At 68.7% G+C, this 54,869-nt stretch carries 57 protein-coding genes and 2 tRNA genes (2 of these 59 only partly in view); 31 read left to right on the top strand and 28 right to left on the bottom strand.

The window, feature by feature from the left end; all coding sequences use genetic code 11:
• The 4 genes from dnaN to ETO60_RS07780 all read right to left on the bottom strand — a co-directional run.
• Positions 1 to 422, bottom strand: partial view of a DNA polymerase III subunit beta gene (gene dnaN / locus ETO60_RS07765; RefSeq protein ID WP_130004339.1) — the beginning only. It extends 715 nt beyond the left edge of the window; the window shows 422 of its 1,137 coding nt (coding positions 1–422); the start codon lies at positions 420 to 422; its stop codon lies beyond the left edge, outside the window.
• 145 nt (positions 423 to 567) lie between these two features.
• The gene (fabG, locus tag ETO60_RS07770) at positions 568 to 1,320 is read right to left on the bottom strand and encodes a 3-oxoacyl-[acyl-carrier-protein] reductase (RefSeq protein WP_130004341.1); all 753 of its coding nucleotides are present in this window, start codon (positions 1,318 to 1,320) and stop codon (positions 568 to 570) included.
• A gap of 37 nt (positions 1,321 to 1,357) precedes the next feature.
• On the bottom strand, positions 1,358 to 2,296 hold the full coding sequence (fabD, locus tag ETO60_RS07775; protein ID WP_130004343.1) for an ACP S-malonyltransferase: 939 nt from the start codon (positions 2,294 to 2,296) through the stop codon (positions 1,358 to 1,360).
• A 79-nt stretch (positions 2,297 to 2,375) separates the two neighbouring features.
• A complete protein-coding gene (locus ETO60_RS07780; protein ID WP_130004345.1) occupies positions 2,376 to 3,188 on the bottom strand; it encodes an LD-carboxypeptidase in 813 nt (270 codons plus the stop codon).
• 54 nt (positions 3,189 to 3,242) lie between these two features.
• Between ETO60_RS07780 and ETO60_RS07785 the strand changes: the two genes are divergently transcribed.
• A complete protein-coding gene (locus tag ETO60_RS07785) occupies positions 3,243 to 4,667 on the top strand; it encodes a glutamate ligase domain-containing protein (RefSeq protein WP_130004347.1) in 1,425 nt (474 codons plus the stop codon).
• Positions 4,668 to 4,677: 10 nt separating this feature from the next.
• Here ETO60_RS07785 and ETO60_RS07790 read toward each other — a convergent pair whose 3' ends face one another.
• Positions 4,678 to 5,634 (bottom strand): DUF808 domain-containing protein, encoded by a 957-nt coding sequence (locus ETO60_RS07790; protein ID WP_130004349.1) that lies wholly within the window; start codon positions 5,632 to 5,634, stop codon positions 4,678 to 4,680.
• 203 nt (positions 5,635 to 5,837) lie between these two features.
• Here ETO60_RS07790 and rpsF point away from each other — a divergent pair, with 203 nt between their 5' ends.
• From rpsF to ETO60_RS07815, 5 genes are all read left to right on the top strand, one after another.
• Positions 5,838 to 6,209 carry a 30S ribosomal protein S6 gene (gene rpsF, locus ETO60_RS07795; protein ID WP_130004351.1) on the top strand — a complete coding sequence of 124 codons (372 nt, stop codon included), beginning with the start codon at positions 5,838 to 5,840 and terminating at the stop codon, positions 6,207 to 6,209.
• On the top strand, positions 6,209 to 6,433 hold the full coding sequence (rpsR, locus tag ETO60_RS07800) for a 30S ribosomal protein S18 (RefSeq protein WP_130004353.1): 225 nt from the start codon (positions 6,209 to 6,211) through the stop codon (positions 6,431 to 6,433). The genes rpsF and rpsR overlap by 1 nt, the downstream gene beginning before the upstream one ends.
• A 13-nt stretch (positions 6,434 to 6,446) precedes the next feature.
• On the top strand, positions 6,447 to 7,055 hold the full coding sequence (rplI, locus tag ETO60_RS07805) for a 50S ribosomal protein L9 (protein WP_130004355.1): 609 nt from the start codon (positions 6,447 to 6,449) through the stop codon (positions 7,053 to 7,055).
• Positions 7,056 to 7,145: 90 nt separating this feature from the next.
• A complete protein-coding gene (locus tag ETO60_RS07810) occupies positions 7,146 to 8,621 on the top strand; it encodes an AMP nucleosidase (protein ID WP_130004357.1) in 1,476 nt (491 codons plus the stop codon).
• Between the two features lie 190 nt (positions 8,622 to 8,811).
• A complete protein-coding gene (locus tag ETO60_RS07815; protein ID WP_130004359.1) occupies positions 8,812 to 9,834 on the top strand; it encodes an SDR family oxidoreductase in 1,023 nt (340 codons plus the stop codon).
• Between the two features lie 47 nt (positions 9,835 to 9,881).
• Here ETO60_RS07815 and ETO60_RS07820 read toward each other — a convergent pair whose 3' ends face one another.
• From ETO60_RS07820 to trmD, 8 genes are all read right to left on the bottom strand, one after another.
• A complete protein-coding gene (locus tag ETO60_RS07820) occupies positions 9,882 to 10,379 on the bottom strand; it encodes a YbjN domain-containing protein (RefSeq protein ID WP_234026405.1) in 498 nt (165 codons plus the stop codon).
• Between the two features lie 31 nt (positions 10,380 to 10,410).
• Complete coding sequence (locus ETO60_RS07825; protein WP_234026389.1) at positions 10,411 to 11,436, bottom strand: Vgb family protein; 1,026 nt, start codon at positions 11,434 to 11,436, stop codon at positions 10,411 to 10,413.
• A 33-nt stretch (positions 11,437 to 11,469) separates the two neighbouring features.
• On the bottom strand, positions 11,470 to 12,225 hold the full coding sequence (locus ETO60_RS07830; RefSeq protein ID WP_130004362.1) for an alpha/beta fold hydrolase: 756 nt from the start codon (positions 12,223 to 12,225) through the stop codon (positions 11,470 to 11,472).
• Positions 12,222 to 12,665 (bottom strand): GFA family protein, encoded by a 444-nt coding sequence (locus ETO60_RS07835; protein WP_130004364.1) that lies wholly within the window; start codon positions 12,663 to 12,665, stop codon positions 12,222 to 12,224. The genes ETO60_RS07830 and ETO60_RS07835 overlap by 4 nt, the downstream gene beginning before the upstream one ends.
• 5 nt (positions 12,666 to 12,670) lie before the next feature.
• Entirely contained in the window at positions 12,671 to 13,696 is a 1,026-nt protein-coding gene (locus ETO60_RS07840; protein WP_130004366.1) for an aspartate-semialdehyde dehydrogenase, read from the bottom strand.
• A 75-nt stretch (positions 13,697 to 13,771) separates the two neighbouring features.
• Complete coding sequence (locus tag ETO60_RS07845; protein ID WP_130004368.1) at positions 13,772 to 16,018, bottom strand: S9 family peptidase; 2,247 nt, start codon at positions 16,016 to 16,018, stop codon at positions 13,772 to 13,774.
• 115 nt (positions 16,019 to 16,133) lie between these two features.
• Positions 16,134 to 16,502 carry a 50S ribosomal protein L19 gene (gene rplS / locus ETO60_RS07850; RefSeq protein ID WP_130004370.1) on the bottom strand — a complete coding sequence of 123 codons (369 nt, stop codon included), beginning with the start codon at positions 16,500 to 16,502 and terminating at the stop codon, positions 16,134 to 16,136.
• A complete protein-coding gene (gene trmD / locus ETO60_RS07855) occupies positions 16,499 to 17,239 on the bottom strand; it encodes a tRNA (guanosine(37)-N1)-methyltransferase TrmD (protein WP_130004371.1) in 741 nt (246 codons plus the stop codon). The genes rplS and trmD overlap by 4 nt, the downstream gene beginning before the upstream one ends.
• Positions 17,240 to 17,280: 41 nt before the next feature.
• Between trmD and ETO60_RS07860 the strand changes: the two genes are divergently transcribed.
• The gene (locus tag ETO60_RS07860) at positions 17,281 to 18,189 is read left to right on the top strand and encodes an NAD(P)/FAD-dependent oxidoreductase (protein WP_130004372.1); all 909 of its coding nucleotides are present in this window, start codon (positions 17,281 to 17,283) and stop codon (positions 18,187 to 18,189) included.
• A 6-nt stretch (positions 18,190 to 18,195) separates the two neighbouring features.
• On the opposite strand, the gene rimM is transcribed toward ETO60_RS07860, so the two are convergent.
• From rimM to ETO60_RS07885, 5 genes are all read right to left on the bottom strand, one after another.
• Positions 18,196 to 18,732: a ribosome maturation factor RimM gene (rimM, locus tag ETO60_RS07865; RefSeq protein ID WP_130004373.1), complete on the bottom strand. Its 537-nt coding sequence runs from the start codon at positions 18,730 to 18,732 to the stop codon at positions 18,196 to 18,198.
• Positions 18,732 to 19,196: a 30S ribosomal protein S16 gene (gene rpsP, locus ETO60_RS07870; protein ID WP_130004374.1), complete on the bottom strand. Its 465-nt coding sequence runs from the start codon at positions 19,194 to 19,196 to the stop codon at positions 18,732 to 18,734. Before rpsP ends, rimM begins: the two co-directional genes overlap by 1 nt.
• Positions 19,197 to 19,227: 31 nt before the next feature.
• The gene (ffh, locus tag ETO60_RS07875) at positions 19,228 to 20,718 is read right to left on the bottom strand and encodes a signal recognition particle protein (protein ID WP_130004375.1); all 1,491 of its coding nucleotides are present in this window, start codon (positions 20,716 to 20,718) and stop codon (positions 19,228 to 19,230) included.
• A gap of 139 nt (positions 20,719 to 20,857) precedes the next feature.
• A tRNA-Ala gene (locus tag ETO60_RS07880) sits at positions 20,858 to 20,933 on the bottom strand.
• A gap of 159 nt (positions 20,934 to 21,092) precedes the next feature.
• The gene (locus tag ETO60_RS07885; RefSeq protein WP_130004376.1) at positions 21,093 to 21,410 is read right to left on the bottom strand and encodes a TIGR02300 family protein; all 318 of its coding nucleotides are present in this window, start codon (positions 21,408 to 21,410) and stop codon (positions 21,093 to 21,095) included.
• Between the two features lie 166 nt (positions 21,411 to 21,576).
• Here ETO60_RS07885 and aroA point away from each other — a divergent pair, with 166 nt between their 5' ends.
• The 5 genes from aroA to gloB all read left to right on the top strand — a co-directional run bounded on the left by aroA (position 21,577) and on the right by gloB (position 26,685).
• The gene (aroA, locus tag ETO60_RS07890; RefSeq protein WP_130004377.1) at positions 21,577 to 22,887 is read left to right on the top strand and encodes a 3-phosphoshikimate 1-carboxyvinyltransferase; all 1,311 of its coding nucleotides are present in this window, start codon (positions 21,577 to 21,579) and stop codon (positions 22,885 to 22,887) included.
• Entirely contained in the window at positions 22,884 to 23,195 is a 312-nt protein-coding gene (locus ETO60_RS07895) for a CBU_0592 family membrane protein (protein WP_315850275.1), read from the top strand. Before aroA ends, ETO60_RS07895 begins: the two co-directional genes overlap by 4 nt.
• Positions 23,192 to 23,815, top strand: coding sequence for a (d)CMP kinase (gene cmk / locus ETO60_RS07900; protein ID WP_130004378.1), 624 nt, complete (start codon positions 23,192 to 23,194; stop codon positions 23,813 to 23,815). Before ETO60_RS07895 ends, cmk begins: the two co-directional genes overlap by 4 nt.
• A gap of 281 nt (positions 23,816 to 24,096) precedes the next feature.
• A complete protein-coding gene (gene rpsA, locus ETO60_RS07905; RefSeq protein ID WP_130004379.1) occupies positions 24,097 to 25,800 on the top strand; it encodes a 30S ribosomal protein S1 in 1,704 nt (567 codons plus the stop codon).
• A gap of 126 nt (positions 25,801 to 25,926) precedes the next feature.
• Positions 25,927 to 26,685, top strand: coding sequence for a hydroxyacylglutathione hydrolase (gene gloB, locus ETO60_RS07910; RefSeq protein ID WP_130004380.1), 759 nt, complete (start codon positions 25,927 to 25,929; stop codon positions 26,683 to 26,685).
• Positions 26,686 to 26,769: 84 nt separating this feature from the next.
• Here gloB and ETO60_RS07915 read toward each other — a convergent pair whose 3' ends face one another.
• The 5 genes from ETO60_RS07915 to ETO60_RS07935 form a co-directional block, all read right to left on the bottom strand.
• A complete protein-coding gene (locus tag ETO60_RS07915) occupies positions 26,770 to 27,336 on the bottom strand; it encodes a F0F1 ATP synthase subunit B family protein (RefSeq protein ID WP_234026391.1) in 567 nt (188 codons plus the stop codon).
• Positions 27,329 to 27,823 (bottom strand): F0F1 ATP synthase subunit B family protein, encoded by a 495-nt coding sequence (locus ETO60_RS07920; protein WP_130004381.1) that lies wholly within the window; start codon positions 27,821 to 27,823, stop codon positions 27,329 to 27,331. The genes ETO60_RS07915 and ETO60_RS07920 overlap by 8 nt, the downstream gene beginning before the upstream one ends.
• Positions 27,824 to 27,905: 82 nt before the next feature.
• Entirely contained in the window at positions 27,906 to 28,133 is a 228-nt protein-coding gene (locus ETO60_RS07925) for a F0F1 ATP synthase subunit C (protein ID WP_130004382.1), read from the bottom strand.
• A 55-nt stretch (positions 28,134 to 28,188) separates the two neighbouring features.
• Positions 28,189 to 28,986, bottom strand: a complete 798-nt coding sequence (locus ETO60_RS07930) for a F0F1 ATP synthase subunit A (RefSeq protein WP_130004695.1) — start codon at positions 28,984 to 28,986, stop codon at positions 28,189 to 28,191.
• A 54-nt stretch (positions 28,987 to 29,040) separates the two neighbouring features.
• Positions 29,041 to 29,358: an AtpZ/AtpI family protein gene (locus ETO60_RS07935; protein ID WP_130004383.1), complete on the bottom strand. Its 318-nt coding sequence runs from the start codon at positions 29,356 to 29,358 to the stop codon at positions 29,041 to 29,043.
• A 209-nt stretch (positions 29,359 to 29,567) separates the two neighbouring features.
• Between ETO60_RS07935 and radC the strand changes: the two genes are divergently transcribed.
• The 10 genes from radC to ETO60_RS07985 all read left to right on the top strand — a co-directional run bounded on the left by radC (position 29,568) and on the right by ETO60_RS07985 (position 39,585).
• Positions 29,568 to 30,242 (top strand): RadC family protein, encoded by a 675-nt coding sequence (gene radC / locus ETO60_RS07940; protein ID WP_130004384.1) that lies wholly within the window; start codon positions 29,568 to 29,570, stop codon positions 30,240 to 30,242.
• 83 nt (positions 30,243 to 30,325) lie between these two features.
• Positions 30,326 to 31,681, top strand: a complete 1,356-nt coding sequence (gene purB / locus ETO60_RS07945; RefSeq protein ID WP_130004385.1) for an adenylosuccinate lyase — start codon at positions 30,326 to 30,328, stop codon at positions 31,679 to 31,681.
• 42 nt (positions 31,682 to 31,723) lie between these two features.
• Positions 31,724 to 32,080 (top strand): LapA family protein, encoded by a 357-nt coding sequence (locus ETO60_RS07950; RefSeq protein WP_130004386.1) that lies wholly within the window; start codon positions 31,724 to 31,726, stop codon positions 32,078 to 32,080.
• A complete protein-coding gene (gene pyrF / locus ETO60_RS07955) occupies positions 32,077 to 32,751 on the top strand; it encodes an orotidine-5'-phosphate decarboxylase (protein ID WP_130004387.1) in 675 nt (224 codons plus the stop codon). The genes ETO60_RS07950 and pyrF overlap by 4 nt, the downstream gene beginning before the upstream one ends.
• 100 nt (positions 32,752 to 32,851) lie before the next feature.
• Complete coding sequence (locus ETO60_RS07960) at positions 32,852 to 34,426, top strand: leucyl aminopeptidase family protein (protein ID WP_130004388.1); 1,575 nt, start codon at positions 32,852 to 32,854, stop codon at positions 34,424 to 34,426.
• Positions 34,423 to 35,076, top strand: a complete 654-nt coding sequence (locus tag ETO60_RS07965) for a phosphoribosylanthranilate isomerase (protein WP_130004389.1) — start codon at positions 34,423 to 34,425, stop codon at positions 35,074 to 35,076. Before ETO60_RS07960 ends, ETO60_RS07965 begins: the two co-directional genes overlap by 4 nt.
• 88 nt (positions 35,077 to 35,164) lie before the next feature.
• Entirely contained in the window at positions 35,165 to 36,379 is a 1,215-nt protein-coding gene (gene trpB / locus ETO60_RS07970) for a tryptophan synthase subunit beta (RefSeq protein ID WP_130004390.1), read from the top strand.
• Between the two features lie 237 nt (positions 36,380 to 36,616).
• Positions 36,617 to 37,426: a tryptophan synthase subunit alpha gene (trpA, locus tag ETO60_RS07975; protein ID WP_130004391.1), complete on the top strand. Its 810-nt coding sequence runs from the start codon at positions 36,617 to 36,619 to the stop codon at positions 37,424 to 37,426.
• Positions 37,423 to 38,268, top strand: a complete 846-nt coding sequence (gene accD, locus ETO60_RS07980) for an acetyl-CoA carboxylase, carboxyltransferase subunit beta (RefSeq protein WP_130004392.1) — start codon at positions 37,423 to 37,425, stop codon at positions 38,266 to 38,268. The genes trpA and accD overlap by 4 nt, the downstream gene beginning before the upstream one ends.
• Positions 38,269 to 38,274: 6 nt before the next feature.
• The gene (locus ETO60_RS07985; RefSeq protein ID WP_130004393.1) at positions 38,275 to 39,585 is read left to right on the top strand and encodes a bifunctional folylpolyglutamate synthase/dihydrofolate synthase; all 1,311 of its coding nucleotides are present in this window, start codon (positions 38,275 to 38,277) and stop codon (positions 39,583 to 39,585) included.
• Here ETO60_RS07985 and ETO60_RS07990 read toward each other — a convergent pair.
• Positions 39,582 to 40,931, bottom strand: coding sequence for an AmpG family muropeptide MFS transporter (locus ETO60_RS07990; RefSeq protein ID WP_130004394.1), 1,350 nt, complete (start codon positions 40,929 to 40,931; stop codon positions 39,582 to 39,584). The two genes, ETO60_RS07985 and ETO60_RS07990, sit on opposite strands and share 4 nt — an antisense overlap.
• A 141-nt stretch (positions 40,932 to 41,072) precedes the next feature.
• Here ETO60_RS07990 and ETO60_RS07995 point away from each other — a divergent pair, with 141 nt between their 5' ends.
• From ETO60_RS07995 to ETO60_RS08015, 3 genes are all read left to right on the top strand, one after another.
• Positions 41,073 to 41,828 (top strand): pseudouridine synthase, encoded by a 756-nt coding sequence (locus ETO60_RS07995; protein WP_130004697.1) that lies wholly within the window; start codon positions 41,073 to 41,075, stop codon positions 41,826 to 41,828.
• A 3-nt stretch (positions 41,829 to 41,831) separates the two neighbouring features.
• Positions 41,832 to 42,392 (top strand): 16S rRNA (guanine(966)-N(2))-methyltransferase RsmD, encoded by a 561-nt coding sequence (gene rsmD, locus ETO60_RS08000; RefSeq protein ID WP_130004395.1) that lies wholly within the window; start codon positions 41,832 to 41,834, stop codon positions 42,390 to 42,392.
• 951 nt (positions 42,393 to 43,343) lie between these two features.
• A complete protein-coding gene (locus ETO60_RS08015) occupies positions 43,344 to 45,650 on the top strand; it encodes an ATP-dependent helicase (protein ID WP_130004398.1) in 2,307 nt (768 codons plus the stop codon).
• 5 nt (positions 45,651 to 45,655) lie between these two features.
• Here ETO60_RS08015 and ETO60_RS08020 read toward each other — a convergent pair whose 3' ends face one another.
• The 3 genes from ETO60_RS08020 to ETO60_RS08030 form a co-directional block, all read right to left on the bottom strand.
• On the bottom strand, positions 45,656 to 46,483 hold the full coding sequence (locus ETO60_RS08020) for a sterol desaturase family protein (RefSeq protein ID WP_130004399.1): 828 nt from the start codon (positions 46,481 to 46,483) through the stop codon (positions 45,656 to 45,658).
• 34 nt (positions 46,484 to 46,517) lie between these two features.
• The gene (locus ETO60_RS08025) at positions 46,518 to 47,894 is read right to left on the bottom strand and encodes a DEAD/DEAH box helicase (RefSeq protein ID WP_130004400.1); all 1,377 of its coding nucleotides are present in this window, start codon (positions 47,892 to 47,894) and stop codon (positions 46,518 to 46,520) included.
• Between the two features lie 97 nt (positions 47,895 to 47,991).
• Positions 47,992 to 48,555 (bottom strand): hypothetical protein, encoded by a 564-nt coding sequence (locus tag ETO60_RS08030; RefSeq protein WP_130004401.1) that lies wholly within the window; start codon positions 48,553 to 48,555, stop codon positions 47,992 to 47,994.
• 133 nt (positions 48,556 to 48,688) lie between these two features.
• Between ETO60_RS08030 and ETO60_RS08035 the strand changes: the two genes are divergently transcribed.
• Together ETO60_RS08035 and ETO60_RS08040 are read left to right on the top strand one after the other, a co-directional pair.
• A complete protein-coding gene (locus ETO60_RS08035; RefSeq protein WP_130004402.1) occupies positions 48,689 to 50,149 on the top strand; it encodes an FAD-binding oxidoreductase in 1,461 nt (486 codons plus the stop codon).
• A 66-nt stretch (positions 50,150 to 50,215) separates the two neighbouring features.
• The gene (locus ETO60_RS08040; protein ID WP_130004403.1) at positions 50,216 to 50,998 is read left to right on the top strand and encodes a SapC family protein; all 783 of its coding nucleotides are present in this window, start codon (positions 50,216 to 50,218) and stop codon (positions 50,996 to 50,998) included.
• A gap of 195 nt (positions 50,999 to 51,193) precedes the next feature.
• Here ETO60_RS08040 and ETO60_RS08045 read toward each other — a convergent pair whose 3' ends face one another.
• Complete coding sequence (locus ETO60_RS08045) at positions 51,194 to 52,189, bottom strand: N-formylglutamate amidohydrolase (RefSeq protein ID WP_130004404.1); 996 nt, start codon at positions 52,187 to 52,189, stop codon at positions 51,194 to 51,196.
• A gap of 109 nt (positions 52,190 to 52,298) precedes the next feature.
• On the opposite strand from ETO60_RS08045, the gene cpdR reads away from it, so the two are divergent.
• The 4 genes from cpdR to ETO60_RS08065 form a co-directional block, all read left to right on the top strand.
• Positions 52,299 to 52,688 carry a cell cycle two-component system response regulator CpdR gene (gene cpdR / locus ETO60_RS08050; RefSeq protein ID WP_130004405.1) on the top strand — a complete coding sequence of 130 codons (390 nt, stop codon included), beginning with the start codon at positions 52,299 to 52,301 and terminating at the stop codon, positions 52,686 to 52,688.
• A 112-nt stretch (positions 52,689 to 52,800) separates the two neighbouring features.
• Positions 52,801 to 52,875, top strand: a tRNA-Val gene (locus ETO60_RS08055).
• A 140-nt stretch (positions 52,876 to 53,015) separates the two neighbouring features.
• The gene (locus ETO60_RS08060; protein WP_130004406.1) at positions 53,016 to 54,236 is read left to right on the top strand and encodes an NADP-dependent isocitrate dehydrogenase; all 1,221 of its coding nucleotides are present in this window, start codon (positions 53,016 to 53,018) and stop codon (positions 54,234 to 54,236) included.
• An 83-nt stretch (positions 54,237 to 54,319) separates the two neighbouring features.
• Positions 54,320 to 54,869: the start of a bifunctional GNAT family N-acetyltransferase/carbon-nitrogen hydrolase family protein gene (locus ETO60_RS08065; protein WP_130004407.1), read on the top strand. Its footprint extends 1,076 nt past the window's final position; only the first 550 of its 1,626 coding nucleotides appear in the window; it begins with the start codon at positions 54,320 to 54,322; its stop codon lies beyond the right edge, outside the window.

Genomic DNA, 54,869 nt, shown 5'->3' on the forward strand with positions numbered 1-54,869 from the left:
TCGATCAGCTCGGCCAGCAACCGGCCCGGCAGGGTGAATGTGGTCGGCAGGTCACCCTCGACAATGGTCGGGAAGTCGTCGCGCGGCAGGGTGGGAAGCTGAAACCGGCTCCGTCCCGCCTTCACCGTCATGCGGTTGTCGGCCGCCTCGAGGCTCACCTGGCTCCCGTCGGGCAGCTTGCGCGCGATGTCGAACAGCAGGTGGGCCGAAACGGTGATGGCGCCCGGCGTGTCGACGCCGGCCGCGGGGATGTGCTCGACAACCTGCAGGTCGAGGTCGGTGGCCATGACCTTCAGCGACCCGCCGGCCTCGGCCTCGATCAGCACGTTCGACAGGATGGGGATGGTGTTGCGCCGCTCGACGACGGACTGGACGTGGGACAGGCAGCGCAGCAGCGTTGCACGTTCCAGAGTGGCTTTCATCGTGTTCCTACCCCTGTAGATCGCTTGCGGGCATGGCCGCGGACTCGCCGCAGGCAACGGCGTGGCCTTGACACCATCCTTAGCCGCCACACCGCCCGCGGCAAGCGGGCGCGGGCGGACACCGCACGACGCTGGGGAAAACAGTTCAGGACAGCATCGCCATGCCGCCGTTCACATGCAGCGTCTGGCCGGTGATGTAGCCCGCCTCGCGGCTGGCGAGAAAGGCCACGGCCGCGCCGACCTCCTCGCCGGTGCCCATCCGCCCGAGCGGAATGCGCGCGTTGAGCGCCGCCTTCTGCGCCTCGGGCAATGTGTCGGTCATGGCTGAACGGATGAAGCCGGGCGCGACGCAGTTCGCCGTGATGCCCCTCGTGGCGATCTCCTGGGCCAGCGCCTTGGTCATGCCGGTCAGCCCCGCCTTGGCGGCCGCGTAGTTCATCTGGCCGGGATTGCCCATCAGCCCCACCACGCTGGTGATGGAAACGATGCGGCCGAACCGCGCCTTCATCATCGGCTTGACGGCCGCGCGCATCAGCCGGAACGCGGCTTCCAGGTTGATGCGGATCACCTGATCCCACTCCTCGTCCTTCATCCTGAGCGCGAGGTTGTCGCGGGTGATGCCGGCGTTGTTGACGAGAATGTCGAGCTGCCCGAGCGTCGCCAGCGCAGCCGGCACGAGTTCCTCGACCTGCACCGGATCCGACAGGTCGCAGGTGATCTCGACATGCTCGCCGCCGAACGACTCGTGCAGTTCATCCTTGAACGCCCGCAGCTTGGCCGCGTTGCTGCCGGTCAGCGCGAGGCGGGCGCCCTGCGCGGCGAGCGAACGGGCGATGGCCGATCCGATCCCTCCGCTGGCGCCTGTGACCAGCGCCGTCATGCCGTTCAGTGAAAACATCGCCGCTCTCCGTTCCTTCTTTGCCGATCCGGTGCCGTCAGCCCAGCGACCGGGCGAAACATTCCAGATCCGCCATCGTGGTCAGGCTGGACACCTGCATGGCCGGTTCCGTGCGGGAGACCATCGGGCCAAGCACCTTGCTGCCGATCTCGACGACCTGTTCCACCCCGCCGCGCCGCAGCGCGTGGACCGTCTCGCGCCAGCGGACCCGGCCGGTGACCTGGCGGACAAGGAGGCCGCGCACCGCCTCGGCCGCCGCATTGGCCTGAGCGGTCACATTGGCGTAAACCGGCACGTTCAGGGATCCGGCCACGATCTCGGCCAGCGCGTCGTCCATCCGCTTCGCGGCCGGCTCCATCAGCGAGCAGTGGAACGGTGCCGACACTGGCAGCTTCACCGCCCGGCGCACGCCGTGTTCGCGCGCCTGTTCCAGAACCCGGGCGACAGCGTCGGCGTGGCCGGAGACGACCACCTGCGAGGGGTCGTTGTCGTTGGCGATCTCGCAGACCTGCCCGTGGGCGGACGCGTCGCACAGCGCCTGAGCCTTCTCCACATCGGCGCCCAGCAGCGCCGCCATGGCGCCGACACCGACCGGCACGGCCGCCTGCATCGCTTCGCCGCGCAGCCGCAGGAGACGGGCCGTATCCGCCAGGCTGAACGCGCCGGCCGCATGAAGCGCGGTGTACTCGCCGAGGCTGTGCCCGGCCATCGCTCCGCCGTGGTCCGTCAGCCGCACGCCGAAGTCCTGCGCCAGCGCCGCCACCATCGCCGCGGCCGCCGCCATGATCGCCGGTTGGGCGTTGGCGGTCAGCGTCAGTTCGTCCTCGGGTCCCTCGCGCATGAGCCGGGACAGGTGCTGTCCCAGCGCCTCGTCCACTTCCTCAAAGACGGCGCGCGCCGCCGCGCTGGCCGCCGCAAGCTCGGCGCCCATGCCGACCTTCTGGCTGCCCTGCCCCGGAAAGATGAACGCCCGCATCGCCTCTGCTCCCTGTGCTGGCGACGCCTTATGCAGCGCGCCGGGCTTCGGCAAGCCGGTGCCGCGGCACGGTCCGGGTTCAGCCGCGATGGCCGAACGGCACGATCCGGTTGCCGGGGTCATGCCCGATGTCGGCAAAGCCGAGATAGGGGATGCCCGACCGCTCGCACCAGAACCGGGCGATGTCCTCCTCGCTGGCGCCGAAGGGGCGGTCATTCTCGGGCACGTCCGAGACCCGGCCGAGCCGGATCCCGGCAATGCCGCGCAGGTTCTGCGTCACGTGGAAGAAGAGCCGGTCCACGGCGTAGAGATGCTCCGACACCTCCTCCACCAGCACCACGTGACCGGTCAGGTCCGGCATCAGCTCCGTGCCGACCAGCATGGCGAGGGTCATGAGGTTGAAGGCGACGCTGGGCTGCGCGCCGAGAGAGCGTTCCAGCCCGTCCGTGCTGCCGCGCAGGAAGTCGAACACCCGCCGGATTGCCGCCTCGCCGCCGTCGTGGCGGATGTCGGCGGCCATGGGTGCGTGAACCGGCCTGCCGATGCCGTGCCGGTACAGCCCGGCAAGGAGGTATCCCGCGTCGGAATAGCCCAGAAACGTCTTGGCGCGGCCCACCGCATCGAGGCGCGCCAGCGCGGCCGCCGCGATCCGGTTCGTGCCATAACCGCCATGGGCGAACCACACGGCGTCGGTCAGCGGATCGTTGGCACAGTCGAGCAACGCCTCGAGCCGGGTGTCGTCATCGCCGGCGAAATGCCCGTGGCGGGCAAAGCACTGCCGGTGGAACGCGACCTCGATGTCCGGCTCCTGCGCCGCGAGATCGAGCACCCTGTCGGCCAGCTCCCGCTCCATCCGCTTGCCCGGCGCGCACACGCTGATCCTGATCGTCATCGCGCGCGTCTAGCCAGCTTGCCACTGCCGCTTCAACTGAATACCTCGCGGCGGATGAGCGATCCCCTTCCCGCTGATGCGATCCGGACACGCCCGTTCTTCTTCTGCGGGATCGGAGGGTCGGGCATGCTGCCTCTGGCGCAGCTGCTCGTGGCCATGGGCGCTCGGGTTGAGGGGTCGGATCGCGCGCATGACCAGGGCCGCACTCCGGAAAAATTCGCTGCCCTGCGTGCGGGCGGCGTCACGCTCTGGCCGCAGGACGGCAGCGGCGTGCGCGCGGCGGAACAGATCCTCGTCGCCTCCGCGGCGGTGGAGGAGACGGTTCCCGAAGTCGGGCGCGCGGCGGCGCTGGGATGCCTGCGCCTGAGCCGCGCGGAGCTGCTCGCCTCCCTGTTCAACGCGAGTGGCCGTGGCGTGGCGGTCGCCGGCACCAGCGGCAAATCGACCGTTACCGGCATGATCGGCTGGATCCTGCACACCGCCGGCGAGGCGCCGACGATCGTCAACGGGGCGGTGATGAAGAACTTCGCCTCCGCCCGGACGCCGTTCGTCAGCAGCATCGCCGGTGCCGGCGATGCCTTCGTCAGCGAGGTGGACGAGTCCGACGGCTCCATCGCGCTGTTCCGACCGGCCGTCGGCGTGCTGCTCAATGTCAGTCTCGACCACATGGCGATCGAGGAGCTGCGGGAGCTGTTCAGCGGCTTCCTGGTGGAGAGCAGGACCGCCGTCGTCAACGCCGACGATGCGGAGGTTCGCGACCTTCTGCCCTCGGCCAACGAAGTGGTCACCTTCGCACTGGATCATCCCCTCGCCCAGTTCGGGATCGAGTCGGGCAGCGAGAGGGCGACGGACGAGGGACAGGAGGCGGTTCTGCTCGACCGGGAGGCGGGTAGCAGACACGCCCTGACGCTGCGTCTTGCGGGACGGCACAACCTCGCCAATGCCGTTGCCGCGGTGGCTGCGGCCGCTGCCTGCGGGATCGACACCGACGCGGCGGTTGCCGCTCTGGCAGACTTCGCCGGCATTGCGCGCCGCTTCGACGTGCTGGGCACGAGTGCGGGCGGCATCACGGTCATCGACGATTTTGCCCACAACCCCGAAAAATGCGCCGCCACCCTGCAGACGCTGAAGGCGCGGCCGGGCCGGGTGCTCGCCTTTTTCCAGCCGCATGGCTACGGCCCGCTGCGGCAGATGGGCGCCGAACTGGCGACGGTGTTTGCGCGCGCGCTCGACGCCGGAGACGTCGTGATCCTGTGCGATCCGGTCTATTTTGGCGGCACGGTCGACCGCAGTGAGGGCAGCGAGCGCATTGCCCGTCTGGTGGAGGAGGCCGGCGGCGATGCCGAGTATCTGCCGACCCGCGAGGAATGCGGTGACTGGCTGGTCGCGAACGCCCGCCCCGGCGACCGGATCGTGATCATGGGCGCCCGCGACGACACCCTGACCCTGTTCGCGCGCGACCTGCTGAACAGGCTCTGATCGCGCAGGGTCAGTGCGCCGCTTCGGCTCCGCCCGCGTCGGCGTGGCCGAGGCGCAGCACCTTGTGCACCAGCACGGCGATCGCCGCCCCGACGAGGAGGCCGAAGACCGCCGACACGGCGGCAAAGGTTACCCAGCCGAGAACGCCGCCGCCGACCGTCTCCACCGCGTGCTCCACCCCGTGCGCGTACTTGTACAGCCCGTCGATGCCCAGCTCGTGCATGCCGTGAAGGATGATCCCTCCACCGACCCAGAGCATTGCCACCGTGCCGACGATCGACAGGACCGTCAGCACCCGCGGCATGGCCGCCACCAGACCCCGGCCGACGACGCGGGAAAACCCGTCGGCCCGCTGGGCCAGATGAAGGCCGGCATCGTCCATCTTCACGATCAGGGCGACCGCCCCGTACACGAGCACGGTGATGCCGATGCCGACCAGCGCAAGGATGATCGCGCGGTTCATGACCGTTTCCGCCGCCACCTCGTTGAGGACGATGGCCATGATTTCGGCCGACAGGATCATGTCGGTGCGGATGGCGCCCGCGACGCGTTCCTTCTCGAAGGTGACCGGGTCGGTGATCGGATCCTCCAGCGTCTTGCCGTGCCGCGCCCCGCCCAGCTTCTCCATCACCTTCTCGGCGCCCTCGTAGCACAGGAAGGCTCCGCCCAGCATCAGCAGGTAGATGATGGCCTGCGGCAGAAAGGTGCTGAGCAGCAGGGCCGCCGGCAGCAGGATCAGCAGCTTGTTGCGCAGGCTTCCCACCGCGATCTTGCCGATGATCGGCAGCTCGCGCGCCGGGCTGAGCCCCGTGACATAGGACGGCGTGACGGCGGCATCGTCGATGACCACGCCCGCCGCCTTGGTGCTGGCCCGCCCGGCCGCCAGCGCCACATCGTCGACCGACGCGGCCGTGGCGCGGGCGATGACCGCGATATCGTCGAACAGCGCCACGAGACCACTCGGCACGGGCAGGATCCTTCTTCTGCTCAGAAGCTGACGGTCCTGCCCCGCCCCTGCCCGAGATGCAAGCCTTGCAACCGTGGCACGATCCGCTATGAGCGCCGCTCCCGCGCCGGCTGTTCCGGCCGTGCGGACTTGGCGAAGAAAGCCGGAGGGGCGGCCCGGAGCGGGGTGGCCAGCGATCGGCACAGACACAAAGGACGCAGCGCATGGCTCATTACGAGCATGTCTTTCTCGCGCGTCAGGACCTGAGTCAGGCTCAGGTCGACGCGCTGGCCCAGCAGGCCACCGAAATCATCGAGTCGAACGAGGGCAAGGTCATCCGCACTGAAACGTGGGGATTGAAGAACCTCGCCTACCGCATCGACCGCAACCGCAAGGCGCACTATGTCATGCTGGCTTTCGACGCGCCCGGCGGAGTAGTCGCGGAGCTGGAGCGCCAGACGCGCATCAACGAGGACGTGATCCGCTATCTGACCGTGCGCGTCGACGAGCACGAGAACGGACCCAGCGTGATGATGCGCAAGAACGACCGCGAGCGCGACCGCAAGCGCCGCCCCGAACGTGAGGAGCGCGACTGATGGCCCGCCCGTTTTTCCGCCGCCGCAAGTCCTGCCCGTTTTCCGGCAAGAACGCGCCGCGCATTGACTACAAGGACGTCCGCCTGCTCCAGGGCTTCATGTCCGAACGCGGCAAGATCGTGCCGGCCCGGATCACCTCCGTCTCGGCCAAGAAGCAGCGTGAACTGTCGCAGGCGATCAAGCGCGCCCGCCAGATCGGCCTGCTGCCGTATCTCGTGAAGTAGGAGGAGCGAGGCCATGCAGATCATTCTCCTGGAACGGGTCGAGAAGCTCGGCTCGATCGGCGATGTCGTCACCGTCAAGGACGGCTATGCCCGCAATTTCCTCCTTCCGCAGAAGAAGGCGCTGCGCGCCAACGAGGCGAACCGGCGGGTCTTCGAGGCGAACCGCGAACGGCTGGAGCAGGAAAACGCCCAGCGCCGCAGCGAGGCCGAGGCCCGCGGCAAATCGATCGACGGCGCCGAGATCGTGCTGATCCGCGCCTCGTCGAACACGGGCCAGCTCTACGGTTCGGTCAACGTGCGCGACATCGTCGCGGCGCTGGGCGAGCAGGGGCACGCCGTCGACAAGCGCCAGGTCATCATGGGCACGCCGATCAAGAGCCTCGGCTTGCACGACGTGCGGGTCGACCTTCACCCCGAAGTGTCGGTGACGATCAAGGCCAACGTCGCGCGTTCCGACGACGAGGCCGAGCTTCAGCGGCAGGGCATCGACGTCATGGCCCGGATGTTCGAGGACGAACGGCAGGACCAGACAGGGTTCACCGAAGCGGTCGACCCGACCCTCGAACCCGGCGAGATCCCGCAGGAACTGTTCGAAGACCGCAACGCGGACAGCGACGCCTGACCGCCGGTTCGCATTGCCGACCCATGCGAAAGGCGCGGCGTCATCGTCGCGCCTTTTTCGTATCGATGCCCTGATGAGGAGTCGCTGCGCATGATCGAAACAGCCGGTCGCGGCCCCGATGCCGCCGAGGCCGAAGTCGCCGACGTGCTCGACCGCCTTGCCGCGACGCACGCCGCGGCGACGAAGTGCCTGCGCGACGACGTGCTCGCGTTTGCACGCACGGGCGCGCTGCCGCCGCCGGAACGGCGGGTGGACGGTTCCTACGCCTATCCCGAGCTGCGCATCCGCTACGGTGGGGGACGCCAGCCGGCCAGTCAGGGTCTGGCCTTCGGCCGGCTGAACATCCCCGGCATCTACGCCACGACCATCACCCGGCCGCATCTGTTCGCCGATTACCTGCGCGACCAGTTGCTGCTGATCGCCGGCGGCTACGACGTCGAGTTCGAAGTCGCCCGGTCGCGGCAGGAAATCCCCTTCCCTTACGTCCTCGACGGCGATGCGGGCAGCGAAATGGCCGGCGTGGCGGCACAGACGATCGCCCGCCACTTCCCTTCTACCGAACTTGCCGACATCGGCGACGAGCTGGCCGACGGCTTCGACATTGGCGGACCCGACGATCCCCTGCCGCTGTCGCTGTTCGACGGCCTGCGCACCGATTTCAGCCTTGCGCGCCTGGCGCACTACACCGGCACGCAGCCGGAGCACTTCCAGCGCTTCGTGCTGTTCACCAACTACCACCGCTATGTCGATGAATTCGTGCGCTGGGCCGGTCAGCAGCTCGGCACCGAAGGCTGCGCCGCGCTGGCGGGGCCTGGCGGCCTTTACCTCACCGAGCGCGAGGAGGATGCTGGGTCCAAGCTGTCCGACGCGGCATGGCGCCGGCACCAGATGCCGGCCTATCACCTTCTGGGCGACAACCGCGACGGCATCACCCTCGTCAACATCGGCGTGGGGCCGTCCAACGCCAAGACCATCTGCGACCATCTGGCCGTGCTGCGCCCGGAAGCGTGGCTGATGATCGGGCATTGCGGCGGGCTGCGGCCGACGCAGCGGATCGGCGACTACGTGCTCGCCCACGCCTATCTGCGCGACGATCACGTGCTCGATCCCGTGCTCCCGCCCGAGATCCCCCTGCCCGCGATCGCCGAGGTGCAGCAGGCGCTCGCCGCCGCGGCGGAGGAGGTGTCGGGCGCTCACGGCCTCAGCCTGAAGCAGCGGATGCGGACGGGCACCGTCGTGACAACGGACGACCGCAACTGGGAATTGCGCTACTCCGCGTCCGCGCGGCGGTTCTCGCTCAGCCGGGCCGTGGCGATCGACATGGAGAGCGCCACCATCGCCGCGCAGGGCTACCGCTTCCGCGTCCCCTACGGCACGCTGCTGTGCGTCAGCGACAAGCCGCTCCACGGCGAGATCAAGCTGCCCGGCCAGGCCAACCGCTTCTACGAGGAAGCGATCCGCGCCCATCTCCAGATCGGCATCGCCGCCTGCCGCAGGCTGCGCGACGAGGGCGCCCGGCTGCACAGCCGCAAGCTGCGGGCGTTCAACGAGCCGCCGTTCCGCTGATGCGGCTCTCGCGCGGCGGGCGCGTCCATTGCCGAAGCGGGTGCGCTTCGTCCCGGTCGGGGAACGGTTCGACGGCCGTGCGGGACGCCGTGCCGCGGACTTGCCCGCAGCCTTTCCTTCTGCCGGTTCAGCGCCGCGGCACCACGCCTCTCCTGCGACGTTGGACTCCTGAACACGCAGGAGTTTTGTCATGTCGTACAGGTTGAAGCCGCTGAACCAGCAGACGGTCGTAATCACAGGGGCATCGTCCGGCATCGGGCTGGCCACCGCCCGGCGCGCCGCGCGGGAGGGCGCCAAGGTCGTGCTCGTTGCCCGTAACGAGGATGCGCTGCGCGAGGCTGCGGAAGACATCGAAGCCGCAGGCGGTCAGGCGGCCTGGTGCGCCGTCGACATCGCCGACAGCGCCTGGCCCGAAAAGGTCGGCAAAGTGGCCGACGATCGTTTCGGCGGCTTCGACAGCTGGGTCAATAACGCCGCGGCATCGCTTTACGCCCGGTTGGACGAAGTCACCGAGGAGGAGCACCGCCGGGTGTTCGACGTCGGCTATTTCGGCACGGTGGCCGGATCGCTCTATGCGGCCAAGCGGCTGCGCGAGCGCAGCGGCGGCGCCCTCATCAACACCGGGTCTGTTCTGTCGGAACGCGCCGTGGGCGTGCAGGGCGTGTACAGCGCGATGAAGCATGCGGTGAAAGGGTTCACCGATGCCCTGCGCGTCGAGCTGCAGGAGGAGGATGCCGGCGTGTCGGTCACGCTGATCAAGCCCAACGGCATCGACACGCCCTATCCCGAGCACGCGCGCAACAAGATGGACCGGCCGGCCAGCGTTCCGCCGGTGATCTATGACCCTGAACTTGCGGCCAAGGCGATCTGCTTCGCCTGCGAGCATCCCCGCCGCGAACTGCTGGTCGGGGGTCAGGGGCTGCTGCTGACCAAGGCTGGCAACCTGTTTCCGGGCCTGACGGACCTCATCATGCAGAACTTCATGATGGAGGACGGACAGTCCTCGGACACGCCGCCGGAGCCGGGAGCGGAGGACAATCTGTTCGAGCCGCGCAAGGATGGGCGCGTCCGCTCGAACCAGGACAATTTCGTGCGCAAGAGCAGCCTGGCGCTGGAGGCGCAGATGCATCCGGCGGTGGCAATCGCCACGGGCATGGGCACCATCGCCGCCGCCGGCCTCATCGGCGCGCTGGCACGCAGCCGCCGCGCCTGAGTCCGGGCCAGACAGGGGGCGGTGGCTGGCTCAGCCGCCGCTCCTTGTCATTCGCCCGCAAAAACCGCGTCGCCGATCTCTCCGACGGTCCAGGAAAAGTGATCCAGCGCCTTCAGGAACACCGGAGCCGGGATTCCGTCCAGCGTCACGATGTCGAATTGCACGAACGGGTCGCCCTCGTCGTCGAGGTGGATGCCGGCGAACCGGTATCGGGAAGACAGGGCGTTGACGGCGCTGGCATCCATGGGCTGCTGGCGGTCGAAGCCGACGGAAAGCTGCACCGACTGGCACCGGGTGTGGGTCTTGGGGTCGCAGCCGTAGAAGTAGACGCCGCCCTTGTAACCGCCGAACTCGGTCAGGATCATCGGATCGCCCACGTTGTCGGTGCCCAGCTCCACCGGATAGCCGGCATAGCGCATGGCGCTCGCCATTCCTTCGGGATCGGCCGCACTGACCCGGGCCGGCGAGCTTTGCGCCGCCGCGGGAGACCCGAAGGCCGCACCCGCAAGGGCCAAAGTCAGGGCCATCGCCTTCAACATGTGCATCTTCACTGTCCCCCCTCCTGCCCGATTACGCTCATCGCGATCGGGTGTCTGCAATGATTGCCAGGCCGTCTCCGCCTTCTCCGGCGCTGATGCGGCGCCGAACGGCTCCGGTGGCAAACTCCACTTCCGCCACTGCATCCGCATTCGTCTCCGCGACGTAAACGAAGCGGCCGTCGGGCGACCACAGGATCGTGACCTGAAACGGTTCGCGCGAGCCGGACACGGTGATCGTGCGCACCGCCCGCGCTCTCGCCGTGTCGATCACGGTCAGGGTGCCGCTGGCAAGGTCGGACGTCACCGCCACGTCGCCCTGAGGGCGGATAGCGATCCGCAGGGGAAAGGCCCCGGTCGCCACTTCGTGCCGCACGTCCAGTGTGGCGGGATCAAGCGCGAACGCCCGGTCGGACCTCCGGGCGGACACCCACAGCGTCTGCCCGTCGGGCGCAAGCACGATCCCCTCCGGCTCCTCGCCCACGACGGCCGACAGCGGCGCGCGTCCGCCGGCAAGGTCGATCCGCGTCACCGTCCGGCTGCCCAGATCGGTCGTCCACGCCGTCCGTGCGTCCGGTGCCACGGCCAGCATGTGGCTGCCGTCCTTGCCGGTCGCGAACTCGGTCAGCGCGGCCGTTCCCAGCGGGTCGGCGATGCGGAAGACGGAACGACGCCCCTCTGCCGTGACGAACAGGTCTCCGCCCGCATGCCAGACAATGCCGTGCGGACGGGCGCCCGGACCAAGATCGATGCTGCGCACGCGGTGGAGATCACCGGTGCGGAAAACATCGACACGCGTGCCGCCGTAGCAGGCCAGCGCCACATGACGTCCGTCCGGTGACGTCGCCAGCTCATGCGGGTTGGCGCAGGCATCGACGCGCCGCGTCTCCTGCCCGGTGGCAAGGTCGATGCGGGACAGGCTGTTCCCGCGCTTGTTGGCCACGAACAGGACTCCGGACGGCACGCCCGCGCCCGCCGGCCCCCCGCCAGAAGTCGCCGCACAGCCGGAGGCGAGCACGAGGCACAGCGACAGCATTCCTGCGCCCATGGTCCTGAGGCCAAACATCCCGCTCCCCTTGGTTGCCCCGCCGCGCAGGCGTCAGCCGAAAAACCGTGCCAGCTCCTCGCCCATTTCGGGCCGGGCGACGCTCGACATGTGTGTGCCGGGTATGAACTGGAGCCGGGCATCGGGCAAGAGCGCGGCCAGACGTTCCGGCGAGCCGTTGTCGCGGTCGTCGTTCCCGCACAGCACCAGCACCGGCATGGTCAGCGCGGCCGCGAGCTGCGCCGGTTCGGCATCGGCCACGGACTGCAGCAGGAGACGGGCCGCGAGCCGGTCCACCTTCATCGTCTTCATGAAGCTGACGGCCATGAATGCGGGGTCGCCTTGCCGCACGTTCTCGAAGCGGTCGATCGCATCGAGGAAGAAGGCCGCACGCCGGTCCCACCCGGTGAGCCCCTCCAGCCCCATGCCGACAAGCGCCAGCCGCCGAGGCAGAAGGCCGTTGATGACACACCGCGCCGCTGTCCGCGCGCCCAGCGAGAAGCCGGCAAGGTCGAACCTGTCCCAGCCATAGTGCCGCACCATTGCCGCGACATCGCGCGCCAGCACGTCTGGCGGGTAGGCCGCCGCGTCGTGTGGCTTGCCGCTGCGCCCGTGGGCACGCAGGTCCGGCATGAACACCGCCCGCCCTGCCGCGGCCAGCCTGGCCGCGTGGCCGAACCTGATCCAGTTGGTCTGCGCGTCGGAGAACAGCCCGTGAAGCAGCAGGAGAGGCTCCCCCTCACCCAGCCGGTGCACAGCCAGTTCAGCACCGTCGAAGGAGCGGACGACGTCGCGCGTCGGCGGCTTCATTCCGGCACCTCCAGCCCCGCCGCCTGCCAGCGGGCGACGCTGCCGGGAATGTCCTGCGTCCGGTGACGAGGCAGTGCAGCGGTGTCGAGCCACGGCTCGAGAATACGCTCGGCTCCTCCATGCGCCACCGGTGTGAACCGCGACGGCTCGTCGAAGCTGCCCAGCATCAGATCCATGTCATCGCCCGCGAGTGCCGCCCAAGCCAGCGGCGAACCGCAGGTGCGGCAGAACAGGCGCTCGGCAATCGGCGAAGAGCGGTAGCGCGCCGGCTCTCCGCTCCACCGGACGTCCGCGGGATCGACTTGCACAAGAGCGGCAGCAAATCCGCCACTCGCGCGTTTGCACATGGAACAATGGCAGAGGCCCGCGTCCGGTCCAGCAACGCGGACGGTGTACCGCACCGCTCCACACTGGCACCCGCCGGTCATCGCCTCTGCCATCTGCCCTACCCCTTCTTGAGATGCCGCCGCCCCAGCAGCTCGGCGATCTGCACGGCGTTGAGCGCCGCGCCCTTGCGCAGGTTGTCGCTGACGCACCACAGCGAGATGCCGTGCTCCACCGTCGGATCGTCGCGCACGCGGCTGATGTAGGTGGCGCTGTCGCCGGCGGCCTCGACGGGAGTGACGTATCCCCCGTCCTCCCGCTTGTCGATCAGCATGATGCCCGGCGCCTCGCGCAGGATGTCCTGCGCCTCGCGGGCCGAAAGCTCGCGCTCGAACTCGATGTTCACCGCCTCCGAATGGCCGACGAACACCGGCACGCGGACGCAGGTCGCCGTCAGCTTGATGCGCGGGTCGAGGATCTTCTTGGTCTCGACGACCATCTTCCACTCTTCCTTGGTGGAGCCGTCGTCGAGGAAGCTGTCGATGTGCGGAATGAGGTTGAAGGCGATCTGGCGCGTGAAAGTGCGCGGTTCGACCGGGTCGCCGACGAAGATCGCCCGGCTCTGCTCGAACAGCTCGTCCATGCCCGCCTTGCCCGCGCCGGACACCGACTGGTAGGTGCTCACCACCACCCGCCTGATGGTGGCGGCATCGTGCAGCGGCTTCAGCGCCACGACGAGCTGCGCGGTCGAGCAGTTCGGATTGGCGATGATGCGGCGCGCCGTGTAGCCGTCGATCGCCTCGGGGTTCACCTCGGGCACGATCAGCGGCACGTCCGGGTCCATGCGGTAGAGCGAGGAATTGTCGATCACCACGCAGCCGGCCGCCGCCGCCCGCGGCACATGGTCCCGCGACACGGCGCTGCCGGCGGCGAACAGGGCCATGTCCCACCCGGCGAAATCGAAATGCTCGAGGTTCTGGCAGCGCAGCATCCGGCCGGTGTCGCCATACTCCACCTCCGACCCGACCGACCGGGAGGAGGCGACGGCCGCGACCTCGTCCGCAGGGAACTCCCGCTCGCTGAGGATCTGCATCATCTCGCGCCCGACATTTCCCGTCGCGCCGACAACGGCCACCCGATAACCCATTCGCATTCTCCGCTGATCAAGCCGTTCAGATAGACGCCGGCGGCCGCATCGCAACGGCGCGCCGAGGCCCGCCCCTCACTCGGGCGGGGTGACGCCGTTCGCTTCGAGGAACCGGAACACCGTGTTGTAGCGGTGCGGCGAAAGTGTGGGGCCGGCGACCCTGTGGGTCAGGCCGGGATACAGCATCATGTCGAACGGCACGTTGGCGTTCTGCATGACCGCGATGATCTCGGTCGCGTGTTCGAACACCACGTTGTCGTCGGCCATGCCGTGGATCAGCAGCAGCGGATCCGTCACCGCCGCGGCGCGGGGGATGGCGCTGCCGATGCGATAGGCGTCGGGATCGGACTGGGGGGTGCCCATGAACCGTTCGGTGTAGTGGGTGTCGTACAGTTCCCACTTCGTCACCGGCGCCCCGGAAATGCCCGCGGCATAGAGGCCCGGATCGGCCTGCAGCTGCAACAGCGTCAGATAGCCGCCATAGGACCAGCCATCGATCGCGATCTTGTCGGGATCGACGAAGGGCAGCGTCTTGAGATACTCGGCCCCGCGCTTCTGGTCGCGCACCTCCACCGTGCCGAGCGCCCGGTAGAGCGGCTGCTCGAACGCCACGCCGCGATTGGCGCTCCCGCGGTTGTCGAGCGCGAACCAGATGTAGCCCCGCTGCACGATCGCCTGCCGCAGCGGATTGTCCCAGCCGCGGCCGACGACCTGAACACCCGGCCCTCCGTAGTGATAGAAGAACACCGGGTAGCGCTTGCCCGGCTCCAGCTGCGGCGTGACCATCTCCCAATAGAGCGTCTGCCCGTCCTCGGCCTGGAGAGTGCCGTATTGCGCCGGGCGATGGCGGGAGAGGTACGGCGCGTAGGGGTGGGCGGCGTTGACCGCGTTCTCCTCAATCCAGGCAAGGCGCTGTCCGGCCGCGTCGGCGAGGTAGGATTGCGGCGGCTGCGTGTCGTTCGAGCGGGTGATGAACAGCGTCTGGCCGCGCTGGTCCATGCTGGCTGCATGCGCGAAGGCGGGATCGCTCAGCAGCGTCACCTCGCCCGGCCGCGTGAGATCGACGCTGTAGAGCTGCTGCGCCAGCACGTCGTCGCGCGTTCCGGTGAAGAACACCCGGCCGGCCTGCTGGTCGACGCCGACGAGCTTGGTGACGACCCACTCGCCGCGCGTCAGCTGCACCCATTCGCTCCCGCGGCGGTGATAGAGATGCCCATACCCGTCGCGCTCGGACCACCAGACGAGCGAGCCGTCATCGAGCCAGCGGTAGTCGTCCGACAGGTTGATCCAGTGCCGCGACGCCGCCCGCTCGGTGAACAGCACGCGGCTTGACCCCGTGGCCGGGTCGACCGCCAGCACGTCGAGGCGTGTCTGCGCCCGGTCCTGCCGCTGCACGTAAAGCGTCTGGCCATCGGGCGCCCAGTCGACCCGGGCCAGGTAGATGTCGCTGTTCGGCCCGAGGTCGACCTCGACCCGGTTGCCGCCATCCGGGTCGATCACGAACAGCTGCACCAGCGCGTTCGGGCTGCCCGCGACGGGATAGCGCTGCTCGAACACGCGGGTGCCGGTTGCTCCGATGGCGGCGCGGGTGACGATGCCGACGCCGCTCTCGTCGAACCGCTGCACCGCGATGCGGCGGTCGCCCGGTGCCCACCAGTAGCCGGTGAGGCGCTTCATTTCCTCCTGCGCGACGAACTCGGCCTCGCCCCAGCGGACCGTGTCGCTGCTGTCGGGCGGCGTCACCGGCTGCGGCTCGCTGCCGACCGCGCCGACCCACAGCCGGCCCTCGCGCGCAAAGGAGACGAAGCCGCCCGACGGGCTGAGCTTGGGGTTCAGCTCGCTTTCGGGGGTGTCAGTGAGGCGCGTGATCTCGCCGCCGAGGCGGGCGAGGAACAGGTCGCCATCGAGGGGCACCAGCAGGCTCTGCCCGTCCGCATTCCACTGGTAGCTGACAATCCCGCGCAGGTTGCCGATGCGGGCGCGCTCGCGCTGCATCTTCTCGGCTTCCGAAAGCTCGCGGCCGGTGCCAAGCTTCAGGCTGTCGACGAGCATCGCCCATTCGCCCGTCTCGCGGTCGTAGCCCCAAAGGTCGAACCGCTCGCGGTCATCCTCGCGGTTGCGCAGGAGCGTCAGATACCGCCCGTCGGGTGACAGCTGCGCGGCGCGGGGTGCCGGTCCGTCGAGCGAGGGGCTGGCAAACACCCGCTCGAAGGTGAGCGGCGGCGCGGCGTCCTGCGTCTGGGGGGCGCTCACCGGCTGCGCCCCCGCGGCAAGCGGCGTGGCAAGGGCGATGGCAGCGGCAAGTGCGGTGAAGGTTCGCATGGCAAGGCGTCGTCCCGTGACTGTTCGGCCGATCCCTAGCCGCCCTGCTGCGCACGAACAAGAAAGGCGCCGCGGTCCGCCCGCGACGCCCTTCTTCGTTTCGTGCCGTCTGCGCTCAGGCCTTGGGCGCGTTGTCCCGCCGCTCGGCGATGCGGGCGCGCTTGCCGGTGCGGCCGCGCAGGTAATAGAGTTTGGCGCGGCGGACGACACCCCGGCGCACCACCTCGATGCTGTCGATGATCGGCGAGTAGAGCGGAAACACGCGCTCCACCCCTTCGCCGAAGCTCATCTTGCGGACGGTGAAGTTCGAGCCCATGCCCCGGTTGGAGCGGGCAATCACCACGCCCTCGAAGTTCTGCACGCGCTCCCGCGTGCCCTCGATCACCTTGACGCCGACGCGCAGCGTGTCGCCCGCGCGGAAGTCGGGGATGTCCTTGGCCGCTTTGGCGATTTCCTCGGCCTCGATCTGCTGAATCAGGTTCATTGGTCCTGGTCCCTTGCCGTGTGCCGCGCGCCAGAGGCAGGTCGCACCCGAGCGTCACAGTAACGCTCCCAGAGGTCCGGCCTGCGTGACCGTGTGTCGCGTTCGCTCATGGATTGCCTCCATGCGGCGATCTTCGCATGATCCCCCGATCGCAGCACTTCAGGGATCGTGCGCCCTTCCCACTCCTGAGGTCGGGTGTATTGCGGATATTCGAGCAGGCCGCTTTCGAAGCTCTCCTCGGTTCCGCTCTCGGGCGCGCCCATTACGCCGGGCAACAGTCGAATGCAAGCGTCGAGAATGGCCAGCGCGGCCGGCTCGCCGCCCGACAGGACGATGTCGCCGAGGGACACCTGCTCGATGAAGGGGCGCGCCTCGAACAGGCGTTCGTCGAAGCCTTCGAAGCGCCCGCACAGCAGGACGACACCGGACCCGGCGGCGATCTGGCGGATGCGGGTCTGGGTGATGGGTGTTCCCCGCGGCGTCATGGCGAGCACGGGCCGCCCGTCGCGCACGCTGTCAACCGCCCGGGCAAGGACATCCGCCTTCAGCACCATGCCCGCGCCGCCCCCGGCAGGCGTGTCGTCCACCGTGCGGTGGCGGTCCGTCGCGAAGTCGCGGATCTGCACCGCCTCGCACGACCATTCGCCCTGGGCGAGCGCACGTCCGGCCAGGCTTTCTCCGAGCGGCCCGGGAAACATCTGCGGGTAGAGCGTTAGGACGGTAGCGGCGAACGGCATGACGCCCGCCTTGGATCGACGGGAGGCACGAGGCAAGCGCTGTGGAAGACTGCATCATCATCGGGGGCGGGCCGGCGGGCCTGACGGCAGCGATCTACCTCGCCCGCTATCATCTCGACATCCGGCTGTTCGACTGCGGCACGAGCCGGGCGGCGCTGATCCCGTGCACCCACAACCACGCCGGCTACCCCGACGGCATCGCCGGCACGGAGCTGGTCGAGCGCATGCGGCGGCAGGCGGAGAAATACGGCGCCCGGCGCGAGGAGAAGCGGGTCGAGAAGCTGGAACGGGACGAAGAGGGCTTTCGCGTCCACGCGCAGGGACAGGTGTTCCGCGCCCGTTCGGTCCTGCTGGCGACGGGCGTGTTCAATCTCCACCCGCCCGGCATGGACGATGCGCTGCATGACGAGGCGCTGCGGCGCGGGGCGCTGCGCTATTGCCCGGTGTGCGACGGTTACGAGGTGACGGACAAGCGCGTGGGAGTCATCGGCACGCGGCAGCACGGGACCGCCGAAACCCTGTTCATCCGCACCTTCACCCGCGATCTCACCCTGATCGCGCCCGACGCCGAGCACGACCTCGACGCCGAGTGCATCACCAGCCTCGACGAGGCCGGCGTCGCGCGCGTCGACGGGCCGTGCGGCCGCTACCGTCTCGAGGGCGACCGGCTGGCGGTGGAGACGGCGCGCGGCTGGATGAGCTTCGACAGCGTGTACCCGGCGCTCGGCTCGCACATCCGCTCCGAACTGGCCGTCGCGCTGGGCGCGCGGGCCAACGAGGATGGCCGGCTGGAGGTCAGCGACCATCTGGAGACCAGCGTGCGCAACCTGTTCGCCGCGGGCGACGTGGTGGAAGGACTGGACCAGATCAGCAACGCCATGGGACAGGCCGGAGTCGCGGCAACCCGGATCCGCAACCGGCTGGCCGAGGAGCGGGCGGTGTGGCGCTGAGGCGCTCTAGCCCGCGTCGGCGAAGTCGTCGCTGACCACCAGCCGTTCCGCATCCCATGCCGGAACGGCGGCGGGGATGAGCGGGACCATGAAGCGCGCCCCCGAAGGGCGCTCGATCTCGACGATGTCGGTCGCGCCGAAGTTCTCGACCGCCACCACCGTGCCGATCACGGCGCCGCTCGCCTCCGCGACCGCCGCGAGGCCGAGCAGGTCGGCATGGTAGAACTCGCCCTCTCCGAGCGGCGGCAGGGCCGAACGCGGCACGGTCAGCCGCGTTCCGCGCAGCCGTTCGGCCATCGTCCGGTCTGTCACCTCGGCAAACCGCGCGATGGCCCCGCCCCGCCCGTCGCTGCGGACGGAGCGCAGGGTCAGTGCGCCGTCGTTGAAGAGGGCGTGTCCGGCGAGAGCATCAATCCCTTCACCGAAGAGCTTGAGACGAACCTCGCCCGTCACTCCATGCGCCCCGGCGATCGCCGCAAGGGTGACGGTGGTGCGCGCCTCCTCCCCGGCGTCGGCCGGCGTGCGGGAGGAGGCGCCGGGCATCACCCCTCCGCCGCAGCGTCGCTGCTGACAGCGGTGGCGGCGTCGTCGCCGGTCGCGGGGGCAGCGTCGCCCTCAGCCGCGTTGTCCGACCCGGCGCCCGCCGCGGCGGCGGCCGCTTCTTCGGCTTCGGCCTGCTTGGCGGCCCGCTCTTCCGCGCGCTCCTTGGCCTTCTCGCCCGGCTCGCCCTTCTTCGGGTTGGACCGCGCGGCGCGCTCCTTGATCCCGGCGGCGTCGAGGAACCGCGCCACGCGGTCGGACGGCTGCGCCCCCACGCCCAGCCAGTGCCGCGCCCGATCCTCGTTCAGCTTCACCCGCTCGGGCGAGTCCTTCGCCAGCAGCGGATTGTAGGTGCCGATCTGCTCCAGATACTTGCCGTCGCGCGGGGCGCGGCTGTCCGCCACCACGATGCGGTAATAGGGGCGCTTCTTGGCGCCGCCGCGCGAGAGACGGATTGCGATTGCCATGGTCGTGTGCCTTTCCGGTAGGTTTGAGTGACTATTTCTTGAGCAGCTTCTGAAGGTCGGGAGGGAGCGTGCCGGGATCGGGCAGACCGCCGGCGCCGCCGGGAAGGCCCGGCAGCCCGGCCAGCGGATTGGCACCGCCCATCGCGCCGCCCTTGCCGCCGAGCAGACCGCCCAGCCCTCCGCCGCCGCCAAGCAGCGCGCCCAGCCCCTTCAGCCCGCCCATCTTGCGGATCTGCTTCATCGCCCGCTCCATTTCCTGATGCATCTTGAGCAGGCGGTTGATGTCCTGGACCTCGGTGCCCGAGCCGGCCGCCACCCGCCGCTTGCGCTTGGCGTTGAGCAGTTCGGGCCGGCTGCGCTCCTTGGGCGTCATGGAGCCGATGATCGCGTCCATGCGCACCAGCAGCCGCTCGTCGACATTGCCCGGCGCCATGGCCGCCTTGGCCTTCTTCATCCCCGGCAGCATGCCCGCCAGAGCGCCCAGACCGCCCATCCTCTGCATCTGCCGCAGCTGCATCCGCAGATCGTCGAGGTCGAACTTGCCGGCGGCGAACTTGCGCGCCAGCGCTTCCGCGTCCTCCGCCTCGATGGTGGCCGCGGCCCGCTCGACGAGGCTGACCACGTCGCCCATGCCGAGGATGCGGCCGGCAACCCGCTCGGCGTTGAAAGGCTCGAGCGCGTCGAGCTTCTCGCCGGTGCCGGCGAACTTGATCGGCTTGCCGGTGACGTGCCGCATCGACAGGGCGGCGCCGCCCCGCGCGTCGCCGTCCATCCGGGTCAGCACCACGCCGGTCAGCGGCACCTCGCCGCTGAACGACTGGGCGACGTTGACCGCGTCCTGGCCGGTCAGCGCGTCGACGACCAGCAGCACCTCGGTCGGAGACGCCACCTGCGCCACCGCCTGCATCTCGGCCATCAGCGCATCGTCGACATGCAGCCGCCCCGCGGTGTCGAGCAGCAGCACGTCGAAGGCCTGCATCCGCGCCGCCTCGAGCGCGCGGCGGGCGATGTCCACCGGCTGCTGTCCGGGAACGATCGGCAGGGTGGCGACATCGATCTGCCGGCCGAGCACCGCCAGCTGCTCCTGCGCGGCCGGACGCTGCACGTCGAGCGACGCCATCAGCGGCTTCTTGCCCCGCTTCTCGCGGATCATGCGGGCGAGCTTGGCCGTCGTGGTGGTCTTGCCCGACCCCTGCAGCCCGACCATCATGATGATGACCGGCGGACGCGCGTCGAGGAGCAGGTCGGCCGTTCCCTCTCCGCCAAGCATTGCGACCAGCTCGTCGTGGACGATCTTGACCACCTGCTGCCCGGGGGTGACCGACCGCAGCACGTCCTGTCCGACCGCCTTCTCGGTCACGGCGTCGATGAAGCGTCGCACCACCGGCAGCGCGACATCCGCCTCCAGTAGCGCGATTCGCACCTCGCGCATCGCGTCCCGCACGTCCTGCTCGCGCAGCGCGCCGCGACCCTTGAGCCGGTCGAAGACCCCGCCGAGCCGCTCTGACAGTGTGTCGAACATGGCCGTACTCCCGCGCCTCAGGCAGCTGGTCCGCGCCACCCGCCGGCAAATGCAAAAAGCGCCGGCGGACGAAACCTCGTCGGCCGGCGTGGAGCGTCGCCGCTCCGCAATCTGGGTGCCGGACGCGGTGTCCGGCGACTGGTGGAGCCTAGCGGGGTCGAACCGCTGACCTCTACAATGCCATTGTAGCGCTCTACCAACTGAGCTAAGGCCCCGACCTGTCGTGTCCACCGGACCGAAGGGGTTTTCCCCTCCGCTGGTGGCTTTGCCTGTCGGCGGGGGCGGGCTTTAGGTCCCGCGCCGCGCCGATGCAAGCCTTTTTCGGCCTCGCCATTGCAACCGCCGCACGCGATCCGGCGGGGATTGCCGCGAGGTCAGATTTCCTCGTCCTCCTCGGGCCCCGCGGCCACGCCCAGATCGTCGTCGCCGCCAAGGTCGACCTCGTTGTCCGGCGAGTCCTCGCCGTCGTCGATGTCCTCCAGATCGTCCTCCGCCAGGTCCGCGTCGGCTTCACGGTCCTTCTTCTTCTCCAGCTCCTCGAACGGGATCGGCTGCTTGGACTTGAGCACCGGTTCGGGATGCCAGCTTTCGCCGCATTCGATGCAGGTGACCGGCTCGCTCTTGCCGAGATCGTAGAAGCGCGTCGCGCATTTCGGACAGGTGCGCTTTGCGCCCCATTCTGGTTTCACCATCGCCATTCCCCGTAGAAGTTCCGCATCCCGCAACCGCACGCGCATTGCCGGGCGCGCCGCCATGCGACGCCTGCCGCGGCGCCTTGCCATAGGGGCGCACCGCTGTCAAAAGCCGCCTGCCTCGCGCCGCCCGGCAGCGGGCGCAGCCTGAGGATCCGCCCGCCGCGTGCCGCACACATTCCTGCCTTCGCCTCCGCTCGTGGGCCGCCTCAGGGTGCCGGGCGACAAGTCGATCAGCCACCGCGCCCTCATCACCGCCACGCTCGCGACCGGCGAAAGCCGCATCACCGGCCTGCTCGAAGCCGAGGACACGCTCGCCACCGCCGAGGCGATGCGCGTGATGGGCGCGGTGATCGAGAAGCGCGACGGAACCTGGCATGTTCACGGGGTGGGCGTCGGCGGCCTGCTCCAGCCGGAGGTGGCGCTGGCCATGGGCAATTCCGGCACTTCAGCCCGGCTGCTCGCCGGCCTGATTGCCAGCCACGGGATCACCGCCTGCCTGACCGGCGATGCCAGCCTGTCGCGGCGGCCGATGGAGCGCATCATCACGCCCCTGTCGCTGATGGGCGCCAGCTTCGCGCCCTCGCCCGTCGATCGCTTGCCGATGATGGTGACCGGCTGCGACCCGGCAGTGCCGATCCGCTACCGGCTTCCCGTTCCCTCGGCCCAGGTCAAGAGCGCGCTTCTGCTTGCCGCGCTGAACACCCCCGGCGAGTCGGAGATCATCGAGCCGGTGCCGACCCGCGACCATACGGAACGCATGCTCCGGGCCATGGGCGCCGCCGTCACCGTGAGCGAAGAAGGCGGCGAACGGATCATCCGCGTTCGCGGGCGCACGGATCTCCACGCCGCCGCGATGGACGTGCCGGGCGACCCGTCCTCGGCGGCGTTCCTCGTGGTCGCCGCATTGCTGGTCGAGGGGAGCGACGTGGTGATCGGGAACGTCTGCATGAACCCCACCCGCACGGGCCTGTTCGCGGTGCTTCGCCTCATGGGCGGCTGGATCGAGGAACGCGACGCCCGGCATGTCGGGGGCGAGCCGGTGGCCGACCTCCATGTGCGCCACTCCGCCCTGACCGGGGTGGAGATCGATCCTGCCCTCGTTCCTTCGATGATCGACGAGTTTCCCGTCTTCTTTGTCGCGGCCGCCTGCGCGCGCGGGCGCACCGTCGCGACGGGGCTTGGCGAACTGCGTGTCAAGGAAAGCGACCGGCTCGCGGCCATGGCGCGCGCGCTGACGCTGGCCGGCGCGCGGGTGGAGGAGACTGCCGACGGGCTGGTGATCGACGGCACGGGCGGGGAGCCGCTGCCCGGCACGCCCGACGGCACCGCGGTGGCGACCCTGCTCGACCACCGCGTCGCCATGAGCATGGCGGTCGCCGGGCTTGCCAGCCGCGCAGGCGTGTGCATCGACGATGCGGCGCCCATCGCGACCAGCTTCCCGGACTTCGTTCGCACGCTGGAGGAGGCGGCATGAGCGGGCTGGCCACCGGCACGATCGACGGGGCGATGGCGGCCGGCTTTGTCGGCACCGCGTGCATCATCGGCGCCTATGCATATCTCACCCTCAGCAAGGCCCCCAACCCCTTTGTCCTGCACGGGACGAACCTGGCCGGCGCCATGCTGCTGACCATGTCCCTGCTGGTGCACACCAATTGGCCGAGCCTGGTGCTGGAGGGGTTCTGGGCCGCCATCGCCATTGCCGGACTGGTCAAGGCGGCGCGCGCACGCACACGTCCCGGCGACCTGGTTCCGGTTCCCGAGAGTCGCGAGGTGCCGGAATGATCGTGGCCGTGGACGGACCGACGGCGTCCGGCAAGGGCACGATCGCGGCGGCGATTGCGCGTCATCTCGGTCTTCCGCATCTCGACACCGGACTGCTCTACCGCGCGGTCGGATGGACGGTGCGCGAACACGGCGGCGACCCCGACGATCCGGCGGACGCCGCCGCCGCCACCGCGTTCGACCCGTCCCTGCTGAGCGACGAGCGGCTGCGCGGCGAAGACGCCGGCTCGCTGGCCAGCCGTGTCTCCGTCCACCCGGAGGTGCGCGACGCGCTGTTCGCGCGCCAGCGGGCGTTTGCCACCCAGCCGGGGGGCGCTGTCTTGGACGGCCGCGACATCGGCACCGTGATCGCTCCCGATGCGACCGTGAAGCTGTTCGTCACGGCAAGTGCGTCAGAGCGGGCGCGGCGCCGCTGGATGGAACTGAAGGGGCGCGGCGTCGCGGCGACGCTGGCGGAGGTCGAGCGCGACATCGCCCGGCGCGATGCCCGCGACATCGGCCGGCCCGACGCTCCGCTGAAACCCGCCGCGGATGCCTTCGTGCTCGACACCACCCCTTTCGGCAGGGATGACGCGATCCGGGCCGCGCTGGACATTGTCGAGGCGGCGCGCCGCTCCTGAACCGGGATCCGCCAAAGGGCGGCAGACCTCTTGCGTTTGCGGGCCGTTCACGCTAGGCGCCGGGCCGTCCGACGAGCGGGGCACGCGCTCGCGACACGGTATCCTGCATGGCTGGCTGTCGGGCGCGCAAGGCGCCGCTCCCATGCGGAACCCGTGCCGCGAACACCCCGCCCTCACGGGCGCTGCCGAGAGCATCCGGCTCCGGCGGCATGGGCGGCCAAAAGACCGGTGGAGACAACCACCTGGCCGGTAAATCGATACGAGCAGGAACAACCAGACACATGGCCACCTCGGCACACCCCACCCGCGACGACTTTGCGCGGCTCCTCGACGAACAACTGGGCGGCGCGGCCGACGGCGGCTTCGAAGGCCGCGTGGTCAAGGGCACGATCACCGCGATCGAAGCCGGTTCCGCGCTGATCGACGTCGGTCTCAAGAGCGAGGGACGCGTTCCGCTGCGCGAGTTCAGCCGCGAGGGCGACGAACACGGCCTGAAGGTGGGCGACGAGGTCGAGGTTTATGTCGACCGCGTCGAGAATGCCGAGGGCGAAGCGATGCTCAGCCGCGACCGGGCCCGGCGCGAGGCGGCGTGGGACCGTCTCGAGAGCGAGTTCGGCGAAGGCAAGCGGGTGGAAGGCCGCATCTTCGGCCGCGTCAAGGGCGGCTTCACCGTCGACCTGGACGGCGCCGTGGCGTTTCTTCCGGGCAGCCAGGTGGACATCCGCCCGGTCCGCGACATCACGCCATTGATGGACGTGCCGCAGCCGTTCCAGGTGCTCAAGATGGACCGCGCCCGCGGCAACATCGTCGTCTCGCGCCGCGCCGTGCTCGAGGAAACCCGTGCCGAGCAGCGCACCGAGCTCATCGACAAGCTGGCCGAAGGGCAGGTCATCGAGGGTGTCGTCAAGAACATCACCGACTACGGCGCGTTCGTCGACCTTGGCGGCATCGACGGCCTGCTGCACGTCACCGACATGAGCTACAAGCGGGTGAACAACCCCTCCGAGCTGATCGAGATCGGTCAGACCGTGACGGTGCAGATCATCCGCATCAACGCCGAGACGCAGCGCATCAGCCTTGGCATGAAGCAGCTCGAGAGCGACCCGTGGGAAGGAGTCGCGGCCAAGTATCCGGTCGGCGCCAAGCTGCGCGGCGTGGTGACGAACATCACCGAATACGGCGCCTTTGTCGAACTGGAGTCGGGCATCGAGGGCCTCGTCCATGTCTCCGAGATGAGCTGGACGAAGAAGAACGTGCACCCCGGCAAGATCATCTCGACGAGCCAGGAGGTCGATGTCGTCGTGCTGGAGGTCGACTCCGAGAAGCGGCGCATCTCGCTCGGCCTCAAGCAGGCGCAGGGCAATCCGTGGGAAGAATTCGCCGAGAAGCATCCGGTCGGCTCGCGGGTCACCGGCGAAGTGAAGAACGCCACCGAGTTCGGATTGTTCATCGGCCTTGAAGGCGATGTCGACGGCATGGTCCACATGTCGGACATCGCCTGGGGCATCTCGGGCGAGGATGCGCTGGCCCTGCACCGCAAGGGCGAGCAGGTCGAGGTCGTCGTTCTCGACGTCGACGTGGAGAAGGAACGCATCTCGCTCGGCATGAAGCAGATCGAGAAGGGTGCGCCGAGCGAGGCGGGCAGCAGCGGCTCGCTGAAGCGCAACGACATCGTCACCGTGACGGTGCTCGAGGTGCGGGACGGCGGGCTGGAAGTCCAGGTCGGCGACGAAGGCGCCACCGGCTTCATCAAGCGGTCGGATCTTGGCCGCGACCGCGACGAGCAGCGGCCTGACCGTTTCCAAGTCGGCCAGAAGGTCGATGCCATGGTGGTGGGCTTCGACCGCTCGAAGAAGCCGAACTTCTCCATCAAGGCGCGCCAGATCTCCGAAGAGAAGCAGGCGGTCGAACAGTACGGCTCGTCCGACTCGGGCGCGTCGCTCGGCGACATTCTTGGCGAGGCGCTCAAGCAGCGCAGCGAGTGACGCAGCCATGGCATCGGCGGGGAGCGCCGGTGCCGCCCTGCGGATCCGGCGAGGCCCGCCTGCCCTTCCACCGGGCGGGCGGGCCTTCCTGCTTGTGCCGGCCGGCCGGCTGCCTACAGTGACGCGATGCTGCGCGTTCACGTCTTTCCCTGCCGGAGCGACAATTACGGGTTCCTGCTGCACGACCCGGACAGCGGAGGGACGGTCGCGATCGACACTCCCGATGGCGAGGCCTACCTGCGCGAAGCGTCAACCATGCGCTGGACGATCACCCAGATCTGGAACACGCACTGGCATCCTGACCATACCGGCGGCAACGGCGTCATCGCGGCCGCGACGGGCGCAGCTGTAGCCGGTCCGCCCGAGATCACCCGCGTCGCGCCCGTTGACCGGGTGATCCGGGCAGGCGACACTCTCGCCCTCGGCAGCTGGACGGCGCAGGTTCTGGACGTGGGCGGACACACGCGCGAGCATGTGGCGTTCCACATCGAAGCCGCCGCCATGGCGTTCGTGGGCGACAGCCTCTTTCCGCTTGGCTGCGGGCGCATGTTCGAAGGCACGGCCGACCAGTTCTGGACCAGCCTCGAACGGTTGCGGGCTCTGCCGCCGGCAACGCAGCTCTATTGCGGGCACGAATATGCGCAAAGCAACGCCCGCTTCGCCCTCTCGGTGGATCCGGACAACGCCGCGCTGCGCGCCCGCAGCGCAGACATCGCGGAGAAGCGACGCCGCGGCGAGCCCACGGTGCCGACATCTCTCGACAGGGAACGCGCCACCAACCCGTTCCTGCGCTGCGACGATCCCGCAATGCAGGAGAGGTGGGGAACGGCGGGCGATCCGGTGCGCACCTTTGCGGCGCTCAGGGCCGCCAAGGACGCCTTCTGAAAGGCGCGCCCGGCCGCTGTTTGGTGAGGCGTCGCGCGCCGCCGACAGGACGCGCGTGATCACACGGCGCGAACGCCGGTCTCCTCAGAGCGAGGCGATCAGGTCGTCGGCCAGCCTGCGCTCGGTGGTTTCGTCCCGACGAGACGCGATCAGGAGGCGCGATGCCTCCGCCGCCGCGGTCGCCGCCCGTGTCCGCAGCGCATCGACCGCCTCGCGCTCGGCGCCCGCGATCCGTTCTTCGGCAAGCCGCTGCCGCCGCGCGACCATGTCATCGCCGTCGGCGCGCGCTTTGTCGAGAATGACCGCTGCCTCGTGCTCCGCCCGCGCGATCAGCGCCGCCGCGTCCGCCTCTGCGCCGGCCAGCTTGCCGGCATATTCGTCGCGCAGGGCTTCGGCCTCCGCACGCAGCACCTTCGCTTCTTCGAGCTGGGAGCGGATGACAGCGATGCGCGAGTCGAGATTGGCGGCGATGGCGCGGTGAACCTTCGCGCCAAGGAACACCACCAGCAGCAGCACCAGCATCGCCAGCGAGACGATCTGGTACGGTGCCAGGCCGAGCAGCTCGGGCTCGACATGCTTGCCGGCATCGGCCCCGACCGTCGCCTGCACCTCGGCAGGACTGGTCGCGAACACCTGAGGAGCGTCAACCACGCTGCATCACCCTTTCCACCGCCATCCGGGCCTCGTCCTCCGCCACCTCGGCGCCGGTCAGCCGCCGCACGATGTCACGCGACGCCTCGGCCGCGACGCGCTCGAGTTCGCCCAGCGCCTGCTGCCGGGCGGTGGCGATGCTCTGCTCCGCCTCGTCGAGGCGGGTGTCGAGTGTCGCCTGCACCTCCGCCAGCCGTGCCGCCGTCTGAGCCGCACCGTCCGCCTTGGCCGCGGCGACAATGTCGCGCGCCCGTTCACGCGCCGCCGCCTCCCGCTGCCGCCAGTCGCGCTCCTGCGCCTGCGCCTCCTCGCGGGCATTGTGCGCCGCGAGAAGATCGCCAGCGATCTGCTGGTCACGCTGATCCACCGTGTCGAGAATGCGCGGCAGCATGCCACGCCCCACGACGAGGTAGACCAGCCCGAAGAAGATCAGCAGCCAGAAGGCCTGGCTGGCGAAGGTTTCGGACAGTTGCGCGATCTGTGGCATCGGGAGCGGTTCCGAACGGGGTCAGCAGGCGTTCAAGGCCCGCAGGCGGATCACCTCCGACCCGCCCGCGCGCCGGTGCCGTTCAGGCAACAAAGACGAGGATCATCGCCACGACGAAGGCCAGCAGGCCGAGCAGTTCCGCCGCGGCGAAGCCGATGAAGAGACGGCCCTGCTGGCCATCGGCGGCACCCGGATTGCGAAGCGCGCCTTCCAGATACTTGGCGAACACATTGCCCACCCCGAGAGCGGCCAGACCGGCGCCGATCGCGGCAAGACCGGCACCGAGCATGCGTGCAGCTTCAACGTCCATGTTCATAACTCCTTAGATTCAGTTCAAGCGTGTTCGGGAACCCCGGCAGGCGGGGTCAGTGAAGGTTTTCCGCATCGCTGATGTAGAGCGACGTGAGCAGGGCGAAGACGTAGGCCTGGATGCCCGCCACGAGGATTTCGAGCGCGCTGATGCCGACCATAAGGACGAAGGCGGGCAGCGCGACCACCCCTCCCCACAGCGGCCCGGCATTGCCGCCGTCGATGACGAAGCTCGACAGCACCTTGAGCAGCAGGTGCCCGGCCATCATCGCCACGAAGAGGCGCAAGGCCAGCGAGAACGGCCGCACGAGGAAGCTGATCAGCTCGATGGGGAAGATGATGGGGACCATCGGCAACGGCGTGCCGTGCGGCACGAAGAGCGAAAAGAACTTCAGCCCGTGCTTGGCGAAGCCGACGATCAGCACGATGGAAAAGCTGATCAGCGCCAGCACGCCCGTGACCGTGAAATGGCTGGTGAAGGTGAAGGGATGCACCCCGACGACGCCCAGCGGCATCAGCCCGAGCAGGTTGGCGAACAGGATGAACATGAACAGCGAGAACACGTAGGGCAGGTACTTGCGGCCGCCCTTGCCGATGTTCGCTTCAAGCATGCCGTCGATGAAGCCAGTGAAGCTCTCCACCGCCATCTGCCAGCGGCCCGGCACGAGCTGGCGCTTCATGCCGCCCAGCATGAACACCCACAGGAGCACGGCGGCGACCATCATCCACAGGGCGCTGTTGGTGAAGGCGATGTTGTAGCCGGCCAGCGTCCAGTCCTGCGTGCCCCAGAGAGGCTCGATCGTGAACTGGTACATCGGATCGACCTTGGCCGGTGCAGCTACCACGACATGCATGCCCTTGCTCGAATCGGGTGCGGCCGCTCTGTGCCGCACGCCCTCGCCTTGACTTCACTCCGGAGGCCGCGCGGCCATCCGCATCACGTTCCTGAAGGCCACCACAACGCCAAGGAACAGCCCGATCAGCAGACCCCAGGGACCGGTGCCCGCCAGGTAATCAACCGTCCCGCCGACGACGAGACCGCCGACGATGCCCCCCAGCAGATCGGCCAGAACCCGGCTGCCGCTGCGATAGCTCGCGTCGGTGGCCGTCCCGTGAGCCGGAGTGCGTCCGCCTTCGCGCCTGCGAGCCGCCTCGAGCCGCTCCTCGAGCGCCGCGATGCGGACATCCTCGCCGTGGGATCCCGGTGCGTTCGGATCGTCGGTCATGGAGCGCGCGTTAGGACACGTTCACTCCACAGGCAACAACCCGCCCGCACGAGGCGAGGCCCCCTTAGGTGCGCCGCTTGCGCAAGTCAACCGGAGCCGGCGGACGCCCTCCCGCCCTCGTCGGCGCCCGCCTCTTGAACCCGTGGCGCGCCCACGGCAACAGGCACAGCGGACGTCGAGGAGGCACGGTGCGGCACGGATCACCCCCCATGGCCCACAGCGGCACAGGGCACCGCGAGCGGCTGCGCGCGCGGCTGCTCGCGGGCGGCGACGAGGCGCTGGCCGATTACGAGCTGCTCGAATTCCTGCTCTTCGCCAGCATCAGGCAGGGCGACACCAAGCCGCTCGCCAAGGCGCTGATCGCCCATTTCGGCTCGCTGGCCGCCGTGCTGAGTGCCGAACCCGCCGCGCTGCAACAGGTGCGCGGCATGGGCGCGAGCAGCGTGGCGGCGCTGAAGGCGGTGGCGCTCGCCGCCCGGCGGATGGCGCGGATCACCGCCACCGAGAAGCCGCTGCTGGGCAGCTGGTCGGCGCTCCTGGACTATCTCACCATCGACATGGCGCATCTGCCGCATGAGCGGGTCCGGGTGCTTTACCTCGACACGCAGAACCGGCTGGTGCTCGACCACCTCGTGTCCGAGGGATCGATCGACGAGGCCGCAATTCACCCGCGCGAGGTGATTCGCCGCGCCTTCGACGTGGGTGCGGCGGCGCTGATCCTGGTCCACAACCATCCGAGCGGTCGTGCCGAGCCGAGCAAGGCCGACATCGCCATCACCGGCCACATCGCGGAAGCGGGCCGGCTGCTGGGGATAACCGTCCACGATCACGTGATCGTCGGACGCGAAGGCTGCGTCTCGCTGCGCGCGCGGGGGCTGCTCTGAGGCGTCCGCAACGCCAGCGCATCCTTGCACGCCGTGCCGCAGCTTCCTAGCGCGGCGGCGCAGCACCAGCCGGAGACATCGCCATGGTTCCACGTTACGCCCGTCCGCCGATGATCGCCCTGTGGGAGCCGGAGGCGCGCTATCGCATCTGGTTCGAGATCGAGGCGCACGCGACCCAGAAGCTCGCCGATCTGGGTGTCGTGCCCGCGCGCGCGGCGGATGCCCTGTGGCGGTGGTGGGACACGCAGCCGCAGATCGACGTCGCCGCCATCGACGCGATCGAGGCGGTGACGCGCCATGATGTGATCGCCTTCCTCACCTGGGTGGCCGAACAGGTGGGCGAGGACGCCCGCTTCCTGCATCAGGGCATGACCAGTTCCGATGTGCTCGACACGACGCTGGCGGTGCAGCTCAGCCGGGCGGCGGACCTTCTCCTGGAGGATCTGGACGCCCTGCTCGCGGCGCTCGAGCGGCGGGCGCAGGAACACAGATACACGCCGACCATCGGCCGCAGCCACGGCATTCATGCCGAGCCGACGACCTTCGGGCTCAAGCTGGCGCAGGCCTACGCAGAATTCGCCCGCTGCCGCGAGCGGCTCGTGGCGGCCCGGCGGGAGATCGCCACCTGCGCCATCTCCGGCGCCGTGGGCACGTTCGCCAACATCGCGCCCGAGGTGGAGGCGCATGTGGCACGGCAGCTCGGGCTGAGCGTGGAGCCGATCTCCACCCAGATCATTCCCCGCGACCGGCACGCCATGTTCTTCGCCACGCTGGCCGTGATCGCCGGCTCCATCGAGCGGCTGGCGGTCGAGATCCGCCACCTGCAGCGCACCGAGGTGCTGGAGGCGGAGGAGTATTTCGCGCCGGGGCAGAAAGGCTCCTCGGCCATGCCGCACAAGCGAAACCCGGTGCTGACCGAAAACCTCACCGGCCTTGCCCGCATGGTGCGCGCCTATGCCCTGCCGGCGCTGGAAAACGTCGCCCTGTGGCACGAGCGGGACATCTCCCACTCGTCGGTGGAACGGTTCATCGGCCCGGATGCGACGATCACCCTCGATTTCGCTCTCGCGCGGCTCACCGGGGTCGTCGACAAGCTGGTCGTCTATCCCGAACGCATGCGGCGCAACCTCGACCGCATGGGCGGGCTGGTCCATTCCCAGCGTGTCCTGCTGGCGCTGACGCAGAAGGGCATGAGCCGCGAGGACGCCTATGCCGTGGTGCAGCGTCACGCCATGGAGGTGTGGGGCAGCGACGGCGAGACTTCGCTGCTGTCGCTGCTGTCCGCCGATCCCGAGGTGACGCGGCTGCTCGATGAAGACGCGCTGGCGGCGCTGTTCGATCCCGAACACCACTTCCGCCACGTGGACACGATCTTCGCGCGCGTCTTCCCCGGTTCGCCGCCCGCCGCGGCGCTGGACGGAGAGGGGCGTTCGGCCTAGCACAGCGGGAGCAAGCCCGCCGCGCGGCGGGGTGGAGGACACATGCATCTCGTGCGCACGATCGTCTGGGTCGCTCTCCTGTTCGGCCTGCTCCTGTTCAGCTGGGCCAACTGGGAACCGGGCATCTCAGTGCGGATCTGGACCAATCTGGTGGTGGACACGCGGCTGCCGGCCCTGGTCATCGTCGCCTTCCTCGCCGGGCTGGTGCCGATGTGGCTGATCCATCGCGGCGCGATGTGGCGGCTCCAGCGCCGGCTGCAGAGCGCCGAGGACGCACGGGCTCACCCGGCTCCCGCCGCCGTTCACCGACCCGGCGACGCGCGTGCGGCCGCGTCCGCGGATGGGCTCCAGCCGGTGCGGCCGGACCGTCCCGGCAGCCCGGATGCCGGCCGGCCGTGACCAACCCGATCTGCCTTGCCGTCGATCTGCCGCGCCTCGACGCCGCGAAGGCGCTGGTGACGCAGGTGGCGACGCACATCGGCATGGTGAAGCTCGGGCTGGAGTTCTTCTGCGCCCACGGCCGGGCCGGGGTGCTCGACATGGGGCATCTGGGCCTGCCGGTGTTCCTCGACCTGAAGCTCCACGACATCCCCAACACGGTGGCCCGCGCGATGCAGGCGCTCAGCATGCTCGAGCCAGCGGTGGTCACCGTGCACGCCGCCGGCGGCCGGGCGATGATGGAGGACGCCAAGGCGGCCGCCCCGCCGCACACCAAGGTCGTGGCGGTGACCGCCCTGACGAGCCTCGACCAGCGCGATCTGGAGCGCAGCGGCGTGACCGGCACCATCGCCGATCAGGTCCGGCGGCTGGCGGATCTGGCGCAGCTTGCCGGCCTCGACGGGATCGTCTGCTCCGGGCACGAGGTCGAAGCGGTCCGCTCGTCCTGGCCGGGAGGCTATTTCGTGGTTCCGGGGCTGCGTCTGGACGACGCGGGCACGGGCGACCAGAAGCGGGTCGTCACGCCGCGCCAGGCGCGCGACCGCGGCGGCAGCCTGCTGGTCGTGGGCCGTCCGATCAGCCGGGCGGCCGACCCGCTGGCGGCGGCACGCGCGATCGAAGCGACGCTGTAGCCGCGCCACCCGGCCACGCTTGACAAACACGCGTGCGGTTTGCTCCGGAGCGGCAATCCGGTTTCTTCCCGCACGCACTTTCCCACGGAGTTCTGGTTCCATGCGTCTGATCCTGCTTGCTTCCGCCGCGGCGCTGGCCCTTGTGCCGGCCACCGCCTCCGCGCAGTCCGAGCGCGTGCCCGTCGGCAGCGGCGTCTCGCCCGTTACCCTCGGCAACACGGCCGAACGGCCGCTGCGGTTCGCGGTGGCCGTGCCGTCCTCGGGCACGCTTGTGATCCCCATGGCCGGCGCGGCGGACCTGTCCCGCGTGCCACCGGCGCTCGTCCCGGCGGTGCGGGACGCCGTTGCGGCCGCGGGGTTCAAGGCGGACGCGGACGAAACGCTGAACCTGTATGCGACCGGCGGTTACCAGCGGGTGCTGCTGATCGGCATGGGCACGGGCGAGCCGGATGCCGTGGCGCTGGCCAATCTCGGCGGCCGCGCGGCACAGGCCACCCGCGGCGCCACCACGCCGGTGGCGATCATCGCCACGGGCCTGTCCGGCACTCTCGACCAGCCGGCGGCCCACGTCGCCAGGGGCGCGGGACTGGGCCAGTACCGCTTCGACCAGCTGCGCACGGTCGGTCGCAGCACGGGCGGCGACCAGCCGATCACGATCGTCGGCGACGCCGGAACCGAGGCTGCCTACCGCCGGGAGCACGCCGGGCTGGTGGACGCGATGCGGCTGACCCGCGACCTCATCTTCATGCCGGCCAACATGGTCTACCCGGAAAGCTTCGTTGCCATGGCGCGCGAGGCGTTCAACGGCGTTCCCAACGTCCGCATCACCGTGCTCGACGAGGCGCAGATGCGGCGGCTCAACATGGGGGCGATCCTGTCCGTGTCGCAGGGGTCGGCCCGGCCGGCGCGGATGATGATCGTGGAATACCGCGGCGGCGGCGACGCGGCCCCGCTGGCGCTGGTCGGCAAGGGGATCACCTTCGACACAGGGGGCATCTCGCTCAAGCCGGGGGCGGGCATGGAAGCGATGAAGGGCGACATGGCCGGCGCGGCCGGGGTCATCGGCGCGGTGCTCTCGGCGGCGCGGCGCGGGGCGCGGGCGAATGTCGTCGCGGTCGCGGCGCTGGCCGAGAACATGCCCGGCCACAATGCCACCCGGCCGGGAGACGTGGTCCGGACCATGAACGGACAGACGATCGAGGTGATCAACACCGACGCCGAGGGCCGCATGGTCATGGCCGACGCCAACCAGTACGTCATCGACCGCTACCGCCCCGCCGCCCTCGTCAATCTCGCCACGCTCACCGGGGCGGTGACGACGGCGCTGGGCGACGACTACGCCGGCCTGTTTGCGCGTGACGAGGCGCTGGCGCGGCGGATCGAGGACGCGGCGCGCCGGTCGGGCGACCACGTCTGGCGCCTGCCCATCCATCCCAGCTATGCCCAGGACATGAAATCGCCGATCGCCGACATCGCCAACGTCACCCGCGCCGCGGGTCCGGGCGCGGGTCGGGCGGCGCATTTCCTCAGCTTCGTGACGCCCGAACCGACGCCGTGGGCGCACATCGACATGGCCGGCGTCGACGAGCCGCGCGCCGCCCCGACCTCGCCGGAAGGACCGCCGGGGTTCGGCGTCCGCCTGTTCGACGACCTCATCCGCAGCTTCGAGCGGTGAGCGAATCCGCCGCGCGCGGCCGCGTCCAGGTCAAGATCTGCGGGCTGACCACCGCCGAGACCGTCGACGCCGCGGTTGATGCGGGGGCGACGCACATCGGCTTCGTCCACCACCCGCCCTCGCCGCGCCATCTGGAACCGGGCGACGCGGCCCGGTTGCGGGCGCGCATCCCGCCGACCGCGCGCGTCGTGCTGCTGACGTCGGAGGCCGAGCCGCTGGTCCTGGGACGAGCCATCGAGGCGATCCGCCCGGACGTGCTCCAGTTCCACGGACGCGAGTCGCCGCAATGGGTCGGGCTGGTGCGGGAAAACACCCGGCTCGAGGTGTGGAAGGCCGTGGGGATGCGCGACGCCGGAACGCTGGAACGCGCGGCGAAATGGACGGGCATCGTCGATCGGCTGATCTTCGACGCGCCCGCCGCCGCCCTGCCCGGCGGCAATGGCGAGACGTTCGACTGGTCCCTGCTGAAAGATCACCGGCACCAAGTGCCCTGGGGCCTTGCCGGCGGTCTGACGCCGGACAATGTGACCCAGGCGATCCGCGCCACCGGGGCCGAACTGGTCGATGTCTCGAGCGGGGTGGAGCGTGAGCCGGGCGTCAAGGACAGCGACCTCGTCCGCGCCTTCTGCGCGGCGGCGCTGTCAGCCTGATGCCGCGGAAGCGCTTCGCCTCGCCCGGCCCTTCCGCGCCAGACGCACGCTGGACAGGGTGGGTCCGCCCGCGCAAAGGGACTAAGCGATGAGCAACGCCCTCAACACCTACCGCAACCAGCCCGACGAACGCGGCCATTTCGGTGCCTATGGCGGCCGGTTCGTGGCCGAAACGCTGATGCCGCTGATCCTCGAGCTTGAGCGCGCCTACCGGGCGGCGCAGGCGGACCCGTCCTTTGCGGCGGAGTTCCAGCATCTGCTGACCCACTATGTCGGCCGCCCCTCGCCGCTCTACTTCGCGGAACGCCTGACCGAAAGTCTGGGCGGGGCGCAGGTGTGGTTCAAGCGGGACGAGCTGAACCACACCGGCGCGCACAAGATCAACAACTGTGTCGGTCAGGTGCTGCTGGCGCGCCGCATGGGCAAGACGCGCATCATCGCGGAGACGGGCGCGGGTCAGCACGGGGTCGCCACCGCCACCGTGTGCGCCCGCTTCGGCCTGCCCTGCGTCGTCTACATGGGCGCCACCGATGTCGCCCGGCAGCAGCCCAACGTGTTCCGGATGAAGCTGCTCGGCGCCACGGTCGTCCCGGTGACGAGCGGGCGCGGCACGCTCAAGGACGCGATGAACGAGGCGATGCGCGACTGGGTCGCCAACGTCCACGACACCTTCTACATCATCGGCACCGCCGCCGGGCCGCACCCTTACCCCGAGATGGTCCGCGACTTTCAATCCGTGATCGGGCGCGAGGCGCGGGCGCAGATGCTCGACCGCATCGGCCGCCTGCCGGACCTGCTGGTCGCGGCGATCGGCGGCGGATCGAACGCGCTCGGCCTGTTCCACCCGTTCCTCGACGACCCGGACGTCAGGATGCTCGGCGTCGAGGCGGCAGGGCGCGGCCTGCATGGCGAGGAGCACGCGGCGTCGCTTTTGGGCGGGTCGCCCGGCATCCTCCACGGCAACAGGACCTATCTGCTCCAGGACGAAGATGGCCAGATCACCGAGGGCCATTCGATCAGCGCCGGGCTGGACTATCCCGGCATCGGCCCGGAACACGCCTGGCTGAAGGACACCGGCCGCGTGGAATACACCGCCGTCACCGACCAGGAGGCGCTGGAGGCGTTTCAGCTGCTCTGCCGGACGGAGGGGATCCTTCCTGCGCTGGAGCCGAGCCACGCGATCCATGCCGTGGCGCAGCGGGCGAAGGCGATGCCGAAGGACAGCGTCATCCTTGCAAACCTTTGCGGACGCGGGGACAAGGACATCTTCACCGTGGCCGAAGCGCTGGGAGTGGAGATGTGAGCCGCTCGGCGCGCGAGGAAAGCGTTGGCTGTCAGGCACCTCGCGTTTCCGATTGCCGCCGGCTCTGCGGTTCATCACGCCTCTGTCCTACCGTGCATCCCATCGGTCATGACATGCTGTGCGCCGATCCATGCTGACAAACTCCCGCCGCCGCATCCGGGGACGCTTGCAGCCCGCGTTTTCTGCTTCTGGACCGTGTAACATGCGGTCCATGTCTCCCGTCACACGAGCGCGATCATGACTGTTGAACTGCGTGGCTCTCGCCTCGCCTCCGCCTTCGCCAAGCCGCATCCCGCCCTCGTCACCTTCATCACCGCAGGCGACGGCGACACCGCGGCCAATCTCGACGCGCTGGTCGACAGCGGCGCGGACGTGATCGAGCTGGGGATGCCGTTCACGGACCCGATGGCGGACGGCAAGGCGATCCAGGAGGCGAACATCCGCTCGCTCGGGCGCGGGACCACCACGGCCGAGGTGCTGCGCATCGCAGCCGCCTTCCGCGCCCGCCACCCGCAAGTGCCGCTGGTGCTGATGGGCTACGCCAACCCGATGGTCCGGCGCGGGGCGGAATGGTTCGCGGCCGCCGCCGCTGATGCGGGCATAGATGGTGTGATCTGCGTCGATATCCCGCCGGAGGAGGACGGCGCGCTCGGCCCTGCCCTGCGCGCGCATGGCGTTGCGCCCATCCGGCTCGCCACGCCGACCACCGACGCGGCACGGCTGCCGCAGGTGCTCGCGGGGTCGCAGGGGTTCCTCTACTACGTCTCGGTCGCCGGGATCACGGGCAGCCAGCAGGCGACGACCGGATCGATCGCGGAGGCGGTGGCGCGGCTCAAGGCGTCCACCGATCTCCCGGTCGCCGTCGGATTCGGCGTAAGGACGCCGGAGCAGGCGGCAGGAATTGCCGAGGTCGCGGACGGGGTGGTGGTCGGATCGGCGCTGGTCGAACTGGTCGGCCGCCACGGCAGCGCGGCGACGGAACACCTGCGGGCGCTCACGCGCAGCCTTGCGCAGGCGGTGCACGGCGCGCAAAGGGTGCCCGCATGAGCTGGCTCGACCGCGTCCGCAACACCCTCCCGTTCCTCGCCCGGCGCGAGGTGCCCGAGAACCTGTGGATCAAATGCCCGCGCTGCGACGAGATGGTGTTCACACGCGAATACGCCGAGAACCTGTCGGTCTGCCCGCGCTGCGACCATCACGGCCGCATCGGCGCGGACGAGCGGCTGCGGCAGGTGCTGGACGAGGGGTTCGCCCTGCTCCCCACCCCGGCCGTGCGCGAGGATCCGCTGAAGTTCCGCGACCAGAAGCGCTACACCGAGCGGCTGAAACAGGCGCGGGCGAAGAGTGCCCACGCCGACGCCTTCGTGGTCGCCGTCGGCGCGATCGAGGGGCGTCCCGCCACCGTCGGGGTGCAGGATTTCGGCTTCATGGGCGGGTCCATGGGGCTGGCTGTGGGCGCGGCGTTCTGTGCCGGGGCGGACGATGCCCTGCGGAACAGGCGGCCCTACATCGTGTTCACCGCCGCCGGCGGCGCCCGGATGCAGGAAGGCATCCTGTCGCTGATGCAGATGCCCAAGACGACCGTCATGGTGCGGCGCCTGCGCGAGGCCGGGTTGCCTTATATCGTGGTGCTGACCGACCCGACCACCGGCGGCGTCACCGCGAGCTATGCCATGCTGGGCGACGTGCAGATCGCCGAGCCGGGCGCCCTCATCGGCTTTGCCGGCCAGCGGGTGATCCAGGAAACGATCCGCGAGAAGCTGCCCGAGAACTTCCAGCGCGCCGAATACCTGCTCGAACACGGCATGATCGACATGGTGGTGAAGCGGAGCGAGCTGCGCCCGACGCTGGCGCGCATCCTCGACTATCTCGCGCCGCACACGGGGTGAACACGAGTGCGCGACGTTGGCCGGTCCGATGACCCGCGGGTGCAGGCGCAGCTGGACCGGCTCGCCCGCCTCAGCCAGCCGGAAGGCCGGCTGGGACTGGAGACAATCCGTGCACTGCTCGCCCGGCTCGGTGACCCGCAGGATCGCCTGCCGCCGGTGTTCCACGTCGCCGGGACGAACGGCAAGGGATCGACCTGCGCTTTCCTGCGCGCCATCTGCGAGGCGCAGGGGCTGCGGGTCCACGCCACCATCAGCCCGCATCTGGTCCGCTACAACGAGCGCATCCGCCTCGCCGGAGCGCTGATCGAGGATGCTCCGCTCGCCGTGCTGCTCGAGGAGGTGCTGGACGCCGCCGAGGGCCTCGCCCCGTCCTTCTTCGAGGCGACCATCGCGGCCGCCTTTCTCGCCTTCGCGCGCGTTCCGGCCGACGTGTGCATCGTCGAGGTCGGACTTGGCGGACGGCTGGATGCGACCAACGTGATCCCTGCGCCCGCCGCCTGCGGCATCGCGGCGCTCGGCCTCGATCACGAGCGGTTCCTGCTGGCGCCCGAGGAGAACACGCCGGCGCACCCGCTGGCCCGCATCGCCTTCGAGAAGGCCGGCATCGCCAAGCCCGGCGTGCCGCTGGTGACGCTCGCCTATGGCGAGCCGGAAAGGGAAGCGATCGCCGCCACGGCCTCCCGCGTGGGCGCGCCCTGGTTCGCGCAGGACCGGGATTGGGACATCCGCGACCTTGCTGTCGGCCTTTACTACGGCGACGAGACCCGGGGGGAGACAAGCGGCCTGCATCTTCCGCTGCCGTCGCTTGCCGGCGCGCATCAGGTCGCCAATGCCGGCCTAGCCATCGCCATGCTTCGCCATCAGGAGAAGATCGTCGTCAACGAGGCAGCCATCGCCCGCGGTCTGACCACGGCCGAATGGCCCGCAAGGCTCCAGCGGCTTGGTCCCGGCCCGCTCCTCGCGGGTCTGGCGCCGCGCGAGATCTGGCTCGACGGCGGGCACAACGGCTCTGCCGCCGCGGCTCTGGCCGCGCACCTTGCGGGGCGGCCAGTCCACCTGATCGTGGGCATGATCGAGAGCAAGGATCCCGGCGCGTTCGTCGCCGCCTTCGGCAACAGCGTGGCCAGTCTCGGCGTCGTTCCGGTGCCGGGCCACCGGTGGCACGACGCCGCCGCCTTTCCGCCGCCTGCCTGCTTCCGCGAAACGGTGGCCGACGCGCTTCGCGCCATGCCGGACGATGGCCTGCCGGTGCTCATCACCGGCTCGCTCTATCTTGCCGGCGCCGTGCTGAAGCAGAACGGCGCCCTGCCGCGCTAGAGCGGGGGATCGCTGCGCGCGCTGCCCGGCCCGACTTCACCGGCGGTGCCGATCGCCGCGTCCACCAATCCGGTGCGCATCATCCACCAGAACAGCACGATGCCCGGGAGCGCCAGCACCGTGGTCAGCAGGTAGAAGTTGACATAGCCGACAGCGTCGATCAGCGCGCCCGCGGTCGTGCCCGTCAGCACGCGCCCGACAATGCTCGCCCCGGCGCTGATGAGGGCATATTGCGCGGCGGTGAAACGCAGGTCGCACAGGGCCGAGAAATACGCGACGACCACGACCCCGCCATACCCGCTGGCGAAGTTCTCGAAGCCGATCGCGGCCGCCATGCCAAGGTTGCTCTTGCCGGCCGCCGCCAGCGCGGCGAAGCTGAGGTTTGACACCGCCATCAGGACCAGGGCGATGAGCACCGATCGCTTTAGCCCCAGGCGGGCGTAGATGATCCCGCCGACGAACACGCCGACGATCAGCGCCCAGAAACCGACGCCGACATCGTAGATGGCGATCTCGTCGTTGGTGTAGCCGAGATCGTTGAACAGCAGGCGGAAGGTGAGGTTCGCCAGCGTGTCGCCGATCTTGTGCACGAGGATGAACAGCAGGACGAGCCAGGCGCCGTGCCGCCTGAAGAATTCCGAGAAGGGCCCGACGATGGCCCGCCACGTCTCGGCCAGCCCCTGCCTCGCTGCAACGATCTGCCGGCGCGCAGGCTCGCCGAGCGCCAGCGCCGTCAGCATCGCCGGCAGGGCGAACACCGCGCACGCCATGTAGGCCGCTTCCCATCCGTAACGGGCGGCCACCACGAGGGCCAGGGCGCCCGCACCGGCGGCGCCGATGCGCCAGCCATACTGACTCATCCCCGAGCCGGTGCCGAGCTGATAGGGTTTGAGCGTCTCGATGCGGTAGGCGTCGATGACGATGTCGAAGGTCGCGCCCGCGATGCCGAGCAGCACCGCCGACGTCGCGGTCCAGACGATGTCGACGCTGGGCTGCACCAGCGCCAGGTTGATGGTGGCGGCGATCACGAGAGCACCGGCCACCAGCATCCACGACACCCTCTGGCCGAGACGGCCCAGGACCGGGATCCGCACCCCGTCGACGATCCACGCCCACAGGAACTTGAGGTTGTAGACGAGGAAGGCGAGGGTGAAGGCGGTGACGGTCGACTTGTCGATCCCCTCCTGCGCGAGCCGCGTCGTCAGGGTGGCCGCCAGAAGCGCGAACGGGAAGCCGGAGGAAATGCCGAGAAGGAACGCCGCCGCGGACTCCTTCTCCAAGTACGGCAGAACGGCAGCGAACAGCGACGGCTGCGCGGCCGTCTGCGCCGGTTTGGTGTCCACCATGTTCTGCTCCCCTCCTCGTTCCGGTCCGCTGTGCTCAGCGTTCAGCCGGTTGCTAGCACCCGTTGATGAACGCAAGTGTTATGCGCGCGTCAAGGGCCCTGCCTTGCACACCGTCCGGCGACGCCGTAGGCGCGAAGGATGATGTCCGATCCCCGGCCGAGCGGCGACCGCATTGCCAAACTGCTTGCCCGCGCCGGCGTGGCCAGCCGGCGGGAAGTCGAACGGATGATCGCGGACGGCCGGGTGAGCGTGAACGGGCAAACGGTGGAAGGTCCGGCGACCTTCATCACCGACCTGCGCGGCGTGACCGTCGATGGCCAACCCGTGGCGCAGCCCGAGCGTGCACGGCTGTTCCGGTTTCACAAGCCGCCGGGCCTGATCACCGCGGAACGAGATCCGCGCGGTCGCCCGACGATCTACACGGCACTTCGCAACGCGCTGCCGGCGGGAGCGCCGCGGGTGATGCCGGTCGGCCGGCTCGACCTCAACACCGAAGGTCTGCTGCTCCTCACCAATGACGGCGCGCTGAAACGGGCGCTCGAACTGCCGTCGTCCGGTGTGCCGCGAACCTACCGCGCCCGCACCTACGGCACCATCACTCAGGCCGCGCTCGAGGATCTAATCGAAGGCATCACCATCGACGGGGTCCGTTACGGGCGGATCGACGCCAATCTCGAACGGCGCACCGGCCGCAATCAGTGGATCGAACTATCCCTGACCGAGGGCAAGAACCGCGAGGTGCGCCGGGTGCTGGAGCATCTGGGTGTCGCCGTGAGCCGCTTGATCCGCACTGCCTACGGGCCGTTCCTGCTCGATCATCTGCCGCCGGGCCAGGTGGCGGAGGTGCCCGGCCGCGACGTCGCCGCGCTGCTGAGGCAGCTGCGAGTGGGGGGCTGAGCCGTGCGGATCATCGCCGGCGAATGGAGGGGGCGCCGACTTCGGGTTCCCGACTCCGGACTGACCCGACCCACCGCCTCGCGCGTGCGGGAAACCCTGTTCAGCATGCTGCACAGCGAACTGGGCTCGCTGGAGGAGCTGCGCGTCGCGGACCTGTTTGCCGGGTCGGGCGCGCTCGGGCTGGAAAGCCTCTCCCGCGGCGCTGCGTCCTGTGTGTTCGTCGAGCACGAGGCTAAGGCTCTTGTCTGTCTGCGGGCGAACATCGCCGCCCTGGGCGCCGACAGCCGCGCGACCGTGCTGACGGAATCTGCCACCCGGCTTTCCCGGCGCGCGGATGCGCTGGACCTCATCCTGCTCGATCCGCCCTACGACAGCACGCAGGGCGACGTGGCGCTTCACCGCTTGCTGCGCATGGGCTGGCTGGGCGAGGCCAGCATCGCCGTTCTTGAACATGATGCCCGTCGCACGGTGTCGATCCCAGGTCTTCAGGTCGTGAAGACGCGGCGGGTCGGCGTGGCCGGTCTTACGTTTCTGCGCCGCGACCCAAACGCCGTGACGGTGTGACGTCCGCGAAGGACGCCACACCGCAAGGCACAGCGAAAGGTCAGCGGGTCCGGGCGCGCGCGGTCTGACCGCGGGCTTCCGACCGGTTGATGCAATGGTCACGGCGCGTCGCGGAGCACACCGGAAGGTTGCCGGCCGTCGTGTCCACGTTTGAGGCCGGAAGCGGCTGCACGCGCGGATTGCTGACCCACCGGATGTTGCCGCTGGTCATCCCCTGCTGGCCCATCGCGCCCTGCTGCTGAGCCATCGTGCCCTGCTGCTGGGCCATGGCGCCCTGCTGCTGAGCCATGGTGCCCTGCTGCTGGCCCATGGTGCCCTGCTGCTGCCGCATCGTGCCCTGCTGCTGGGCCATGGCGTTCTGCTGGGCGGCTGTCGCACCGCCGGCGGCCGCGATCTGCTGGCGGATGGAGGNTTCTGCTGGGCGGCTGTCGCACCGCCGGCGGCCGCGATCTGCTGGCGGATGGAGGCCCAGGCCGCCGTGCGCTGCTCAGCGGGAAGGTTGTAGAGCTGGCCGCGCTGTTCGTCGTTCAGCAGCCACCAGGCGTCGCGATCGCTTTCGCTCAATGTCCAGTAGTAGGACTGCATCTGGGGGCTCATCCGGTCAAAGGTGCCACGCCGTTCCGGGGTGAGCCGGTCATAGGCGGCGCGCTGGGTAGCGGTCATGGTCTGGCTTTGCGTCCCGCTCGTGCCGGTCGTGGTGGTGGTGGTCGTCTGCGTGCGGGTCTGGGTCTGGGTCTGGGTTTGAGGCTGTGTCTGGCTCTGGGCGACGACGACGGCAGGAACCGCCATCAGCGCGGCGCCGGCCACGCCGGCGAAGACATGTTTGATCATGGTGCTACTCCTTGGTGTTCATCGTCACGATGCTACGCAGAGGCACGCGGTTGCGTTCCGGCAATGCGCCGAACTGCCCTTGTCGCGCCGTCCGCCGTTCTCTAGCTGTTCCGACGAGCCATGAACGACATCGAGACCACAGCGGAACACCCTGCCCACGTGCCGGAGTTTCTCCGACGGCTGAACCCGCCTCAGCGTGAAGCCGTGCTGACGACCGAAGGGCCGGTCCTCATGCTGGCGGGCGCCGGAACGGGGAAGACGGCGGCGCTCACGGCCCGGCTTGCCTATCTCATCCTGACGCGGCGCGCGTGGCCAAGCGAAATCCTGTGCGTCACCTTCACCAATCGCGCCGCCCGCGAGATGCGCGAGAGGGTCACCCAGAACCTCGGCGGCAATGTGGACGGGATGCCATGGCTCGGCACCTTCCACGCCTTGTGTGCCCGGATGCTGCGGCGGCACGCCGAATGCGTCGGTCTGCAAAGCAACTTCACCATTCTCGACACTGACGACCAGCTGCGCCTGCTCAAGCAGCTCATCATCGACAACGAGGTGGACGAAAAGCGCTGGCCCGCGCGCCAGCTCGCACAGCTGATCGACAGGTGGAAGAACCGGGGCCTGAACCCTTCGGACCTTGACGCATTCGAGAACGAGGCCTTCGCCAACGGGCGTGGACAGCAGTTCTACGATCTCTACCAGCAGCGCCTGAAAGCACTGAACGCCTGCGACTTCGGCGATCTGATCCTGCACATGGTCAACATCTTCAGGCGCGAACGCGGCATTCTCGAACAGTATCAGCAGCGTTTCCGGTATATCATGGTGGACGAGTATCAGGACACCAATCAGGTGCAGTACCTGTGGTTGCGGCTGCTGGCGCAGGGACGCGGCAATGTATGCGTCGTGGGAGACGACGATCAGTCGATCTATTCGTGGCGGGGCGCGGAGGTGGCCAACATCCTCCGTTTCGAGAAGGATTTCCCCGGTGCCGCGGTGATCCGGCTGGAACAGAACTACCGCTCGACCCCGCAGATCCTGGCCGCCGCGTCGGGTCTGATCGGCGCGAACCGCGAACGGCTGGGCAAGACCTTGTGGACGGAACTGCCGGCAGGAGAACGGGTGCGGGTGATCGGCGTCTGGGACGGACCGGAAGAAGCCCGCCGCGTTGCGGACGAGCTTGAGGAACTGATGCGCGGCGGAACCAGGCTCGATGCGACCGCCATTCTCGTGCGGGCGCAGTATCAGACCCGCGAGTTCGAGGACCGGTTCATCCAGTCCGGCATCTCCTACCGCATCATCGGCGGCTTCCGCTTCTACGAGCGGGCCGAGGTCCGCGACGCGCTTGCGTATCTGCGCGTCATCGCCCAGCCGGCGGACGATCTCGCGTTCGAGCGCATTCACAACCAGCCCAAGCGCGGCCTCGGGGCCAAGGCCTTGGACGCCATGCGCCGCCACGCGCGCCGCACCGGGATGCCACTGGCGGCAGCCGCGCTGCAACTGTGCGACAGCGACGAACTGCCGCGCCGCGCTGCCAACACGCTGGCCGGGCTGCTGAACCTGTTCGCGCGGTGGCGCGAACAGGCGCACGATCTTCGTCCCGCCGATCTCCTGCGCCTCGTGCTCGCGGAAAGCGGCTACGAGGAGATGCTGCAAAAGGAACGCAGCACGGAGGCCGCGGCAAGGCTGGAGAACCTGTCCGAACTGGCGCGGGCGATGGAAGACTACCCGTCGCTCGAGCATTTTCTCGAGCATGTCAGCCTCGTCATGGACAACGACGCGCGTGACGATGGCGACAAGGTCACGATCATGACCATGCACGCGGCCAAGGGGCTGGAATTCGACCACGTCTTCCTGCCAGGCTGGGAGGAAGGCGTCTTCCCCTCCCAGCGCGCGCTCGACGAAGGCGGCACGGTGAGCCTCGAGGAAGAACGCCGGCTCGCCTATGTGGCCATCACGCGCGCACGCCGGCGTTGCACGATCCTGCATGCCGCCAACCGCCGCATCTATGGCAGCTGGACAAGCTCCATTCCCAGCCGCTTCATCGGCGAACTTCCCGCCGATCACGTGGAGCAGCACACGACCATGACCGGCGGCGCCTCGCTCTGGCGTGCCAACTGGTCCGAGCAGGAGGATCCGTTCGCCCATGTCGCGGCCCTGCGCCCCGACCGCGCCGCCGGGCGCGGGCCCGGGTTCCAGCGGGCGGTGGCGACGGGCTACGACCTGAAACAGCTGAGCGTGCCGGAAAGCCGGCGGAGCGCGGCGAGCTTTGCTGCGCGACCCCGCTCGGACATCGCGCCCGGCACGCGCGTCTTCCACGACAAGTTCGGTTACGGCACCGTCACGGGGCAGGAAGGCAACAAGCTCGAAATCGATTTCGAAACGAGCGGTCCGAAGCGGGTGATCGACAGTTTCGTCAGACCCGCGGCGCACTGACCTTCTCAGGTGGCCGATGCGGCGTCGGCAGCGGGTGCAGCAACACCGCCGGATCTCCGACGCATTTCCCATGGACGGCGCAGCTCGCCCCAGAAATTGCGGGTTCCTTCCGCGATGCCGGTTTCGCAATCCACATGCGCACGAGGATCGGCGTAGGTGCCGAACACATGGTCCCACAGCGTGACGGTGTTGCCGAAATTCGTTCCCATGAACGCCTCGTCACGGATGTGATGGAGACGGTGCGCCGCCGGCGAAATCAGAACCAGCCCGAGCGGACCGAGCGTCCAGGGCACGTCCGCATGGATGAAGAAGCCCCAGAACCCGCGGATCACGCCTGCCGCCGCGACAGCCCAAGGGGGAAAACCCAGCACCAGCAGTAGGAGCACGTCGACCAGCAGGCTGATGAGATTGCTGACGGGGTGTTTCCGCAGCACTGTCAGCCAGTGGTAGTGGGTGTCGGCGTGGTGCGTCGCGTGAAACGGCCACAGCGCGGGAAGATGCTCCGCCCGGTGCCGCCAGTACACCGCGAAGTCCCACACGAGGACTGCGGCGACAAGTGTCATCGCCGCCGGCGCTACCGCCCACAGCTCGACAGCAAACGGCCAGGCCGGCACGCGGTCGTGAAGCCAGGTCGAGGGAAGCACAAGCAGCGGCATCAGCACCACGCTGTTCAGGAACGCCAGGCCAAGATTGGTGGCGAATTCGGAGCCTGTGCGCTTCATGGCGTCGAGCAGCCCGCGCCCTTTGGTCAGCAGCGCGAGGCAGCCGAACACGAGGCCCATGCCGCCGACAAGCTTCAGAAAACCAACGAGGGACTGGGCCAGCACCGCCATGGCCCCGGCATACGGCCGCGGGGTTGTGCAAGTGTTAAGAAGCGGCCGTCGCCGACACGTCCAGGAATGACGGGCGAGGCCCGTTCCATTCGCCAACAACATCCGGTTCGGCGTCTGCCTCCTGCCGGCCGCCGCGTCGCTCTTCGCGGGATCGTCCCGACTCATGGCGCGGATCGCGTCCATGGGCGGCCGCCGCTTCTGCGGGCTCCTTGCGCCTCTTCCCCTTCCGGTCCGGACCGGCCGGCACAGAGACGCCTTGTTGCGCGTCGCCGCGACCGGCAGCACGCTTGCGCGTGTCGGGCAGCTCGAAAACGGGAACCATCAATCCGGTCAGCGTCTCGACGTTCTGCATCGCTTCGGCGTCGTCGGGGGTCACGAAGGTGAACGCGCGCCCCTTGGCGCCTGCCCGCCCCGTCCGGCCGATGCGGTGCACGTAGTCGTCAGGATGCCATGGCGTGTCGAAATTGAAGACGTGACTGACACCCTTGATGTCGAGACCCCGGGCAGCGACGTCGCTCGCCACCAGCACGTTGATCTCGCCGGACTTGAACCGCTCCAGTTCCCGGTTGCGGCTCGCCTGGTCCATGTCCCCGTGGATTTCGCCGCTGCGAAAGCCGTGGCGGCGCAGGCTCTGGTTCACCTCGCGCACAGTGGTCTTGCGGTTGGCGAAGACGATGGCTGTCTGCACATCGTCGTTCCTGAGGAACCAGCGCAGCGTCTCGCGCTTCTCGCGGGGCGCGACCGTCACCTTGTGCTGGGCGATGTTCTCGTTGGTTGACGCCGCACGGCTGACCTCGATCCGCTTGGGATTGTTGAGGAACTTGTTACCGAGCTTTTCGATCGGCGGCGGCATCGTCGCCGAGAATAGGACCGTCTGCCGCGTGGCGGGAAGCTTGCCGCAAATGAACTCGATGTCCGGGATGAAGCCCATGTCGAGCATGCGGTCCGCCTCGTCGATGACGAGCATCTCGCAGCCGGTCAGCAGGATCTTGCTGCGCTCGAACAGGTCCATGAGCCGGCCCGGCGTCGCGATGAGGACATCCACCCCTTCGTCCAGCGCCTTGACCTGATCGCCCATCTGCACGCCGCCGATGAGCAGCGCCATCTTGAGGTCGTGACCGCGGCCATAGATGGCGAAATTGTCCGCGACCTGTGCGGCGAGTTCGCGGGTCGGCTCAAGAATGAGGGAACGCGGCATGCGGGCGCGCCTGCGGCCGTGATGCAGGATGTCGATCATCGGCAGGACGAAGCTGGCCGTCTTGCCGGTGCCGGTCTGCGCGATCCCGATGATGTCCTTCATCATCAGCATGGCAGGAATCGCCTGCGCCTGGATGGGCGTCGGCTCGGTGTAGCCGGCGGCTTCGACCGCCTGAAGGAGTTCCGGCGACAAGCCGAGATCGGCAAAATTCATCTGGAAGTGAAGCGCCCAACAATGATTGCGCCGCAATGGCGGCGTTCCTGCGGCTCACCTTGTCACAACGCCGCGCGGAGTCAAGGACGCGGCAACCCTAATCCTGAACGACGAGCCGGTGCAGACGCCCCACGGTGCAGCGGACACCGGAGCGCGCCTGCACGACGTCGCGGGCAGGACAAAGCATCCCGTCTCCATTCCGCTCGACGTAGAAGCCGGAATAGAAGGCCTTGACCGGGCATGATCTGTCAAAAGCCACGCTGAACATGCGCCGATCGCGCAGGTACAGGAGCATGCGGTCGTCGCCATATCCGCTCACGCCGGCGATCTGCTCCATGGGAATGCAGCCCCTCGCCCGCCGTTCTTCCAGCCGCAGCGGCGCCGAAGCCGGGCGCCGCTGCTCGGCCAGCGGGGCAAGAGGGACCACGCGGATGATGACGCGCTGTTCGATCCGCACCTGCTGGGCGCGGCGATCCAACCCGTGCCAGTCGAACAGCGCTCCTGCCGGCGCCGAGCGCGCCGGCCGCGGGAGGATGGCAGGGGCCGGTGCAGCCCGGACAACCTCGCTGCCCCCGCTTGCGGCAACTGCGCCCGTCTCGGCAGGCGCACCCGTTCCCAGCGCCGCGAGCACAGGGGTTCCGAGAAAGAGGTATGCCAACATGGATCCTGCGCACCTGCTATCCGGCCGCGTTCACCGGCGGCCGGTCCTGCTGCGGGCAAGGCTTGATCGCGCGGCGTTGAATGGAAAGTGAATTCGGCTCCACCCCGCACCGCCGAAAGGCTATGAGGGGCGCATGCGTGACCGACCTGCCACAGCCGTTCCGCTGCTCCGGCAGCTGGAAACCATTGTCGGGACTCGCTGGATCGTGACCGATGATGAGGCGCTCGCGCCCTGGTGCACCGACTGGCGGGGCCGTCACAGCGGCGTGCCCATGGCCATGGTCGCGCCCGCAGATGAAGGCGAGGTGCAGCAGGTGATGCGCTGCTGCGCGAGCGCAGCCGTTCCGGTGGTCACGCAGGGGGGCAATACGGGGCTTGTCGGCGGGGCGATCTGCGACGGCAGCGGAACACAGCTGCTCCTCTCCCTGCGGCGGCTCAACACGATCCGCGTCGACAATGAGACTCGCACCCTCCTGTGCGGAGCGGGCGCCGTTCTCGAAGCCGTTCACGCGGCCGCCGAGCGCGAAGGCCTCCGGTTCCCGCTTTCGCTGGCGAGCAAGGGTTCGGCGACGATCGGGGGGCTTGCGAGCACCAATGCGGGCGGAACCCAAGTGCTTCGACACGGAACGATGCGCAGCCTTGTGACGGGCGTCCATGCAGTGCTGGCGGACGGGAACCTGCTCGTCGCGGACACCGGGCTGCGCAAGGACAACCGCGGATTCGATCTCAAACAGCTGTTCATCGGCTCCGAAGGCACGCTGGGCATCATCACCGCCGTGCGTCTCGTGCTTCGACCGGCGGCGGTTGCCCGCCACACGGCCTGGCTCGGCGTGGACTCGCCCGAGCAGGCGTTGAGCGTTCTGACCCGTCTGCAGGCGCGTCTGCCCGACCAGGTGGAAGCTTTCGAACTCATGCCGGAGGTGTGTGTCGGCAATGTGGTTCGATATCTGGCGGAGCGTCAGCCGCCCTTGCAGGGCGATCATCCATGGCACGTCCTGGTGGAAGTGGTTGACGAAGGACGGCTGCTCACCGGCGAGGCGCTGGCGAACGAAGTGGAGGCGGCGCTCGGCGCGCTGCTCAAAACCGGCATGATCCGTGACGCGGTCCTCGCGGCGTCCGGTGCGCAGGCAGCCGCTTTCTGGCGGCTGCGCGAGAGTCTGTCGGCTGCGGAGAAGGCGGCGGGTCCGGCATTGCAGCACGACATCGCTGTCCAGCCGGACCAGATGCCGGCGGTGATCCGCGATCTGGCAAAAGAGGTTCCGGCTGCCTTCCCCGGCTACAGCACCCGCGCCTTTGGCCATCTCGGCGATGGCAACATCCACCTTCACGTGGTGCCTCCACCCGAGGCCGGACCCGGATGGCAGTCGGGGGTTGGCCGAAAGATCAGCCAGTTCGTCTACGATGCGATTGTCGCCCGTGGCGGCACCATCTCCGCCGAACACGGGATCGGTGCGGAAAAGCGGGAGCTTCTGGCAAGAACCGCAGACCCTGTGATGCTCGGCGTGATGCGATCGGTGAAGCAGGCTCTCGATCCTGACGAGCTGCTCAATCCGGGCAAGCTGGTGCCTCTTGCGCCGGAGCAGGCGCGCCCGTAAGGCGCCGCGGGACGGACGCCCGCGCAGCATGCCGGGCACAATCGAGCCGCGATCCGGAGACCTGCGATGGCCAGTGCGCCGCAACCACCCCTGCCCCTGTTCTACAACGACCTGATGCCGCTCAATTCCAACGACCATGCCTCATGGCGCATGCGTCCGTCGGACAAGGCCAAGTGGCTGGTCGGGCAACATGCGGTGCCGGTGACGGCGGACGAACTGGTGCAGGCCCAGCGCGATTTTCCGATCGTGTTCTCAGCCGGCGAGAACCCGGTGCCGCTGGCCCTCATGGGTCTGAACGAGGGCGTCAATGTCTTCGTCGACGAGGAAGGGCGGATCGAAGCGCCAGTGTACCTGCCGGCCTATGTGCGCCGCTACCCGTTCATGCTCGTCAAGCTTCGTCAGGACAGCGACGACCTGTCGCTGTGCTTCGATCCCACGTCGGACATGCTGGGTGAAGACGGCGATGGGGAACCGCTGTTCGTTGACGGACAGCCGTCCGAAACGACCCAACGGGTGCTTCAGTTCTGCGAGCAGTTCGAGCAGGCGGGGCAGAGAACCAAGTTCTTCATGGACGAGCTGCACAAGCATGGTCTGCTGATGGACGGCGAGGTGACGATCACGCAGCCGGATCTCAGTGACCAGCCATTCGTCTATCGCGGCTTCCAGATGATCGACCAGGACAAGCTGCGCGAGCTTCGCGGCGATCAGCTTCGCGCATGGAACCAGAACGGCATGCTGCCGCTGATCTTCGCCCAGATTGCCTCGCTCGAGCTCATGCGGACGATTTTCGCCAAGCAGGCCGAGAAGGGCCTTGTGCCGCAGCAGAAGGCGAACACGTCGAACGCCTGAGTGCGGCCCGACGCCATGCGGGTCTCGAAACGAGGCCAGAGCGGGTCTTGAAACCGGGCCAACGCACCCCATTTCGAGGATGCCAAGCGGCGCTTTCCCCCCCTCATGGCCCGCTTGGCTGGTGCAATTCTTTGCACCTCCTCCCTGAACCTCGACCACCTCGTGCCGCGTGCACGAGGTGGATTTTTATGCGCCCTACTCCGCTGCGGCCGCGTGCGTCCATGAAGGCGGGGCGTCCTTGCTGGCGATCAACGCGGACGCGAGACCAAGCACAAGTTGCTCGAGCGCTCGAACGACGCTGTCGGCGCCCGTGCCGAGTTCGCGCAGCGACTGATCGAGGTAGAGGCTGCGGCACACCTCCACCTGCACGGCGTGGATGCCATGCCGCGGCGCTGCCTGGCGGTCGAGAATGTATCCTCCGGCATAGGGCAAATTGTGCGCGACCGCCTGATGGCGGCCGAGGACGCGCAAGGCGGTTGCGCTAAGGTGCGCGGCGCAGCTGCGGCCGAACCGGTCTCCGATGACGAAGCGGGGCGTGCTCCCGCGCCCGGCCTGCGGGCGCAGCGGCGGCATGGAGTGGAGGTCGATCAGCAGGGCGCAGCCCCAGTGTTCGCAAAGCGCCGCGAGGTGTTGCGACAGAGCGGCCTGATATGGCGCGTGAATGTCTTCCACACGCCGGTGGTATTCGCTTATCGGAAGGGTGCGCCGCCAGATGCTGCCGACAGATGCCGCCCGGCTGGGAATGACGCCAAGACCGGTCTGAGCGCGCCTGGATACAGGGGCCGGATGGAACCGCGCCGGCGACGGGTCAGCGACAAGGCTCCAGTCCAGATCGGCGGGATCGCGGTTGAGGTCGATCATGGCGCGCGGTGCGCGCGCCATGATCACGCCGGCGCCTGTCGCGATGGCCACGCGCTCCGCCAGCCGGTCGGCCAGACGGTCTTCGAGGACGGCGCTCACGGCCGCCGGATCGCCCATGGCGTCCAGCACCGCGCGCGGATAGGCACGACCGGCGTGAGGAACCGAAAGGAGCACGGGCACGCGCGGGGCAAGTGGCCGGTGCATGACGAAGGCTGGCGCGCTGCTCGCATCGATCCGGCCGCCGCCGCATGCGGCGAAGCCCGTGAGTGCGCGGATATCCCCGCCAGGTTCCGATCCTTCGGGATTGCGCGCGGGCGAGGCTGGGTCCATCACCGAGAGCCTAGGCGAACCCGGTTGTCTGGCCAAGCGCGTCCTGTTCCTGCACAACAGGTGAGATCGGCATAGGTATTGGCAAGGCTTTGCTGCTAAGGACGCGCCCATGCCTCGACCCACACCGTTCCGCATCCTTCTGGCGGAGGATGACGCAGCCATGCGCACCTATCTCGAACGCGCGCTTGAGAATGCCGGCTACGCCGTGCAATCCGTCGATCGCGGAACCGCCGCCGTGCCGCTGCTGGAGCAGGAGCACTTCGACCTTCTGCTGTCGGACATCGTCATGCCGGAGATGGACGGCATCGAGCTCGCGCAGAAATGCAACGAGATCAGCCCGGACACAAAGGTCATGTTCATCACCGGCTTTGCCGCAGTGACGCTCAAGGCGAGCCGGGAGCAGCCGAAGGCCAAGGTGCTGTCAAAGCCGTTCCATCTTCGCGACCTCGTGCTGGAAGTGCAACGGGCCCTCGGCGGCGAGGCGCAGATGTCGCTCTGAGCGGGCGGGCGCGGCGCCTCTGCAAGCGATGCGATGAAGCAGCTTGCGCATCCGCGCACCGCTGCTTAAAGAACGCGCAATTCGGGCTTCGACGCCCGAGCGGACCCGGTGTGGGCGTATAGCTCAGTGGTAGAGCACTGTGTTGACATCGCAGGGGTCGGAAGTTCAATCCTTCCTACGCCCACCACCGCGGCCTTGCTTCGTCAATCGAGGCTTCCTTAACCCTGATCCGCTGCCAGCGTCGCCTTGCACGTCGAGGCACAGATGCTATGGCGCGCCGCAAGCGCGGCCACGCGCAGAGGTCAGATCAAGGGAAGCACTGCGTCGATGAGCAAGATCAAGGTGAGCAATCCGGTCGTCGAACTCGATGGCGACGAGATGACGCGGATCATCTGGCAGTGGATCCGCGAGCGCCTGATCCTTCCCTATCTCGACATCGACCTGCGCTACTTCGATCTTTCAATCGAGAAGCGCGACGAAACCGGCGATCAGATCACCGTCGATGCCGCAAACGCGATCAAGGAACACGGCGTCGGCGTTAAATGCGCGACGATCACTCCCGACGAGGCGCGCGTCGAGGAATTCAAGCTGCGCAAGATGTGGAAGTCGCCCAACGGCACCATCCGCAACATTCTTGGCGGAGTCGTCTTCCGCGAGCCGATCGTGATCGACAATGTGCCCCGGCTCGTGCCCGGCTGGACCGACCCGATCGTGGTCGGCCGCCATGCCTTCGGAGACCAGTACCGGGCGACGGACACGCTGGTTCCAGGACCGGGCAAGCTGCGCCTGGTCTTCGACGGCGCCAATGGCGAAAGCTTCGATCTCGACGTGTTCGATTTCCCCAGCGCCGGCGTGGCCATGGGCATGTACAACCTCGACGAGTCCATCCGCGACTTCGCCCGCGCCTCGCTGAACTACGGACTGGACCGTGGCTGGCCCGTCTACCTGTCGACCAAAAACACCATCCTCAAAGCCTATGACGGGCGGTTCAAGGACATCTTCCAAGAAGTCTACGACGCCGAATTCAAGGACGCCTTCACCGAAGCCGGCATTGTCTACGAGCACCGGCTCATCGATGACCTGGTCGCCAGCGCCCTCAAGTGGAGCGGCAAGTTCGTCTGGGCATGCAAGAACTACGACGGCGATGTGCAGTCGGACATGGTGGCGCAGGGCTTCGGCAGTTTGGGGCTGATGACGTCCGTCCTGATGACGCCGGACGGCAAGACGGTGGAGGCAGAGGCCGCCCATGGCACCGTCACCCGCCACTATCGTCAGCATCAGCAGGGCAAGTCGACCTCGACCAATCCGATCGCCTCCATCTTCGCCTGGACACGAGGCCTCATGTACCGGGGCAAGTTCGACGGCACGCCCGACGTGGTGCGGTTCGCCGAGACGCTGGAGCGGGTTTGCATCCGTTCGGTGGAGCAGGGCCACATGACCAAGGATCTCGCTCTTCTGATCGGGCCGGATCAGAACTGGCTCACGACCGAGCAGTTCTTCGAGGTCATCGTCAAAGGGCTCGAGGCCGAGATGGCCCAGTGGGCGTGACCGATCCCCGGTGACACCGTGGCAAGGTGCGCCTCGCCTCGTGCATGCGCATGTGCGCGCAGCCTCGCCGTGGCGCAGCGCTGATGGCTGAGACGCGTACCCAGCCGCGGCTTGAAGTGCGTCAGGCGCGGGCCAAGGACGCGCGCGAGATCGCCGATCTCGTCCGCCGGGTCTATGTCGATCTGCCCGCCTACACCTTGGGCGAGCTGAGGGGGCAGCTGAACAACTACCCCGAGGGCTGCTTCATCGCGAAACTCGATGGCCGGGTGGTGGGCTATTGCGCCTCCATGCGCCTCACGCGGCGGGTCGCCTTTTCCGATGCGAGCTGGAACGAGATCACCGGCAACGGGTTCGGCAGCCGGCACAATCCGACCGGCGAGTGGCTCTACGGCTACGAGATGTGCGTGGATCCCAAGGTGCGGGGTACGCGGATCGGCCGCCGCCTCTACGAGGAGCGCCGCGCGCTTGCCGAACGGCTCGACCTCGAAGGGATCGTGTTCGCCGGCCGCATGCCCAATCTGCGCCGGCACTGGCGCAAGGTGGAAAGCCCCGAGGACTACCTGGCGCAGGTGCTCGACAACAAGCTGCACGATCCGGTCCTCCGCTTCCAGCTTGCCAACGGCTTCGAACCGG

The sequence above is a fragment of the Qipengyuania thermophila genome (genome assembly GCF_004153605.1).
GTDB lineage: Bacteria > Pseudomonadota > Alphaproteobacteria > Sphingomonadales > Sphingomonadaceae > Qipengyuania_B > Qipengyuania_B thermophila.

Excerpts from the sequence above, each read along its gene's own strand:
- ETO60_RS07935 (WP_130004383.1), bottom strand. The coding sequence starts at position 29,358 with ATGACCGACGATCCGAACGCACCGGGATCCCACGGCGAGGATGTCCGC.
- radC (WP_130004384.1), top strand. The coding sequence starts at position 29,568 with ATGGCCCACAGCGGCACAGGGCACCGCGAGCGGCTGCGCGCGCGGCTG.
- ETO60_RS08020 (WP_130004399.1), bottom strand. The coding sequence starts at position 46,483 with ATGGCGGTGCTGGCCCAGTCCCTCGTTGGTTTTCTGAAGCTTGTCGGC.
- ETO60_RS07930 (WP_130004695.1), bottom strand. The coding sequence starts at position 28,986 with ATGCATGTCGTGGTAGCTGCACCGGCCAAGGTCGATCCGATGTACCAG.
- ETO60_RS07845 (WP_130004368.1), bottom strand. The coding sequence starts at position 16,018 with ATGCGAACCTTCACCGCACTTGCCGCTGCCATCGCCCTTGCCACGCCG.
- ETO60_RS07885 (WP_130004376.1), bottom strand. The coding sequence starts at position 21,410 with ATGGTGAAACCAGAATGGGGCGCAAAGCGCACCTGTCCGAAATGCGCG.
- ETO60_RS07815 (WP_130004359.1), top strand. The coding sequence starts at position 8,812 with ATGTCGTACAGGTTGAAGCCGCTGAACCAGCAGACGGTCGTAATCACA.
- trpA (WP_130004391.1), top strand. The coding sequence starts at position 36,617 with ATGACTGTTGAACTGCGTGGCTCTCGCCTCGCCTCCGCCTTCGCCAAG.
- ETO60_RS07810 (WP_130004357.1), top strand. The coding sequence starts at position 7,146 with ATGATCGAAACAGCCGGTCGCGGCCCCGATGCCGCCGAGGCCGAAGTC.
- trmD (WP_130004371.1), bottom strand. The coding sequence starts at position 17,239 with ATGCCGTTCGCCGCTACCGTCCTAACGCTCTACCCGCAGATGTTTCCC.
- ETO60_RS08015 (WP_130004398.1), top strand. The coding sequence starts at position 43,344 with ATGAACGACATCGAGACCACAGCGGAACACCCTGCCCACGTGCCGGAG.
- purB (WP_130004385.1), top strand. The coding sequence starts at position 30,326 with ATGGTTCCACGTTACGCCCGTCCGCCGATGATCGCCCTGTGGGAGCCG.
- ETO60_RS07785 (WP_130004347.1), top strand. The coding sequence starts at position 3,243 with ATGAGCGATCCCCTTCCCGCTGATGCGATCCGGACACGCCCGTTCTTC.
- cpdR (WP_130004405.1), top strand. The coding sequence starts at position 52,299 with ATGCCTCGACCCACACCGTTCCGCATCCTTCTGGCGGAGGATGACGCA.
- rpsF (WP_130004351.1), top strand. The coding sequence starts at position 5,838 with ATGGCTCATTACGAGCATGTCTTTCTCGCGCGTCAGGACCTGAGTCAG.
- gloB (WP_130004380.1), top strand. The coding sequence starts at position 25,927 with ATGCTGCGCGTTCACGTCTTTCCCTGCCGGAGCGACAATTACGGGTTC.
- ETO60_RS07820 (WP_234026405.1), bottom strand. The coding sequence starts at position 10,379 with ATGCACATGTTGAAGGCGATGGCCCTGACTTTGGCCCTTGCGGGTGCG.
- rpsA (WP_130004379.1), top strand. The coding sequence starts at position 24,097 with ATGGCCACCTCGGCACACCCCACCCGCGACGACTTTGCGCGGCTCCTC.
- rpsR (WP_130004353.1), top strand. The coding sequence starts at position 6,209 with ATGGCCCGCCCGTTTTTCCGCCGCCGCAAGTCCTGCCCGTTTTCCGGC.
- ETO60_RS07990 (WP_130004394.1), bottom strand. The coding sequence starts at position 40,931 with ATGGTGGACACCAAACCGGCGCAGACGGCCGCGCAGCCGTCGCTGTTC.
- ETO60_RS07825 (WP_234026389.1), bottom strand. The coding sequence starts at position 11,436 with ATGTTTGGCCTCAGGACCATGGGCGCAGGAATGCTGTCGCTGTGCCTC.
- ETO60_RS07780 (WP_130004345.1), bottom strand. The coding sequence starts at position 3,188 with ATGACGATCAGGATCAGCGTGTGCGCGCCGGGCAAGCGGATGGAGCGG.
- ETO60_RS07835 (WP_130004364.1), bottom strand. The coding sequence starts at position 12,665 with ATGGCAGAGGCGATGACCGGCGGGTGCCAGTGTGGAGCGGTGCGGTAC.
- ETO60_RS07995 (WP_130004697.1), top strand. The coding sequence starts at position 41,073 with ATGTCCGATCCCCGGCCGAGCGGCGACCGCATTGCCAAACTGCTTGCC.
- ETO60_RS07840 (WP_130004366.1), bottom strand. The coding sequence starts at position 13,696 with ATGGGTTATCGGGTGGCCGTTGTCGGCGCGACGGGAAATGTCGGGCGC.
- ETO60_RS08030 (WP_130004401.1), bottom strand. The coding sequence starts at position 48,555 with ATGTTGGCATACCTCTTTCTCGGAACCCCTGTGCTCGCGGCGCTGGGA.
- ETO60_RS08060 (WP_130004406.1), top strand. The coding sequence starts at position 53,016 with ATGAGCAAGATCAAGGTGAGCAATCCGGTCGTCGAACTCGATGGCGAC.
- ETO60_RS08025 (WP_130004400.1), bottom strand. The coding sequence starts at position 47,894 with ATGAATTTTGCCGATCTCGGCTTGTCGCCGGAACTCCTTCAGGCGGTC.
- ETO60_RS07950 (WP_130004386.1), top strand. The coding sequence starts at position 31,724 with ATGCATCTCGTGCGCACGATCGTCTGGGTCGCTCTCCTGTTCGGCCTG.
- ETO60_RS07925 (WP_130004382.1), bottom strand. The coding sequence starts at position 28,133 with ATGGACGTTGAAGCTGCACGCATGCTCGGTGCCGGTCTTGCCGCGATC.
- ETO60_RS07960 (WP_130004388.1), top strand. The coding sequence starts at position 32,852 with ATGCGTCTGATCCTGCTTGCTTCCGCCGCGGCGCTGGCCCTTGTGCCG.
- cmk (WP_130004378.1), top strand. The coding sequence starts at position 23,192 with ATGATCGTGGCCGTGGACGGACCGACGGCGTCCGGCAAGGGCACGATC.
- rpsP (WP_130004374.1), bottom strand. The coding sequence starts at position 19,196 with ATGGCAATCGCAATCCGTCTCTCGCGCGGCGGCGCCAAGAAGCGCCCC.
- accD (WP_130004392.1), top strand. The coding sequence starts at position 37,423 with ATGAGCTGGCTCGACCGCGTCCGCAACACCCTCCCGTTCCTCGCCCGG.
- ETO60_RS08035 (WP_130004402.1), top strand. The coding sequence starts at position 48,689 with ATGCGTGACCGACCTGCCACAGCCGTTCCGCTGCTCCGGCAGCTGGAA.
- ETO60_RS08040 (WP_130004403.1), top strand. The coding sequence starts at position 50,216 with ATGGCCAGTGCGCCGCAACCACCCCTGCCCCTGTTCTACAACGACCTG.
- rimM (WP_130004373.1), bottom strand. The coding sequence starts at position 18,732 with ATGCCCGGCGCCTCCTCCCGCACGCCGGCCGACGCCGGGGAGGAGGCG.
- ETO60_RS07830 (WP_130004362.1), bottom strand. The coding sequence starts at position 12,225 with ATGAAGCCGCCGACGCGCGACGTCGTCCGCTCCTTCGACGGTGCTGAA.
- rplI (WP_130004355.1), top strand. The coding sequence starts at position 6,447 with ATGCAGATCATTCTCCTGGAACGGGTCGAGAAGCTCGGCTCGATCGGC.
- ETO60_RS07895 (WP_315850275.1), top strand. The coding sequence starts at position 22,884 with ATGAGCGGGCTGGCCACCGGCACGATCGACGGGGCGATGGCGGCCGGC.
- ffh (WP_130004375.1), bottom strand. The coding sequence starts at position 20,718 with ATGTTCGACACACTGTCAGAGCGGCTCGGCGGGGTCTTCGACCGGCTC.
- rplS (WP_130004370.1), bottom strand. The coding sequence starts at position 16,502 with ATGAACCTGATTCAGCAGATCGAGGCCGAGGAAATCGCCAAAGCGGCC.
- fabG (WP_130004341.1), bottom strand. The coding sequence starts at position 1,320 with ATGTTTTCACTGAACGGCATGACGGCGCTGGTCACAGGCGCCAGCGGA.
- fabD (WP_130004343.1), bottom strand. The coding sequence starts at position 2,296 with ATGCGGGCGTTCATCTTTCCGGGGCAGGGCAGCCAGAAGGTCGGCATG.
- ETO60_RS07920 (WP_130004381.1), bottom strand. The coding sequence starts at position 27,823 with ATGCCACAGATCGCGCAACTGTCCGAAACCTTCGCCAGCCAGGCCTTC.
- trpB (WP_130004390.1), top strand. The coding sequence starts at position 35,165 with ATGAGCAACGCCCTCAACACCTACCGCAACCAGCCCGACGAACGCGGC.
- ETO60_RS08045 (WP_130004404.1), bottom strand. The coding sequence starts at position 52,189 with ATGGACCCAGCCTCGCCCGCGCGCAATCCCGAAGGATCGGAACCTGGC.